Origin of the sequence: Bradyrhizobium sp. (genome assembly GCF_035309285.1) — a bacterium.
Taxonomy (GTDB): domain Bacteria; phylum Pseudomonadota; class Alphaproteobacteria; order Rhizobiales; family Xanthobacteraceae; genus Bradyrhizobium.
In genome coordinates this window covers 1-57,671 of record NZ_DATGFH010000172.1, presented here as the reverse complement: position 1 = coordinate 57,671, position 57,671 = coordinate 1, and the positions used below count along the sequence as shown (strand labels likewise).

The window sequence follows — 57,671 nt, the reverse complement described above, 5'->3', positions numbered from 1 at the left end:
CTGCAGCTCAAGGGCGATGACGCGCAGCTCTGGTGGCAAAAGGGAGGCGCGCTGATCGCGGCGGGCCGCACGCCGGAGGCGCTGGCCGCCTTCGAGCAGACGCTCAAGCTCGACCCGCGCCATGGTGATGCCGCCTATAAGTGCGGACATCTCCTGCACGGGCTCGAACGGTTTGAGGAAGCGCTCGCGTATCTCGACCGCAGCGCCGCGCTGCAACCGCGCCACGCCCTCACATGGCAGATGCGCGCGCTGGTGCTGAAGGACTTGAACCGGCTCGATGAAGCGCTCGCCGATAATCGCCGGGCGATCGCGCTCGATCCCGCCAACCCCGATACATCAGGCAATCTCGGCGCCGTGCTGCAGGCACAGGGACGCATCGAGGAAGCGCTATCGTCTTACGAGCGCGCGCTGCAAATCCGCCCCGACAGTCCCCGGATGATCACCAACCGTGCGAGCGCGCTCGCCGAGCTCGGGCGGCTGGACGAAGCTATGGCCGACTATCGCCGCGCGCTCGCGATCGATCCTGCGTTTGCCGAGGCCGCCTGGAATCTCGCGCTGCTGCAGTTGCAGCTCGGCGATTTCGAAGAGGGGTTGAAGGGGCGCGAGGTGCGCTGGAAATTCCCGAAGGAGCTGACGCCGTCCTACCCGAAACTCTCCGCGCCGATCTGGCTCGGCGAACAGCCCATCGCCGGCAAAACGGTTCTCGTTTGCGCTGATGAAGGCTTTGGCGATTCGATCCAGTTTGCGCGCTATCTGCCGCTGCTCGCCGAGCGCGGCGCACGCGTCGTTCTGGTGGTCGAAGCTCCGCTCTGTCCGCTGTTGTCGGGCGTGGAAGGCGTCGCGCAGTGCCTGCCGAAGCATCCAGGCACCGTGCTGCCGGCGTTCGACTTCCATATCCCCTTCACCTGCATGCCGCTGGCGTTCAAGACAAGGCTCGACAGCATTTCCGCTCGGGTACCCTATTTGCCGCCGCCGGCCGCGGATCGCGTGCAGGCGTTCGAAAGCCGACTCGACGCGCATGAGAAGCTGCGCGTCGGCCTCGTCTGGTCCGGCAATCCCAAACATCAGAACGATCGCAATCGCTCCGTGCCGCTTGCGACGCTGTCGCGCCTCGTCGCTATCGATGCGACCTTCGTCAGCCTGCAGAAGGACCCGCGGCCGCGCGACGCCGAGACGCTGCGGGCGCTGCCCGAGATCATCGATCTCACCGCCGATCTCACGGACTTCGCGGCGACCGCGGCGCTGATAGCGTGCCTTGATCTCGTGATCAGCGTCGACACCAGCGTCGCCCATCTTGCCGGCGCGCTCGGCAAGCCGGTCTGGCTGCTGCTGCCCCATGTGCCGGATTTCCGCTGGCTGATCGGCCGCGAGGATAGCCCCTGGTATCCGAAGCACCGCCTCTTCGCGCAGAGCGCGACGCGGGAGTATGACAGCGTGCTCGATCGTGTGCGGGTGGAGCTGTCGGAGCTCGCAAAGGCGTTCGTCCGCGCGCGGCGTGGGGAGTGATCCCGATGATGGTGATCGCGCGAGGACGAGATTCGCGTAGGGTGGGCAAAGGCGAAGCCGTGCCCACCATCGAGCGTCGTGCCGGCAATGGTGGGCACGCTTGCGCTTGCCCACCCTACGACTACGACTCCAGGGAGGGTGAACGCGCGCTCGTCATTTCTTGTTCGCGCGGCGCTCGATCTGCTTGGCGATCGGGGCCCAGTAGGTCGAGGGGCGCAAGCGCTGCACGAGGTCGAGGAAGCGCGCGTCGCTGCCGATCAGGATCCGGGGCTTGTTCTTCTCGATGCCTTCGATGATGCGGAGCGCGGCGCGATCCGGCGACTTCGTCGCGACTTTCTCGAAGCGCTCGATTGCCTCATTGCGACGCGTATTCGCGTCGGCCATGCCGCTGCCCGAGCGCGAATTGCGCGCGATGTTGGTGGCTACGCCCCCGGGATGCACCACCGACACCCGCACCGGGCTGTTCTCCTCTTCAAGCTCGTGCCGCAGGGCCTCGGAGAAGCCGCGCACGGCGAATTTGGAGGCGCAATAGGCGGTCTGGCCGGGCGGGGCGACGATGCCGAAAATCGAGGAGAGGTTGACGAGATGCGCTTCGCGCTGGCGCGACAGATGCGGCAGGAAGGCGCGGGTCGAGTGCACCACGCCCCAGAAATTGATGTTCATCAGCCATTCCATCTGCGCCTGGTCGACCTCGGTGAAGTGGCCGAGCAGGGCGACGCCGGCATTGTTGATGACGATGTTGAGCGAGGGATGGGCCGCAACCGCATCCGCCGCGAACGCCGCGATCTCCTTGGGCTCACTGACATCGACGCGATGCGTCGTGACCTTCCGCGCGGTGCCGATCTCGCTCGCGACCTCCGCAAGTCCCACCTCGTCGCGATCGGCCAGCGCCAGATCCGCGCCGCGCGCGGCAAGCTCCTTGGCCAATGCACGGCCGATCCCGCTGGCGGCACCGGTCACGGCCGCCACAGCCCCCCTTATCGCAGTCATGTCGTCTCCCGTCGGCTGAAAGTATGAGCAGGGAACCCGTTCGGATTGCCGCATTTTCTCAAATTGGAACCGAACCATCCAGCGCTTTCGTTTTTAACTTGCGGTGATGGGCAAATTCTTTTCTTCGGGAGACGATCCAATGGGACAGGAGAACCTCCCTCGCGCCACCGCGCTTGTCGTCGAGAACGACCCGTTGCAGCGGGAGATGATTTGCGTGCTGCTCGAGGAAAGCGATTACGACGTCGTCCAATGCGAGAGCGCGGAAGCCGCGCAGGTGGTGCTGGACAAGCTTTCGCCCTCGCTCGTGTTTCTCATGACCGACGTCAGTCTCGCCGGATCGATGAACGGCGTGGAGCTCGCCCGCATCGCGCGCGCTCGCAATCCGAGGCTCGGCGTGATCGTCACCTCGGGCCGCGCGCCGCCCGAGCCGCTGCCGGACGGCGTGAAGTTCTGGGCCAAGCCGTGGGCCGCGCTCGATGTGCTGCGCGAGGCGGAGCTGGCGCAGGCGGGCCGCCTGCGCGCGCCCGCTCGCGCATGATCCGGAAAAGTGTGCAGCGGTTTTCCGGAAAAGATCATGCGCAAACAAAGAGCCAAACGCGATGATAGTTCATGCCGAACTCATCGCGCTTTCGCGCCGACGGAGCGCGTGATACGCTCCGCCCATGTCGCTCTCCTTCTTCCTCACCTCACTGATCGTGATCGTCGCGCCCGGCACCGGCGTGCTCTACACGCTCGCGACCGCGCTGACGCGGGGATCGCGCGCCAGCATCGCGGCCGCCTTTGGCTGCACGCTCGGCATCCTGCCGGCGACGCTTGCCGCCATGCTGGGGCTGGCGGCCGTGCTGCACACCAGCGCGCTCGCTTTCGCGTCGCTGAAATGGTGCGGGGTGGTTTATCTTTTGTATATGTCCTGGCAGGCGCTGCGCGAACATGGCGCGCTTGCGGTCGAGCCGAAGCTCGATCTGCGCTCGCGCCGGCGGGTCGTCGTGACCGGTTTTCTGATCAATATCCTTAACCCGAAGCTATCGATCTTCTTTCTCGCCTTTCTGCCGCAGTTCATCGCCGCCGACGAGCTGCATCCCTTGGCGCGGATGGCTGAATTGTCCGCCGCCTTCATGGTGATAACGTTCGTTGTCTTCGTGCTGTACGGATTGTTCGCGGCGAAGGTCCGCGACCATGTCGTGACCCGGCCTAAGGTGATGACCTGGCTGCGCCGCGCTTTTGCCGGCGGCTTTGTGCTGCTCGGGGCGAAGCTCGCCTTCGCGGAGCGCTGAATCGGACGAAAAGCGCATCAAAACCCATAACATCTGTGGATAACGCCATGACGCTGGCGTGACAGCATGAGGCAGCACGCCGCGAATCTGTTGAGTTTAGCCTTGAGGATTTTGCGAGGCTGGCCCTCCGCCGAGCATGCCTCTCGTGTCGCGTTTCAATCCATTAAACCCTGAGAGGATACTATGGCTAAGAAAGCGAAGAAGGCGAAAAAGGCGAAGAAGGCCAAGAAAGCCAAGAAGAAGTAGCTCTTCCGCCCGGGTGGAGTGCTCAGCTCCGCCCGGGCTCCGGCTCCTGTTGAAGATCCAAAAGCGGCGGGCCTGGCCCGCCTTTTTGATTCACCATTCGTTGACGCTGGCGCGTCCCGCGCACTCCTTAAGCATCGCGAGCGGCTGTTGCGCCTCACCGTGCGAGGCACAATAGTCCACGTCGTCGCGGCCGATGGGCGACCGCCCGCGCGGCGAGACCGGGACAGCGGCGCGAGGCAGGCGATTTTCATCAATTCAAAACCACAGCGCCCTTTCCTCTCCGAGATTGAGAGTCCGTTAAGCGGGAGGCTTGCATGGTGTCCCATAAGAAAACGGGGGACGGCCGTGGGCGGGCTGCCCGGCTAACAGGGGACAGGACGATGCGCCTGCTGCGGTCGCCATGCTGAACGTTCCGACGCTGTGGACGGTGTTCGTCGTCAACTTTCTCGCCGTTGGCCTGATCTGGGCCTACGTCGCCTACACGTACCCCAAGCTTGAAGCTGCGCGGTTCTGGGCGGGCTCGTCGGTCCTGGGTGCGCTCGGCGCCCTGCTGGCGATGCTGGTCCTCGCGTTTCCGGCGACGCGTTGGCCGCTGTTCGCCGGCGCTGCGCTCCTGGTTTTCGCCGCAAGCCTTGCCGCCATGGGCATCGAGCGGTTCTATGAAAAGCCCGCTTCCTGGCGCCGGACATTCCTGATTACCGGCACGACTTGCGCCGGCCTCGTCTTCTTCATCGTGGCCTATGACAGCATGGCGATGCGCGTGCTGATCTATTCGGCCGGCCAGACGCTGACGCTGGCGCCGACTTTGAAGCTCTTGTTCTCGAAGCAGGACGGTCGCGCCAATCCTGGCGCCCGGCTCGCCGGCACCGTCGCCTCGCTCATCATCGCCCTGTTCGCTATCCGCGCGATCGGCAATCTCGTCGGCATCGATTTCTCCTTCACGCACTCGTCGACCGCGCAGGGCGCGTTGACGCTGGCGCTGATCTTCCTGTCGATGTCCTTCAACTTCGGCTTTCTGTTGATGGCGATCGACCATTTGCGCAACGAGGTCGCCGATCTCGCGTTGCTCGACGACCTTACTGGTGTCGGCAACCGCCGGCAGCTCGTGCAGCGCCTCACCGAGGAATGCGCGCGCTCGGAGCGCTCAGGCGAGCCATTCGCGCTGCTGGTGATAGACCTTGACGCCTTCAAGACCATCAACGACACCTACGGTCATGCCACCGGCGACGCGTGCCTGCAGCATTTCACGCTGATGGCGCAGACCCGGCTGCGGCCGGGCGACCTGCTGGCACGCACCGGCGGCGATGAGTTCTGCATCGTGCTGCCGTCCTCGACCTTGCGCGAGGGCATCATGATTGCGCGGCGCGTGCTGGACGTCTGCCGTCAGGACGCCGAGGCCTGCGTCGGGAACGACATTCCGATCGCGGTTTCGATCGGCGTTGCGCAATGGACCCGAGAGGTGGGCGCGTTCCCGGATCGGCTGATGGCGGCTGCCGACCACGCGCTTTATGCCGCCAAGAAAGAGGGAAAGAACTGCTGCGCGGCCTATGATCCCGTCCCGCCGCTCGCACCCGCGACGGAACCGGCCGCCGCGCCCACGCCTGCTTTGCGCAAGCGCGCCTGAACCTGCTAGGCAAAAGGCTCCACAGGGCCTTCTCATCATGAATCTTCGCGGGCTCGCGGTGGCATTCGCCATCGCGGTTTCATTTCCGGTCTTCGGGCAGACGCCCGATCTCCAGACAATCGCAAAGCAGTCCGGCACGCCCGACATCCCCGGCCTCAAGATCGTCTGGCTTTCGCCCTGGGGCGACGTCGCCAAGGCCCATCCCTGGAAGAACATCATCGTGCACCAGACCGAGGGGCCGGCGGGATCTGCGCGCGGCGGCGCGGAGGCCCAGCACAAGAATCCGACGCGCCGCGGCGTCATGGTGTGGGTCGAGACCGACGGCACGGTCTATTGGGCGGTCGCGGACAATCTCGTCCCCACCCACACCGACGGCGCCGACCGCAACGACAACAAGTACATCGACAACAGCAGAACCTATCACCAGGTCAACAAGGATACCTCGATCGGCGTCGAGTTCGCCGGCAATTATCCCGACGTCACCAGGCCTGCGACGCAGGCGCAGATCGACGCCTGGAAGGTCCTCGTGAAGGTCTTGCGCGCGCGCTACAACATCCCGCTCGATCACGTCTATGCGCACGACTGGATCGACTACAAGGATGCCCGTTATTGCGAAGGCTGCGCGCTCGCGACGTTGGCGCGCGAGTGGGGGGAGTAGCGCGACGCTTCAAATCGGCCGGGACATCCAGCGCAGGAAGCGCGTGATCGGGCCGGGCTTTTTCGGCGCGTCGTCGGCCTCGGCGGTGCAGCGCTTGAGGAAGAATTCCAGGAACACCATGTCGTTGGGCTCGGTGACCGTAAAGCTCTCTTCTCCGACGAAGACGGTGTATTCATAGAAGAACGGGCCCACGAACGGTATGGGTGGCGCGGCGCGGCCCTTCGAAATCACGAACTCGGCAGGATTGAGCCCGTGCGCGACCATGGCGCGCTCGACCTGCGGAAGCTTCCGCATGAACTCGGCGGAAAATCCGCCGACCGTGGATTGCAGGATGATCGCCACGGGCTGTTGATCCGTTTGCGCCTTTGCCAAAGGGGTCGGCCAAGCGGCCACGTCCCTGCTTGGTCTGCCGGCATGATCCGCTGGTTCAAGCAAACAAAAAAGCCGGCGTTCCCGCCGGCTCTCTCGTTTCTGTTCGTCGCTGTTCGCGCGGGCTCAGTGCACAGCCTCGAGCGTCGCCGCCTGCTGTCTGGCGATCGCGCCCTTGACCGCCGTCTGCACCTTCTCGAAGGCACGGACTTCGATCTGGCGCACGCGTTCGCGCGACACGCCGAATTCGGCCGCCAGATCTTCCAGCGTCATCGGCTCGTCGGCAAGCCGTCGCGCCTCGAAGATGCGGCGTTCGCGCGGATTGAGCACACCCATGGCGCCGTTCAGCGCATCGCGGCGATGATCGAACTCTTCGCTCTCGGCCATCATTGCTTCGGCGTTCGGCGTGGTGTCGACCAGCCAGTCCTGCCACTCGCCGGCTTCGCCGTCGTCGCGGATCGGAGCGTTCAGCGAGGCATCGCCGCCGAGACGGCGGTTCATGTCGATCACGTCCTGATCGGTCACGCCAAGCCGCTTGGCGATGGTCTTGACCTGGTCGGGGCGCAGATCGCCCTCGTCCAGCGCGTTGATCTTGCTCTTCGCCTTGCGCAGGTTGAAGAACAGCTTCTTCTGGTTCGCGGTGGTGCCCATCTTCACGAGCGACCAGGAACGCAGGATGTACTCTTGAATCGAGGCCTTGATCCACCACATGGCGTAGGTGGCAAGACGGAAGCCTTTTTCAGGCTCGAAACGCTTCACCGCCTGCATCAGGCCGACGTTGCCCTCCGAGACGACCTCGGAAATCGGCAGACCGTAGCCTCGATAGCCCATGGCGATCTTGGCCACGAGCCTGAGATGGCTGGTGACGAGTTTTTGTGCCGCGTCGCGATCGTCATGCTCGCGCCAACGCTTGGCGAGCATGTATTCCTCCTGCGGTTCAAGCATGGGGAACTTACGGATCTCGGCGAGGTACCGGGACAGGCCGGATTCTCCATTGAGAATCGGCAAGGTAGCTGTACGGGCCATTTGAGCGCCCTCCAGATGTTCAGGCCCCCGATAGCGGCGGGCCAGGCAGGCGGCCGCTGTGTTAAAGCCGGCCAGCTTGCGATGTTCCACGTCGGTATTTGACGCAAGTGCAACATACACCAACCGGTGCACTTTTTGGAAGTTAAATGGCCGTTACCTTGCCGTGTGGCTGATATAACCATTTGACATAGCAAAGCTTTTCCTAACACCCTGCGTCATAGCGCCGCTTCCAGAGCCTCTTTCAGGAGAAGCAAATCCTCTGGAAGTGGCGATTCCCAGCGGAGAACATCTCCAGTACGAGGGTGCTCCAATACCAAGAGATAGGCATGCAAGGCTTGCCGATTCAGAACGGCCAGCGCGGAGCGACCCTGCGGGCCAAGCTGGTTCGCCTTGGACTTGAAATGCGGGCCATAGGCCGCATCACCCATCAGCGGATGGCCGATATGGGTGAGGTGGACGCGGATCTGATGGGTCCGGCCGGTCTCGAGGCGACAGGCGAGCATTGAGGCGACCGGCTTGCCGTCCTGACCGTTGAACGTTTCCCTCACTTCATAATGGGTGACCGCTTTCCGGCCGCCCACGTACACCGTCATCTTTTGGGGAGTATGGGGATTTCGATCGATCGGGGCATCGATAGTGCCGCGTGGCCGGTTCGGCACGCCCCAGGCAAAGGCGAGATAGCCGCGCCGCATCTCACCTGTGCGGCCATGGTCGGCGAATTGCGCGGTCAGCGACTGATGGGCGCGATCGTTCTTGGCCGCGACCATCAGGCCGGACGTATCCTTGTCGAGCCGGTGCACGATGCCGGGGCGCTTGACGCCGCCGATGCCGGAGAGGCTGTCGCCGCAATGGGCGATCAGGGCGTTGACCAGCGTTCCCGTGGCGTGGCCCGCGGCGGGGTGCACGACGAGGCCGGCGGGCTTGTCGATGACGATGATGTCGTCGTCCTCGTAGACGACATCGAGCGCGATGTCCTCGCCCTGTGGCGTAGGATCCGCTGCTTCCGGTACGTCGATTATGATCGTATCGCCGCGGCTGACATGATAAGCGGGGTCGCGGATGGGCGCGGCTCCGATGCTGACGGAGCCCGCAAGGATCAGCGCTTTCAGCCGCGAGCGCGACAGGTCGGCAAGATGCGCGGCCAGCACGCGGTCGATGCGGGCCGAGCCCTCGCTGCCCTCCACGGTGACTTTCCGCCTTTCGGCGCCATTGGTAGACGAGCCTTGCATGAGCCAGATCGATTTTCCCGAGCAGACCCCCGAGCAGGCCGCGGTGTTCCAGAAGGTGCGGCGGATGATGCTGATCGCGGGCTTGACCACGGCGGTCGCAATCGCCGCCGTGCTGGTCGCCATCGGCTATCGCCTTTTCACCTCGGAGGGAAGCTCCGGCATGAAGGATGTCACCGCCACCCTCCCCAAGGGCGCACGCATCTACGCGACCGCCGTAGCCGGCGACCAGCTTGTCCTGATGCTGGATGTCGGCGGGGCCACCGAAATCCGCACCTTTGATGCCAAGACATTGAAGCCATCCGGCAAGCTGAAATTTACCACCGAGCCGTAGTCAACAACTCCATTGAAATCCATCGACCACGAAATGCTGGCCGGTCATGAACATGTGCGCTTCGGCGGCGAGATAGCGCACGATGCTGGCGACGTCCTCGGGGGTGCCGACGCGTCCCATGGCAATCCCGGCCTCGAGCTCTGCCTTTCGGTTCCCCAGCAGGCCACCCAAAAGCTTGGTCGCGATGATGCCGGGGCAGATCGCATTGACCGCCACCTTGGGTCCCAATTCCTTGGCGAGCGCGCGCGTCAGGCCCAGAATTCCGGCTTTCGCCGCCGCATAGGCGTGCTTGGAGACGGCGCTGGTCACGCCGCCCGACAGTGCGTTGATCGATGAGATCGAGATGATGCGCCCGCCTGCGTCCTGCTTCATCATGATGGGCGCGGAGGCGTGGATATAGTTGAAGCAGCTTTTCAGATTGATCGCGACGGTCCGGTCGAATTCGGCCTCCGTGATCTCGAGGATCGGTTTTGGATTCGGCGCGCCCGCGTTGTTGAGGAGCACGTCGAGCTGCCCCCAATGCGCGACGATCTCTTCGACGACCGCATGCGCGCGCGCAAAGTCGCTGACGTCGGCCTTCGCGGTGAACGTGCGTCGGCCCCGCGCCTCGATGTCGCGCGCGGTCGCGGCCATTTCTGTTTCCAGCAGATCGACGAGGGCGATGTCGAAGCCGGCATCGGCAAGCGCCAGCGCGCAGGCGCGGCCAATGCCGCGTGCGCCGCCGGTGACGAGGGCCGTTCTTGTCATGGATCAAGCTTCCTTCAGGAGGCGCTATGGTCGCGGGCGTAGCGCACCACGTCGGCATGGGTTGCGAACCAGACGTCGCCCTTTGCTTTCGCGAGCCGGATCAGCTCCTCGATGATCCAGAGCCGCGACCGGTAGCCGATGATGTGAGGATGGCAGGTGAGCTGAAAGATTCCGCCTTCCTCATAGGCCGCCTCGAACTCGCGCCGGAACACGTCGAAGGCATCCGCCGGTGGCGTGTAGGGGCGCAGGCCCTGGAACCGGTGCATCATGAAATAGACCGCGTCATCGCGGATCCATTCCACCGGAAATTCGATGACGCCGGTCGGCTTGCCGTCGAGCAGGAGCTCGTAGCAATCGACGTCCGCCATCAGCGAGGAATCATAGAGCAGGCCCACTTCCTTCGTGATCCGCAGCGTGTGCGGCGAGAAATCCCAGGACGCGGTGCGGGCGCCGACCGGCCGCACGTTTGTGGTTTTCTCCAAAACGTCGGCGGCGCGCAGCATCAGGTCCTTCTCGGCTTCATAGGGCAGCACCGAGTTGAGCTCATGGATCCAGGAATGGATGCCAATCTCGTGCCCTTCGCCGATGATGCGGCGCTGCTCGTCACCATAGAGCAGGGCGACGACGCCCGGCACGTAGAAGGTCGCCGGCACCGCGTGCTTCGCCAGCAGCTTCAGAATGCTCGGCACGCCGACGCGATTGCCATACTGGCCCCATGCCATGCGCCCGATCGATTTGCCGCCGTCGCGCAGCTCGTTGGTCTCGTGATCGGAATCGAACGACAGCGCAAACGCGCAGCGCGCGCCACCCTTCCAGCTTCCGGGACGATAGAGGCGACCGGCGCGCACCTGGTTGACCAGACCGCGCCAATGCTTTTCCGGCCATTGCCAGGGTTCGAGCTTGGTTATGTCGTTCATGATGGTTCTCCCGACTTGTTCTTCTTAGAGCAGGATGAGTTCTGGTCGAATCGGCTCACCGCGAGTCCGGTCCACCTCTCCCCGGCGGGGAGAAGTCGGATTGCGAAGCAATCCGGGTGAGGCCGCGGCTCTATCGATAGATCGTAACCCCTCACCCGATTTGCTGCGCAAATCGACCTCTCCCAAAGGGAGAGGTGAACCTCCGACGCCGCGCCAGTTCAAACCCAAATTCATCAAGCTAGGCCTCACGCCAATGGCCCGCCGGTGACGGGCAAGGTCTGCCCCGTGATCCACGACGCGTGGTCGGAGGCGAGAAACGTCACGGCATTGGCGATGTCCTCAGGCCGGCCCATGCGCCGCATCGCGATGGTGTTGACGAAATTGTCGCGGAAGGCGGCCGGCCAGTCCTTCCACTGCCGCTCGTAGTCGGGGCTGGTCGCCATGAAGCCGGGCGCGACCGAGTTGACGGTGATGCCGAACGGCCCGAGCTCCTGCGCAAGCTGCTTGATGAGCCCGATCTGCCCATGCTTGGCGGCGGCATAGCTCTGGATGCCGGTGAGACTCGTGGCAAGCCCCGCGCGGCTGGAAATGGTGACAATGCGCCCCTTGCCTTTCGCCTTCATGGCGGGAGCGACGGCTTTCGCTAACAGAAAGGCGCCCTTGAGGTTGACGTCGACGATCGCATCGAAATCCGCACCGCTCACGTCTTCGAGCGGCCGCGGTTTCTGCCCGCGCACGCCGCCGGCGACATAGACCAGGATATCGGCGCCGCCTGCCGCGCGCACGACCTCGCCGATGGATTTTTCATCTGTCACGTCGACTTTTGTCGCGATGATCTCGCCGCCGCCCTCGACTGGCCCAGCAAACGGCGTGAGCGCATCGACCAGGAGATCGCAGGCGATGACGCGTGCGCCGTCAGCGGCAAGCGAGCGCGCGATGGTCTGACCGATGCCGCGCGCGGCTCCCGCCACGATGGCAGTGCGTCCGTCGAACCGAATGAGCATTGGGTTTGCCAGATTAGAGGCGAATGGCGAACAGTGAGTGGCGAATAGGGAAATCTATTCGCCACTCGCCTATGCCAATTTTGCTCCTGCCGTTTCCTTCAGGCTCCAGATCACCAGGAGCGAGATCACCGCCGACGGCAGCAGATAGAGATAGGTCGGCGCCAGCGGCGAGCCCGTGACCTGGATCAGCCAGGTCGCGATGAACGGCGCGAAGCCGCCGAAGATCGCGACCGCGAGCGCGTAGCCGCTCGACATCCAGGTCGAGCGCAGATGCGTCGGGAAGATCTCCGAGATCGCCGCCGGTCCCGCGCCCGAATAGAGCGCAAGCAGGATGCCGAACAGGATCTGGATTGGCAGCACCAGCGCAAGCCCCGTTCCGCCCGCCATCAGCGAGAACAGCGGATAGGAGAGGAGGCCGATGAGAATCGCGCTCGCCATCAGGATCGGCCGGCGGCCGACCTTGTCCGACAGCGCGCCCCAGCAGGGCACCGCGATCACCATCGCGATCAGGCCGATGGTGTTCGACCACAGCGCCTGCGACGCCGACAATCCCGCAAAGCGCTGGGTGAAGCTTGGCATCCAGGCGAGCAGGGTGTAGTAGGCGATGGTCCAGAAGATGGTGAAGCCGAAGGCGAGCGCGCCGAGCGGCAAGCCGGCGACAACAGGCTGATCGGCGACGGCCTCGCGACTTGCTTCATACGACGGCGTCTCGCCGACGCTCTGGCGCATATAGGCGCCGACCGCGAGCAGCAGCACACTGAGCAGGAACGGCACGCGCCAGCCCCAGTCGAGCATCGCGTCGGACGAGAGCGCCGACGTCATGATCGCGGCCACGGCCGAGCCGAGCAGCGTGCCGCCCGCGGTCGAGACCTGCTGGAAGCTGCCGAAGAAACCGCGGCGGTCCTGCGGCGCCCATTCGATCATGAAAGCGGTCGAGGTGCCCCATTCGCCGCCGGCGGCGAGCCCCTGCACGAGCCGCAGGATCACGAGCAGGATCGGCGCCCAGACGCCGATCGAGTCATAGGACGGCAGCAGGCCGAGCCCCACCGTGCCGAGCGCCATCAGGAAGATGGTGAGCACCAGCGCGGTCTTTCGCCCCTTGGTGTCGCCGAGCCGGCCGATCACGATGCCGCCGAGCGGTCGCGCCAGAAAGCCGACGCCAAAGGCCGCAAACGACGCGAGCAGCGAGGCGGTCGGATCGGAACCCGGGAAGAATTTGGCGGCGATGGCCGATGCGAGATAGGCATAGACGCCGAAATCGTACCACTCGAGCAGGTTGCCGATCGCCGCGGCCCACAGCGCCTTGTGCGACATCGCCGCTGGACGGGCCCCCGGCGTCGCCAGAACAGAAGCTTCCGCCATTGGATCCACCCCCGTCATCCGTTTTTATTGCGACAACATTCCACATGACAATCGGAGCAGTGTCGAGGGCGACGGCCCGTGCTATTGCGGCGCTATGGTGATGGCTGGCAGGACGCCGCGGCATGGCTGTTGTTGCAGCGAGCTGCGTCCCTTCTCCCCTTGCGGGAGAAGGTGGCGCGAAGCGCCGGATGAGGGGTTGTATCCGCGAGCTCGATAGGAGCTTGCCGGTCTCCCTCTCCCACAAAGAGAGAGGTAGACCTCTTATGCCGCGCGCTGGCCCAGACCCCACTTCATCACCCTCCAAGCCTGGCCACCGGCCACGACCCGTCCGCCGGATCAGCCCTTGCGCAAAGCAGCATGGAAGGGTATTTCACGGTCCTCGCGCTTGCTCCCTTCGTCTAGCGGTTAGGACGCGGCCCTCTCAAGGCTGAAACAGGGGTTCGATTCCCCTAGGGAGCGCCAGCAAACTCAGGCACTTAGGTTGCCATCAGCCGCGGTCGTTGAATAATGGTTGAATAAGACGCTGGTGAACAGCGGCGAACGCTTGGGGAATTTGCTGCCGACATGAGCAGAGTAGCCTCGGAGCGATGCCTCACTGTGGCTGGCGCATTCGCGAAAAATTTCCTCGTCGCCCTTGGTGTCCGGAAATATTCAAAGCGCCGCTGACGTGCGCTGTCGTACGCTAGCGCCCTCGGATGTTCGCATTGACGTTGCTCGTCGCACAATCAACTCTCGTCCTGTCGAGCTTTGTGCGAATTGGAGGGCCACGTGAGATACAATCGACGAGAGAAATCTTTCGGACAACAGTCACAAGTCAGTCTATCCGTTCCGAAAGCCGCAGAACCGAGCACGATGCCATTCGCCCAGCGGCTCACCTGCACGATTGACGATGCATGCGAAGTGACCGGCTTGGGACGCACGAAGCTTTACGAGTTGATAGGGGCTGGGCGTATCGTCACGACAACGATCGGACGTCGGCGACTAGTAGTGGTGCGCTCACTTCTGGCGCTCCTTGACACCAACATGTCGAACTGATGGACGTGCGACTTAAGGGAGAAAATTCACTTTCAACGCGCTTTTCGTCAGGCACCCATTTTGATGACACGACCGTACTCCCTTAGCCGGTCGAACTCGTCCGCCCACGACCGCATCATCCGCACGGCGCTCCTGCCAGAATTCGGCGGCATGGGTATAGGCGCCACGGACTTCATTCGCCTCCTTCGACGCTGCACGTTCGGACCCTTCTCGCCCTGGCCGAAGGTCGCGGACTTCGTGATGCATGCCGGCGGATACGAGGCGCGCATGATTTCGCGGCGTTTTTTACAACTAGCATCCCGAAGGTTGAGCTAGCCGAAGTCACTGAAAAAAAGACCGGTTGTTTGGCCCGGTGAGGAAAAAACGGCCCAGTTTTCCGGTTGGGAGGACCGGCCTTCTGAGTTACGATGAACGCGGGGGGAAGGATGGACGTCACCGCCGACTGGTTTTGGGAGGGCAATGTCGTCGAGACGATTGCCCGGTTTCTCGCAGACGACGACTGGACCATCGTCGCCAAGGCCGACACCCATTCCAAGGAGCGCGGCGTCGATATCTATGCCACCCGCGGCCGCCGGACCCTGCTAGTCGAGGCCAAGGGCTATCCCGCAAAGACCTACCGGGATCCGCGTCGTGCAGGCGAAGTCAAGCCGACCAATCCAACCAATCAAGCGCAGCAATGGTACGCGCACGCCCTGCTTAAGGTGATGCGTCTGCAAACCAAACACCCGGACGCCGTCGTCGCTCTCGGGTTTCCTGATTTCCCGCGCTACCGTGCATTGTTCGAGGAAACTCGTGGCGGCTTGATCAAGCTTGGGGTCGCAATGCTGACGGTACGCGCGGACAAGAGCGTAGAGATGTGGGGTTTGAATGGCCAAGATTGAGGACCACAAGTACACGGTCGAAGAGGCGTTTCGGGAATGCTTTTATGTCGTTCCGGACTATCAGCGTGAGTACGTCTGGACCGAGAAGGAGGTCCAGCAGCTCTTGCAGGACATCGACGAGGAGTTTGATGTCGGCGATCGGCGCGAGTATTTCATCGGCACTGTCCTTGTCTCGCCGACGGCACAGAAAGGTCATTTCGAGGTCATCGACGGCCAGCAACGTCTGACGACGTTCTTTTTGCTGTTGTGCGCCTTGCGGCAGCGTTTCCAAGGCCAGCCGCAGTATCCGCTGTTTACCGGCCTTCTCTCGACGAGCTACACCGACAGCGGCGGCAATCTGAAGACCAGCCTCAAGCTGGAGCCCCGCTACGAGCATGCCGGCGAACTGATGAGCCGTATCGTCGCAGCCGATGCTGATGCGCAGACGACCAGGGCCAAGGTCGCCGCAGCCGGAATCCCGAAATTCGGCTCGCTCGATAAGCTGCTCGGCGCCTATTCGACGATCCACGCGTTCTTCGATGCCAACTACAAAGATCTAGACGCGCTACGAAAATACTGGGGCTATCTCGCCAACAACGTGGTTTTCATCCAGATTTCGACGGATGTCAGCAGCGCGCTCAAGATATTCGAGACCATCAACGAGCGCGGCGTCGGCCTCAATTCGATGGACCTGCTCAAGAACCTGCTGTTCACGCAAGTGAAGCCGGACGAGTTCACGCGCCTTAAGGACGAGTGGAAGAAAATCACAGGGCCATTGGAGCGCAACAAGGAAAAGCCGCTGCGCTTCCTGCGCTATTTCATCATGGCGAATTACAAGGTGAAGAACGAGCGCAGGGACGGTGTGGTGCGCGAGGACGAGATTTACGACTGGCTGATCGCCAAAGACAATGCGGAGCTGTGCGGCTACCGCAGCGATTCCTTCGGCTTTGTCCGCAAGATCATCCGCAGTGTCGAGCACTACATTGGCTTCACGGACGGCCGTGGCAATGACGGCGCGTCCAGCGTCGCCATGGATACGCTCCAGCAGCTTTGCGGCGCCGCATTCAGTTTGCATTATGTGTTGCTCCTTGCCGCTGCGAACTTTCCCAAAGCGCTGTTCGATCACTTCGTGCGGCAGCTCGAAAGCTTCCTGTTCTACTACATCTTCACCAAGACGCCGACGAAGGATCTGGAGCGCAACTTCTCGCTCTGGGCCGACGAGCTGCGGGAGATCGCGGAAATCGCCGACGCGAAAGCGCAAAAGGCCAAACTAAACGAATTCGTGGCGGAGCGGCTGCACAAGAATATGATCGGCAAGGATGCGGAGCTTGGCGACACGCTCAAGCGCTACACGCTCGGATCGATGCAGCAATACCGCACCCGGTATCTGTTGGCCAAGCTCGCGCAGCATGTCGAAATGGCGTTCAAGGGCATGAGGGAGCCCGGTGGCCTCGGCGAATTCACCGCGCTCGAAATCGAACACATTCTTCCGGATACTCCGGAAGCCGATCTCCGTCAGTCCTTCACCGCCGCCAATCCGGGAAAGAGTTATGACGACTACAAAGTGCGGCTCGGGAATGTGACGCTTCTCGAAAAGCCGATCAACATCGTCGCGAGCAACGGGTTCTTCGAGAAGAAGAAGCCGGAGTACGGCAAATCTGGAAATTATCTGACGCGAAGCATCGTCGCCTTGAATGCAGTCGGGAAGAATTCGTCGATCACACGCATCAACGAAAAGCTGCGGGCCTTTGAGAACTGGTCGGCGCTCGACATCGAACAGCGGCAGGATATGCTGATCGCCCTCGGTAAAGACGTGTGGCGTACTTCGCCGATCGATATGACCTGAGCGTAGCGCTATGGCGAAGAACCCGGGGAAAGGACGGTGCGTTCACTGCCTTAAGGAAGGGGTGGAGCGCAATTGGGATCACGTGCTTCCAAAGTCTTGGTATCCCGACACGACGCCCGCGGACATGGAGAAGTGGCGGATTCCATCCTGCATCGCGTGTAACGACCGCTACGGAAAGCTGGAACGCGATTTGATAGGCCGGTTGGGGCTGACGCTTGACGCAAAGAACCCAGCTTCCGCCGGACTTGCCGAGAAGGCATTGCGCGCCATCAACCCCGACGCCGCTACGAGCGAAGGTGACGCTACCGCGCGCGACGCCCGCGCAAAGAAGATTCTGGGCGAGATGTACAAAGGAGAGGCGCTCAAAGAAAAGAACGTGGTGCCAGGCCTCGGAGAGCGTTGGGATCGTCCGCTTGAGGAGCAGCTCGGAATCAGCATCCCGGAGGAAAGCCTGCCGGCGATGACTGAGAAGATCGTGCGCGGCATAACATTCCGCGAAGATGGCGCCTTCATCGAATCCGGCCAGAAGATCCAATCCTTCCTGGTTAACGACGAGGATGTCAAAGACGTAAAGGAGATGCTCGATAGGGCTGGCAAGGTGTTCAAGAGAGAACCCGGCCTTGTCGTTCGAAGGGCGCGGTCTGAAGGCGGCGACCTGTACGAAATCACATTCTGGAATCAGTTGAGGATGTACGCGACCGTCGCCACACCGAAGGCGGCGCCGGCTCTATGTCCGCGCCAGCGCCGCGCACTCAGGCGGGCGCGGCTTAACGCGTGGCTGCAACAACGCGCGGCAAGGCAGGGCCGGCCAAAAGCCATTGCGCGGAGGCGAGCCCGAAAACGAGCCCGGCGGAAGCTGACCGTTGGATGATTGGGGTTCAGGGGATCATATTGAAAAATGGACGTTTTTTGGCGAAATTTGCGTGTGGCGTTCAGAGGTTAGGCTATAGTCTAAAGTAATTGATAGGAAATTAGGCTATGGTATGATAAATTGATACCTACATTAGGCTATGGCCTAATTTATGACAGAGAACATTAGGCTGCGCTATGAAACCAGAAGCCCGCAAACGCGCCCGCGAGCGCCTTGATGAGCGTTTGGCCCCCTTGAAGCCAAGCGAACGCTTCCGCGCGCCTCCCAAGGGGTGGGTGCGCGCCATCCGTGATGCGCTTGGCATGAGCGGCGTGCAATACGCCCGCCGCCTGCGTGTCCGGCCGCCAAGCGTCGCGGCCCTCGAAGCATCGGAAGAGAACGGGACGATCCAGCTCAAGACCCTGCGCCGCGCCGCCGAAGCACTCGATTGCACCCTCGTCTATGCGCTCGTGCCGAATGACTCGCTCGAAGGCGCGGTACGCGTGCGCGCGCGCAAAATCGCCTTGCGTGATTTAGGCCGCGTTGCGCATACGATGAAACTCGAAGCGCAAGAAACGCCCGACGGCGCTACCGACGAACGTCTCGAAGCGTATATCCGCGACAGGGTGAAGGAGCGGGATCTCTGGGATGAGCCATGACGGATCTGTTTCAAGAGCCAGATGACGCAACGCCGCTTGATCCGGCGCTGCGCGGCGATTTGATTCAGACATGGATCACGACCCGTGCCGATCTGAACGAGGCCGAAGAGGAAAACATCGCGAGCGGTGCCGCGTGGGCGCGCCGCCGCCGCGGTGGCACGGACGCGCTGCTCAATGAAAACTTCTCGAAATCCCTGCACAAGCAAATGTTCGGCGACGTTTGGAAATGGGCGGGGACGTACCGCCAGACCGAACTCAATATCGGCATCGCGCCGCATCTGATCGCGGCCGAGATGCCGGTCATGTTCGACAACGTTCGATTTTGGGTGGCGAATAAAACCTACTCGGCCGATGAAATCGCGGTGCGTTTGCATCACCGCCTTACGCAAATCCACGGCTTCCCCAATGGCAACGGCCGCCACGCGCGGATGATGGCGGACCTGTTGATCGAGAAGCTTGGCGGCGAGCCGTTCACGTGGGGCAGCGGCAGCATTCACGACACGGGCACGCTGCGCACCACTTACATCAACGCCCTGAGGGCCGCCGACAATCACGACTTCGGGCCGCTGCTTGCCTTCGCAAGAGCGTAATCGCGATGAGGGCTTTGCAGATCGGAATATTTGCGTAGTCAGGCTACGCAAAAACGCAGATCGTTAAACCGCCGGTAAGTGGCCGAACGCGTAAGGCGAGAAAGGCAGCCGGACGCACTCAACATCGTCAAGATTGAGGGCCGATCCTGAGGCGACCTCCACCCCACCAGCGCCGTGCAGCCGGCGCAGGAGTTCCGAGACGGCGAGGCCGGCGGCGATCAAGCCGACGAACGGTACGCCGACCGTGCGCGACGCGAGCTGGGCGAGACCGCAGATATCCAGTCCGGATTTCTTTAACGCGCTGTATGCAGGCATCGCGGAGACATCGAGCGCGCTTCCAGCCTCTTCGCGGCGCCAGATTTGGTCGGGACGCCGTGATGACGGAAAGGTATGGAGCGAAAAATTTCGAAAGCCGCCGGGACCGGCGCCAAGCCCGGCTTCCACCACCAGTTCGAATTTCGCGCTGCCAAGATCGGCGCGTGTCGGCGCGTTATCGACGCCGCAGAAGGCGACCGCCGGATCGTCCGGACCGCGCAATGTCCATGGTCCGAAGCGGCGCTCTTCAAGCGCGGTGTTGAACCCCGCCGCCTCCAGCCAGCTTGCGACGGCGCGGGTTTTCTTCGCTCCAACCAAAGGCAGGGATGACAGCAAGGAGGTGCTGTCGTTCGAGTCCGCGAGCAGGTCGTAGTCCTGAAGCGTAAGCTCGACCTTGCTGCGATCGGCATAGGGCAAGCAGGCCAGCAGCCATGCGAAGGCCTGTCCGAGATTGCCAAGGCCGATCAGCCACAGAGAAGCGGGAAGGTAGGTGAGCGCGGGTTCGCTCGCATCTTGCCCGAGCCAGTCGGCGCCTGGATTCCAGAGCGAGAGGCCTGCGGTGCGCCGCCCAGCCATGGGATGATCGTTCGCGTGCCAGGCGAACAGCTCGGCGGCGGCGGCGGCGGCGGCCATGACCGCGGCGAGCGGGTTCACCGCATCGTCGGACAGGCGGCGCGTGTCATGCCGCGGCACGACACCGCCCCGCCATCCCTGCCAGGTGAGCTGCCAGGCGGTGACGCTCGCCAGTGGCGACACTGTACCGATCTGCGCGATCGGCCAAAGCGGATTGCCGGTTGTGGCGAGCGTGCCGCCCAGCGCCAGCACGGCGTTTGCGAGGCGGCGCGCGCGCGCGAGTGGAACGAGCAGGGGTGCATCCGGCACACCGAGCACTTCGACGCCGCCGAGCAAGGTCCGGCGCGCAAGGTTGACCAAAGTGAGAAGCGCGACTTGGTGCGCGATCGAAGTGGCGAGCTCAGGGCCGACGCGGATCGACGCGCCGAAGCCGCGCAGAATCCTCATAGCATCGTCGTGCGTCGCCGCGCGGCCGCTGTCCATGAAATACTTGGCCGTCCGGTGCAGGCGCGTGTGATCGATAAGAGCGGTCATGGGATCAACTCCAAAATCCGGTGTAAACGAATTGGGCGCAGCAGCGGTGACTGCGCTCGGCCCAGCGGTGCTCGCCCTGGTACTCGTAGATGCAAAGATCCTCGTAGCGGACCGGCGGCGCGGCGAAACCGGGCACGATGATGGCGATGTGGCCAAGCTGTGCGACCATTGGGTTAGTGCGGTCAGCCTCGCTCTGGAAGGCCGCGCCCGGATGCGTATGGATGTCCGCGACGACGGCGAGTTTGCGCGCGCGGCACATCGCCCAAAGCTTGGCGAAGGCGTTGGCATGGAGAATGCACACACCGCTCGCGTATGCGGCCGGATCGAGATCGTCATAATAGACGACATCAACGGCAGCGCGGCGGCTGTCATGGTCATGTCCGAGCAGGAACGCGCCGGATTCGTGCCGCTGCCGTGTGCGCCGGTGCAGCTCGGACATGGTGCGCGCCCATAGCGGTGCCGGACAGCTCAAGCGGTGCTCAGACGCCGCGAATGCCCGAATAATCGTCTTGATTGAGGAAATCATAAAGCTGCTCCAGGTAGCAAAGGATGCCCCGTTGCGGCTGCCACAGCCGGTTCGGGTGTTTGTGAATCCAGTCGCCGTGCCCTTCGATCGACATGCGATCGCATGGCAAATAAAGGCATTGGCCGCCTTTCCATTCCGGCCGGAAGACCGACGGAATGAGGGACCGGCCCGCCGGCCAGTGCGGCGCGGGCAGGGCCTGACGCGCGGCGAAATCCCACGGCTGCGCCGTTGCCGGCGTGTGGCGGTAGCCGCGGCACTCGAAGCGGAACCCGAATTCGTCGGGCGCGTGCGGGCGCTTCGCCGCGGCAACCGCGATGGTCGTGTGCGGCCATGCGGTTTCGATGTGACGCCACTTGCCCTCGATCTCGCCGCGCCGGAATTCCGGTGCGGCGAGATCCACTGCGAGGAGCAACTGGTCGGGAGGCACGACCAAGGTCATCGGCTTTAGCCCTCGATGCGCTTTTCCGGAACGAGGTCGAAGCAGACATCGCAGCTCCGGCCATTGACCAGCTCCGCGAGCGCGGCGTCGGTCGGCGGCTGGATGGTGTTGTTGCAGAGCTGCAGCACGTGCTCGCCGGCATCCGTGGGATTGAGCTTGAGCTCGCGCACGGCCCACTGCTTGACAGTGCGCACGCGGGTGCCGGGTGCGAAGGCGCGGTCGATGGTGCGGTGCATGTAGTGGACCGTGACCTTGATCTTCTTGCAGTGGGTCACGTGGACGCGCGAGCCGTGCTTGAGGCCCTCGACGGTGGCCTTGGCCTCGTGCGGCACGGGGTTGTCCGCCTCATCGACGAAGGCTTCGAACTCCTTGTCGAAATCGATACCGTGCTTTTTTAAGACCTCGTGCAGGTCGCGCACCGTCGCCGGGATCGCGATCTCGGCCTCGGTGACGCCGGGCTTGCCCTCGGCTTGGATGAAGATGATCGTCTTGCTCATCGCATATTCCCTTTGGTATGCGGCCCTTGATTGGGCCCCTAAGGAGAAAGCGACGGCAGGCGGAATTTTCAGGAAGTGGTCTAGGAGACGCCTTGGACGAAATCGCAGATGAAGTAGCACTGGCAATTCGGGCAGCGCCGCGCATCCTCCGGCGCGGGCGCGAATGCGCCGCGTTCGATGTCGGTGATGGCGCCGGTGTATTCCTCCAGCAACTTGTCGTCCTTGTTAGGTGGAATCGGCACCGCTTCCCGGGTCGCGAGGTAATAGGCCTCGATCACGACACACCGCCCGGGGTAGCGCGCCGCAGCGCCACGGCGGAGCAGCGCATAGATGCGGTTGGCGGGATCCGACTTGGTCTTGCGCCCGGTGCGGATGCGCTGCACGTGCACTGTGCCGTCGGGAGCGATGACGACACGATCGGGCGTCACCGCGATTTGCTTGCCGCCGACATCCGCGATCCATTCGCCCTGGTCATAGCTGCCCGTCTCGGCGGCGATCACGTCCACCATCGACGTGATCATGGTTTCGGCGGAGGCCCGGTAGTAAGCCTCGAAGCCGTGCCCCTTCGGCCCGCGCACCGCCCATTCTTGGCCAAGCTGCGCGAGTGCGTCGGGAAGATCAGACGGCGTGCCGGCGGCGCGCTGCGTCTCAAGCCAGCCGATGGTGCGGAACACGCAGCGATGGAAGCGGACATAGGGGGAGTCGTCGCGAATGGCGCGCAACCCGTCCAAGGCCTCAAACTGATAGCGCTGCGGGCACTGGATATAGAGACTGAGTTCGCGCTCCTGATAAAGCGTGCGTACGCCGGGCGGTGCGAGGGCCCGCGCGGGCCGTCCCGGAAGCGGAGTGTCATTGCGCCGTGCTGCCGGCGCCAGCGCGTTGATAGGCGACAAGAACTTGGACGGGCTCGCGGACTGGCTCGCGCTATAGCGTTCGGCGCGGCTCAAGAACAGGAAGTCTCGCGCGCGCGAGAGCGCCACGAAGAACAAGCATTCTTCTTCCGCTTCATGATCGGCGGGGCGGATGGTGAGATGTGGCAAGCTCGGCGGCGGCGGGCAGCGCACCCCTTGCCGGTTCGCCGGCATGTACCGGGTCGCGAGTGCCGGCAAGTGAACCGCTCTGAACTCAAGCCCTTTGCTGCCGTGAACGGTAAGGACCCGGACGCCGTTGAGGTCGGATGCTTCTGAAGCCACGGCCCGGTACATGCGATCGTCATTCAGGGCTTCGATGCGGCGCACCCGCGCCAGCATGTGTTTGCGGGTGGAATCGCCATCAGCCGCCATTTCACCGCAGACCTTGAGGAGCTGATAAATGGCGACGAGCTGCTGCTGCGCCTTGGCGCCGTTGGCCGCCAGCCGCGGTTTGAGATAGTCGCTGCGCTCAAAAAGCCACGTCGTCAGGAGCGTCCAGGGCGAAGCGCCCGCTCCGAAGCCGTCGAGCTGGTTCGCAAGACGTGTTAATCCGGCGCTGCCCTGCGGCGTCAGATCCGGAATCTCGGGCAGCCGGCGCAGCGCGTCGAGGATACGCAGATTGTTGGCCTCGGCCCATTTGATGACGGCAAGCGCGTCGGATTTGGACGCGCCGTATTCCGGCAACTGTGCGACTCGAACCAAACCGATTCCGCCGGATTCGGCGTCGATTGAGATCAGGGCGAGCAGATCGCGGATTTCCTCGCGCTCGAACAGATCGCCGAGATAAAGAAGAGGCACGCCAAGTTGTTCGAGCGCGCCGGTGATGCGCGCGAGCGTGAGATGACTGCGCGCCAAGATGACCTGTTCGCTATAGGGGATGCCGTTGGCGCGCGCTTGCTCGATGTGGTCGCGGATCGCGGCCGCCTCGGCGGCGACCGAGGGCGCCACAATCTGACGGATCGCGCCGACGCTTCCGCGCTGAGCCGTCCAGCGTCCGCCGGGGGAAGCCTGCATGCTGGCGGCGAAGGTTTGGAACGCCTGCACCACAGGCGAGCCGGAGCGGTAGTTTATGCCGAGCGAGCGCCGTGCTCCGGAAAATTCGGTTACAAACCGCTGCACGTTGCTGGGCGCCGCGCCGCGGAAGCGGTAAATAGACTGCCGCTCATCGGCTACGACCCACACATCTGCCTGTGGCGCCGCGAGCGCCCGCAAGAGCCGCGCACTCGCCAGATTCACATCTTGGTATTCGTCAACGAGAATGTGCTCAAACCGCGCCTGGTACTCGGCGCGCAAGTCCGGGTTCTGCTCGAGCGCCTGCGCCGCGAGCAGAACCAGATCCCCAAAATCAACCGCATCGGCTTTCGCCAGTTCATCCTGATAAATCTCATAGATATCGGCGACCTCCAGCGCCTTGCCGGCGGCTTCGCGTTCCTCCTCGGTCACGGCTACGCTGAGCGCGGCCTCGGCGGCGGCGCGGTACGCCGCCGGTGTGATGAGTTCGTCCTTGCAACGCGAGATCGCCCGCAGGACGGGCACCAGCTCATAGGCGGGCTCGTAGAGGTTTTGAAAATAACGAAGCGGCAGGCGGATGAGGTTGGCTTCAAGCAGCGCAAGCGAACCCGCTTCATCCAAAATGCGCACGTTCATCGTGCGGCCGATGCGCTGATGATACTTGGTGATCAGCTCCAGCCCGAACGCGTGGAACGTGCCGACCCACATTTCGATGGCGGCGTCGGCGTTGCTGACGGACAGCCGCTCGCGCATTTCCTCGGCGGCCTTGTTGGAAAAGGTGAGGGCGAGAATCGAGGCGGGCGAGGAGCCGTTGTCCAGCAGGTGCTGGATGCGGTGAACAAGCGTTCTTGTTTTTCCTGTGCCCGGCCCAGCATCGACGAGCAGCGGCCCGCCGCGCCAGGTAGCGGCTTCAAGCTGGCCGGGATCCAGCGCGTAGCTCGGGCTGGGGCCAGCCGGGGCGGGGGCTTCCAGCGCCGGCAGGAGCAGGGCGCGGATCGCCTGATTCAGGACGAGGCCCGGCGGCACGCCGATGTCTTTGGCGATGACGGCGGGCTTGCGGCCATGCGCGAGCAGTTCTTCGCGTAGCCAATCGGCCGGGCAGAGAAACTCGCCCGCGAAAATGTCGGCTTGAACTTCCTTGCGCTCGCGCGGCGAATAGCCTTCCACGCGGCCCGCACCTGAATCGATCGGATCGCCGCCGAGACCAGGTGCGATTGCGGTCACTTCGTTGCGGGGATCGCGGTGGAGTTTGTAGTGACCGAGTTCATGCGCGGTCACCACCGCTTCGTTTTCCGGACTCTGGCCGCTCGCGACGTTGATTATCTTCGATGGGCGGTCGAGAAATCCATAAACACCTTTGCTCACGACCGTTCCCGGCGCGTAATGCGTGAGCTGAAGGTCTTCGTCCTCCAGCGCGGCCACGAGCAGGGCTTGCGCCTTACGGGCGCCCTTGGACTTCAGGAGGGCTTGGCGGTGACACTCGCGCGCCTTAAGCCGGATATCCCGCCAAGCGTCCATGCGTTAGCCCTCTCCAAGCCAATAGCGTTTTTCATCCTCCGACATAGAGCTGGCCTGAATGACCTCGGCATAGGATCGCGTATTGATGGTGGGCGCTTCATCCGCCTTGGCGTGGCCCAATCGCCGAGGCCCTGCCAGGAGATCGGATACCGCCCGCTCAAGCCAAGCTACACTCATGCCCAGCACGTCGCTAAGCGCATTCGCCAAACGCCGGCCCAACGGCAAGCGCATGCGGCCGGCATTCAGTTCGGCCAGAACCATGCGATCGATGTTGATGCAGCGCGCAAGCCGCGGAATATCGAAGCCGGCCGCCGACACGGCCTGGGGCCATGTCTTTTCAGAGACGTTCTGGACAGCGGCTTCCTGGCGCGCATTATGAAGCAGATTCAGGGCATGGCTACGCCCGCGCGCAAGCATGCTCTCGTCAGGCTCGGCGCCGGACTCGTCGGGCTCCGAAGCCCATTGCGCACGCAAGGCGGCATGCTCACGGATATCGTCGGCATACTGCGGATACCGGCGCGTCCATTCGGACACTTGCTCGGCGGTCGGGTTGTCGCAAGTCTGGTGGAATGCGAACAACACGTCGTCCCGTTCGTGATTTCTGTTTTGTTCAATCATGGGCGGCTCCTATCTCAATCTTGAGGAGAGCTTTGGTCTCGGCGATCCACTCTCCAGCGGTTTTAGCGCTGATTCCGAGCTGCTCCGCGATCGACGTCGTGCCGATCCCGGGACCAAGGGGACATCCGTCCATATGCAGGCGGAACGCCTCGCGCTTTCTCGGATCAGGAATTCTGTTCAGCAATTGTTGGACCTCGGCCGCCTGTTCGCTGCCTTCTTCGGGCGGCTCGATGGTTTCGACGATGGCCTCGCCGTCATCGGTGACGCCGGGCTGCGTCTTGAAGGGCTTGTTGCGGTAGGCGTATTTGCGCTCCGCGCGGATCGCGTCGGCAACGCGGAATTCGACGCAGGTCTTGAAGGTCTTGCAGAGTGCCTGTCCGTCCTTCGAGTCCGGCTTGAGCACCGCCACGATCAACTGGTGGTGCGCGCGCCAGATAATGTCCTCGCCTTCATTGCGGTGGTTCTTGCCCACCAGCCGCTTGATGCGGCGCAACAGCTCGTCCGAGATATGGGTGATCAGGGCGGCAAGGAGCCGTTGATCGCCATTCGGGCCGATGTGCTGTATCGTGGCCACGACGTCTCCAGGCCGCAAGCGGCGAAGGCTGTTGCCGGCGGCGACGCGCCGCCAACCTTCCAGGTCGGATGGCGAGGGCGGTTCCTCGGGCGTCTTGGCACCTGTCTTCATGTTTTTAACCTCGCGATCCGAAAAGGGCGGCCCTACCTAGGAAGCGACGACACATCCAAAATTCGGGAAGCGGGGGTCCGAATATTTCTTCAAATGTGGATTTGTGGTCCGATAAGTCGTTGAAACAAAAGAAAAAACCTAAGAGTGATAACATAAATTGCGGGAACTATCCTGGCTTCAGGCGGCCTCCGACTGCGGCGGCGGCGGGCTCGCGGCCGCCGGTAGCGTAGCGCCGCTAATCGGGACGCCCAAGGCCTTTCGTGCAACCTCAAGCAGATGCTCGTGATGCGTGAAGAACAGAACTTGTGTCTTCTTCGCCAGTTCGCCCAGCACGCGGAAGCCCGCCGTAGCGCGCTTGTCGTCGAAGTTGATGAACAGATCGTCCGCGATGAACGGCATGGGCGCGGCGTGGTCGAGATAGTCCTCGACCGCGGCGATGCGCAGCGCGAGGTAGAGTTGGTCCGCCGTGCCGGAACTCATTCCGGCGACCGCCACCCGGCGGCCATCGTCGCGGATCCCGGCGAGCTGCACGTTGTCGTGGTCGTCGAATTCAAGCTGAAGCGTTTTGAACGATCCGCAGGTGAGCATGGCGAACAATTCGGCCGCACGCTTGAGCAGCGGCGCCTGCTTTTCGCGCCGGTAGCGGTCGATCGCCCATTGCAGCAACACGACAGCCGAGCGCAACCGGACGTATTGTTCGGCGATCTCGGTCATCTCGGCAAGGGCCGCTTGGCGATCCGCCGCGTCCCTCGCCGCCTTGTCGTCGCCCCCGATAGCCTCGAAGGCCTGGCGCGCGGCGTTGCGGGTTTCGCGTGCCTCCATCAGGCCGTTGCGCAATTCTTGCACCTCGTCGTTGATCGTCTGCTCCTTCGCGGCGGTGACGTCGAGGTCGATGCCAGCGCACTCGGCGGCCAAGTCTGCGACTGAAAGGCCATCCCCGTCCTGCATCAACGACTTGGTGAAGCGATCCAATTCTCCAGTCAGCGCACGCATCTCATCCGAACGCCTGATTGCGGTGCGCAGGTCGTCGATGGATGAAACCGAAGCCATCCGCTGCAAGCGCGCGATGATGTCGTGGGCTTCGGCGCTCGATGCGCGGCATTCCTCGATCTTCTTCTGCACGCCCTCGATGCCTGTCTCTTTGGCGGCTTTGAGATCGCGAACACGCGCGGCTTCGGCTGCGAGACCGTCGAGATTCAAGACGGCTTCCTCGGCATCGGCGTCGTGCAGATGCGGCGCGATGGCTTGCGCCAGTGCGGCCACGTCGGCCTCGAATGCCGTCGTATCTCTTTCGATCTTTTCGATCCGCTCGTGCCTTAGGTCATTGATGCGGAGCGCCGCCTCGCGCATATCGTCGATGGCAATGATTTGCGCTTCCGCGGTCTCGGGCGCCGCGGTAAGCGGGAATTGCAATGCCTTGAGCGCCGCCGTCCAGTCAGCCGTCCACGCTTTCCATTCGCTCTCTGCTTTTTCGAGATCCTTGCGCTTGCGCGTCAAGGCGCCTGCCGCCCTGTGATGCGCGGCATCAAGATCGCGCCGGGCTTTGGCGGCGGCTTCATGCGTGCGCTCCACCGAAGCGGCGGCCTCCACGACCAGAAGAAGCGGCTGACCGGCCAGCGCCCCTGTAGAGACCCCCAGCGCGTCAAGTTCGGCCAGCACGAGCCGCTTGGCGTCGGCTTCACGCTGCTGACAGGCGCCCGTATGCCGCTCGGCTGCACCGCGTCCCGCAATCAGATCCAGAATGTCGAAGCGTGCGCGCAGCCACTCGATCATTGCGTCGGGGATCTCGGGCGCGACGAAGACGCCAGCCCACAGTTTGGCCCAGGCAACATCGAGCGCCGTGCGCTCTTCCTCCAGTGCCTTTTCTTCAAGGCCCAAGGACTCCAGCAAATCGTTCTGTTCGCTGATCTGCCGCCCGATCACGGCAAGCTGCGCGGCTGCGCCGGCATGCTCGAAGCGCCGATCGGCCGCCGTATCCGTGACCTGGATCGCGGTCTCGAAATCTTCCACCAGCGCACCCGACGGAGAAAAGTCTGCCATCTCATCTTCAGGGACCGAGGCACCCTCAAGATGGCGCCGCCGGATAATCGACCAGCCCGCGTCGCGCCGGCCGCGCAAGCGCTCAAGTTCATCGGCCGCGACAAGCTGTTCGTCGGCGATGAGGCGCTCGTGGGCTTTGTGATGCCGGGCGCGTTCTTGCTGTGCGTGGCGGATACGTTCGCGGCATGTCTGCTGCCGCTGTTCGAGGCCGCGGCAAGCATCGCGGTGGGCCTCAACGGCCGCGAGCGGCGGAACGGGCATGGATTCAAGCTCGCCAGAATCCACGACAGCCGGACGCAAGGTTTTCAGCGCGCGTTCGATCGCTGCCTGCGCCTCCTGCTCGGCGCGCTTGGAATTGGCGATCTGGCCGGTCAGGTCGCCAAGTTCGCGGACAGCCTTGATCGCCGCTGCGAGTTTGGAAACATCGGTCAGCACGCCGAGCGCCTCGATATCGGCCTCGATCTCGGCAAGTTTCTCCTGCGCTTCGGTGGCGGCGCCTTTTGCGTTCTCAACTGCAGCGGATTGCGCGCCACGCCGATTGAGCAAGCCGCGCAGGGCGGCCACTTTGGCTTTAGCGGGAATCCGCGCGATCAGCTGCTCGACATCGCCGCTCCATTCAAGTTCAGCGGCGAGCCGAAGAAGCGTGGCCTCGGCTGCCGCAAGTTCGGCGCGGCGCTTGGGAAGATCAGCTTTGCCGGCCCGGACCTGGATGCGGCGATCACGAAGCTGCGCGATGTCTTCGGCGCGCGCGAGCAAGCCATCATCGAAGTTGAGCGCTGCCCGTTCAACCTCAAGGGCCGCGATCTGCTCGCTCAACGCGGCGACGCGCGCGGTTGCCGCGGCTTCATCGGCCGCCGCCCTCTCCAGGATATTGGCGGCATCGGCATCGAACGCGATCACGGGCCCAAGCGCCTCGATGGCGCTTTGCGTCTCTGCGCGCTTTCGCACGTCGCGGCAAACGCGGCGAATGCGGTTGAGCCTGCGCAACTCAGCCGATTTGATCTCGATTTCCTGCTCGATGGCGGTGTGAGCATCGTTCGATGTCTCGAAGGCGCTCTTGACCAACTGCCACTTGCTCGTGGTCACGACATTTTCGCGCAAGCCGGCTTCGGCGGCCTTCAGGCGTTCTTCCGCCTGGAAATACTTGCGGTGCGCCGCGCGGCGCGCGGCCCAAAGCGCATCGGCTTCAGCCTCCATGGTCTTAAGCGTCTCGCGCAAGCCCGTGATGCCGGCGCTTGCCGAAAACAGCATTTGGCCGACATCGTCTTGCGCTTGCAAGATGTCCTTGCCGCCCTGTTGCAGGCGCGGATGATCGAGGCTGAACATCCGCGTGTAGAAGCGGCGATCCGCGCCCGCGAGAAATGGGGCGAGTGCCCCCTCGCCCGACGGGAGCGGCATGTCGTCATCACCTAGCAGCGTGTCTTTGTTGCCTTTGCGGCGGCGCACTTTGAGCGTCTCGGCGCCCTTCTCCAGGAGCGCTCCCACCCGCATGGCGTTGTACTCGTGCAGGAAGTTGCGCGGTGAATTTGCCGGAATGCCGAAGAGCAAATCTTCGACACCGCCCATGGTCGTGGACTTGCCTGCCTCATTCTCGCCGAGCAGCATCTGGAAGTCCGGCTTGCCAGCCGGAAGATCGATAACGGCGTTCGTGAAATGCCCGTATTTGAGAAGATCAAGCTGTCGGATGCGCATCGGATTATACCTTCTCTGCTGCGAGGCGTGCGTTGAGATACGCGCCGGCATGCGTGATGACGCCCGCGATGTTGGCATCAATGGCGGCCTTCAATGCGGGGTCGCTCGACTCTGCCCGGATATCGTGGGGCAGCTTGCGGGTAAGGTCGCCAAGCTCTGCCGCGAGCCGTGCCTGAAGGTCAGCATCGCCCCCCGCGCCCTGGATCATCCGCTGCAAATCGCCCAGAGCGTCTTTGCGGGAGGCTGAGGCGTCGGGGTTTGCGGTCGCGATAACGAGGCGCTCGATCCAAGCCGTCTCTTCGCCCAAGCTCAGAGCGGCGGCCCGAGCCTCTGCAAGGAGGCGATCCGTCGATGCGAGCAACTCGCCGTGCAGCTTGGTCTGCCCGGTCAGCTCAATCCTGCACGCCAAAAGACGGCCCTGCGCGTCGCGCGCCACGGCGTCCTCGATCGCCGCGCGCACACGATCGATGGCGTCGGCCGATGCGTTGCAAGAGCCCACGGGTACCGGCAAATGGATCCAGCGCACGCAATCCACGTGAAGCGGCGAGATCGCCTCGACTTGGCCGTCCTCGACGGCGACAAGCGAAGCGCCTTTCGGGCCGCATTCCCGGATGTGCCGGCCTTGCAGATTCCCGCAGAAGACGACATGCGGCCGCTCGTTGAGAACGGCGGCCTGATGCACATGCGCGAGCGCCCAATAGTCGTAGCCCTTGTTGATCAAATCTTCGATGGCGCAGGGCGCATAATTCGCGTGTCCCTGCATCCCGCCCAAGCCGGTGTGCAGGACGCCGATATTGAAACAGCCCGCGGTCGGCGCCGGATAAGCCGTGACCAAATTGTCCGTCACGTCTCGCTGCCGGAAGCTCTGGCCGTGGAGGGCGACGCCGAGATGCTGCAGCCGGAACGTCTCGGGCTTGCGCGCCGAAAACACGCTCACATTGGCCGGCAAGCTCAGACGGCGCGTGATCTGGCTTTCCGCGTCGTGATTGCCATAGAGTAGGAAGACCGGAATGCCGGCCTGGGCCAACCGGCCCATCTGCTTCACGAAGAAAAGGCCGGTTTGATAGTCGCGCCAATCGCCGTCATAGAGGTCACCGGCGATAACGATGAAATCGACCTGCTCCTCGATTGCCTGGCTGACGAGATTGTCGAGCGCAAAACGCGTTGCTGTGCGGATCCGTTCGGCTGCCGCGCCTTGCTGTCCGGAAAGTCCCTTCAACGGGCTGTCGAGATGGATGTCGCCGGTGTGGATAAAGCGAAATGACTGCAAAACAACGTCTCCCCAAATCGAACAGTGTGTGGTCATCGGGGCGGCAGCGGTTTCGCTCTCCCGGCCCGTCCCTAGTAACCTGAGCGAAAGCACCCAGCGTTTTCTGGAAGCGCGCGCCGAAAATCTTTGCCAGCCTTATCGATATCGAACATAAAGAGAACAGAATAGTCAGGTAATTACCCTTATCCCCAATATCTGGTAGTTCAGGGTAGAATCTGCGAGTTTCTCCGCCAATTTGGCTTCCGTCGTATTTTAACAAGTGATTAATTGTCGAGCTTGCGTCCGAATTTAGCAAGTGCTAATTTTGTATCCGTGTTGTTTTAAAGGAGAGGACATTGGCGCTTCCTTTTGATTATCGGGAAAGAATCCGAGGTCTTCGCCGAACCATGCGGCTCAAACAGCCTGAATTCGCTGCTCTAGTCGGAGTCTCCCCCATCACCATCAGCCGCTGGGAAAACGGCCAAAACGATCCCACAGACTTGGCCTGGGCTCGGATCGAAAGTCTCGCGAGCCGCGCTGCCGTGCCTGCGGGTACACTCGGTGAAAACTCCTTAAGCAGCCCCCAAATTGACTTTGGATCTGACCCTGAATCCGTCGCCGCGGTTGCTGAGTCTGTTCGTCTGCTTAGCGGTCATCTTGCCAGCCCGACGTTCGCTACCGAAATTTCGCTAATCGACCCGCTGCCCCATCAAAGGGTCGCCGTTTACGACCAAATCTTGAAGTCATGGCCTATCCGTTTCCTGCTGGCTGACGATGCGGGCGCCGGTAAGACCATCATGACTGGGCTCACTATCCGCGAGCTTCTCTCGCGTAGGCTGATCCAGCGGGTGCTTATTGTTCCTCCAGCCGGGCTCGTAGGAAACTGGCAGCGTGAATTGCGCATCCTGTTTCGAATCCAAGCGCGCATCATCCGCGGCAGCGAGGCGGCAAAGGGCAATCCCTTCTTAGAGCCCGACGCGAATTTTGCGATTGTCAGCCTCGACACGCTTCGCTCCAAGGGGACCTTTGCGCGTCTTCGCGAAGCAGGTTTAGCCGGCCACGGCTATGACCTTGTCGTCTTCGACGAAGCTCACAAGCTCTCGGCCGATCGTGATCCGATCGATATGACTGTTCGCAAGACAGCACGCTACAGATTGGCTGAATCCGTCGCTGGTATTGTTTCGGAAGAGCCCGAGTTCGACTTGGGTTGGGCGCCTCAGTCCTTGATGCTGCTGACTGCTACGCCGCACATGGGGAAGCCGTATCCGTACTTTGCACTTTGGCGTCTGCTCGAACCAGATGCACTGAGCACGCCTGAGGCGCTGGCTGATTTTCCGAGGGAGCGCCGTGCACGCCATTTCATTCGACGTACCAAGGAAGAGATGGTCAAGCTCGACGGAACGCCGCTTTATCCGCAGCGTCTGTGCGACACTCTCGGGTTCGATTTAACCCAAGGGCCGGGCAGCGAACAGGAACTCTACGACGAGACGAGTAAGTATATTCGCGATATCTACAACAAGGCATCCACGCTAAATCGATCGGCCGCTCGGCTCGCGATGGCGGTTTTTCAGCGTCGTCTTGCGTCCTCGACATTCGCACTGAAAAGATCGTTCGAACGACGTGCGGAAAAGCTTTCTGCAGCTATCAGAGCGATCGAGGAAAATGGCCTTGAGGCGGTAAGGAAGGCGCAACGGGATCTTCAAAAGAAGGCCGAGAATAATGAACTCGATCTCTTTGCCAATGCCACGGCTGATGACGATGCCGGAGATGGTGGCGAGGCAGTTGAAGCTGGAGAAGCTGAGACGCTTGGCGCGCTGGTCACTGAGAACCTTGCGGACCTGATCCATGAGCGGGATCGCGTCCTCAGTCTTCGGGAGATGGCACAGGGCCTGCTGGACGCTGGACGAGAGTCCAAGTTCGCGAAGTTGCTTGAGACGATGAAAGACCCGCGCTTTACGAACGAAAAAATGCTCGTTTTTACCGAGCACCGGGACACAGCGAATTATCTCACCGAACAATTAGAACGTCTCGGCTTCGCCGGGCAGGTGGCTCAGCTGCACGGGGCCATGGATTACGTAGAACGAGATAGACAGGTCGAATTTTTCCGAAAATCTATCGATAGCGGCGGTGCTAAATATCTCATCGGCACAGACGCAGCGGGCGAGGGCGTAAATCTTCAGTTTTGTTGGCTGATGATAAATTATGACGTTCCATGGAATCCTGCCCGACTTGAGCAGCGGATGGGGCGCATCCATCGCTACGGCCAGAAGAAAGACGCCGTCTACATTGCAAATCTCGTGGCGTGGAAAACTCGCGAGGGCAAGGTCATGAAGACGTTGCTCGACAAGCTGGAGACAATCCGTAAGGAACTCGGTTCGGACAAGGTGTTCGACGTCATCGGACGGCTCTTCGAGAACGTTTCGCTGAAATCCTATTTTGATGCGGCCATTCGAGGCGAAGAAGTCGCAGACGGAATCGAGGGCGTGCTGACGATAGAACAGCTACGCGCACTCGAAGCTAAGGAGCGCACGCTTTATGGCAACGGCGGTGGTGACGTGAAGGCCAGATTGCCTGTCATGCGCGAGGACTTAGAGCGTGAACAGTATCTCCGCCTAATGCCGGGCTATGTACAACGGCTCGTCGAAAGGTCTGCGCCTTTGCTTGGGCTCGGAATCGATGGAGATGTGTCATCCGGCTTTCGTTTTAAGGTGCGGCAGCACGGCGCTATGGACACTATTGCGCCTGAGATAGAAACCTATCCCTACGAAGCGCGTCAGAAATTGATGGTCCATCGTCCAGGTTTTGGCGAGGAGGCGATCTGGCTGCACCCGGGTGAACCCGTTTTTGACGCGATCTCCAGTGAACTGCAGGAGCGCTTCGGTTCCGATGCGCTTCGTGGTGCTGCCTTTGTAGACCCGCACGCTAAGGAAGCGTCGTTGTTCCATCTCGCGACGACAACCGTTCTCCGCCGAGGTCCCACCGGGGACGACGTGCTGGAACATTGTCTGGTTGGCCTTCGCCAAGATTCAGACGGATCGATCAGGGAGTGCCCCGTTGAGTGGCTGCTCCTTCTTAGGGGGGCGAAAGACGTGAAGCCGGGAGCATATCCTGTCGGCCGCGAGTGCCAGAGACTGTTGCGCGAGGCCGGCGAGTGGCTGTCCGACGTGTTCGGCGCGGGCTTGGTTGCTTCGCACCGATCGATTGTTGAGACCGATCTGCCCCAACGCATCGATCTCGTGAAGGCAGGTTTCAACCGCCAAGAAGCGGAGTTGACACGCGCCCGCAATCGTCTCCGCCAAGCTGCTCAGGATGGAAAAAAGCAAGCGTCGGTTCAGTTGGAACTTGTCAAAACCCGCCACTCAGCTCTTTCCAGAGTCCGAGAGAATCGGCTTGCAGCGATCAAGGCCGAACCAGATCAGATCATGCTCGGCCCCGTACGCTTCGTCGCGCACGCATTGATCGTGCCATCAGTCGACGCCGAAGACGAAAAGCGATTTGACGCCCAGGTTGAGGCCGTCGCCGTGAAGCTATCGATTTCACATGAGGAAAATGCTCGGGGCAACGTCCGCGATGTTTCTACAGCGGCGCGCGCTCGGGCGGTTGGTCTATCGGACTTTCCTGGCTTCGATCTCCTGTCTGAGCGTCCCGGCACTGCGCCGCGATGCATTGAGGTGAAGGGTAGAGCAGATCGCGGCGAAGTCTTCATGACCCAGAACGAGTGGGCAAAGGCCGCAAATCTCGGTGAACGCTATTGGCTTTACGTTGTTCTCGACTGCGCCTCACCCAAACCAAATCTATTTCGAGTGCAGGATCCCTTCACTCGGCTTCTTGGTGCATCAAAGACCGGGATGACGTTTACCGCCGGAGACATTCGCGCTCTGGCGGAACAGGATTGAGACGAGCCAATGTCAGACAAACGATTGATCGAAACTGCGTTCCCGCTGGCCGAGGCATCAGCCGCTTCTCTGCATGAGAAGAACATGCGTCATGGGCACATTTCCACATTGCATCTGTGGCCGGCTAGAAGGCCGTTGGCGGCATCGCGCGCGGCAATCGCTGCAGCGCTCCTCCCCGATCCAATTGATGACGAGGCGCGTAATCAACTGGTCCGTCGGCTAGGCGGCCGGCTTAAGCTGAAGAAGCAAACCAAGACTGAAGCTGGCAGTAAGGTTGAGGCCGCGAAGGTCGAAGCGGACGGTGGAATCTTATGGTGGGGTCAGGAGGCTTCGCCCGATGTCGCTTGGTTTCGCGAAAAGATTTCCGCCGCAAACGGGGGACGGCCTCCCCGTGTTCTTGACCCTTTCTCTGGAGGAGGCGCCATCCCATTGGAGGCAATGAGGCTCGGTTGTGACGTCGTGGCTAACGACCTCAACCCTGTCGCGTGGCTTATCCTAAAATGCACTCTTGACTATCCGCAACGTTTGGCGGGTCAGAAGTTTCCGTTGCCGAAACATGCCATGCGTGACCCGAGCTTCGCTACGACCTTCTTGAAGGCTCTGGATCTTAAGGGCGCTAGACTCGAACAAGCAGTGGAGGCGATGTCCGCGGCCGGACGTGGCGAAACGATTCAGCATGGTCTGCTAGACGACCATCCTTGGGAAGAGGCACCATTAGGGTGGCATGTCCGCGCTTGGGGCGGATGGGTTTTAGCAGAAGCTCGCCGGCAACTCTCTGCGCGCTATCCTACGTTCGCCGAGTGGCAAGCGTTGGATGGTGTGACGGCCGTTGAACCGAAATTACTCAAGCGCCTGCCATCAGATAGGGACAATTCAGTTGCGATAGAGGAACTTAATAGGGACCTCACGGGTGCAGAGCTCCGTGATTCTCGCACTCCACGATGGATTTCTAAACCGACCGTAGCATACCTTTGGGCCCGCACACTTTGCTGCCCCGCCTGTCGCGCGGTTTATCCGCTCCTCAAGACAAGGTGGCTCTGCCAAAAGCGCACTAAGCGAGCGTTGTTGAAAATGGAGCCAAATGGAAAACGCGACGGAGTAAACCTTAGTGTCTACTCTGACGTTCCTGTGCCATCTGGTACCGCTAACCAGCGCAATGAGATCGATCGGATAGCGGGGCAGGGAACATTGTCGCGGGCTGGCGCAACGTGTCCGTGCTGCAATCACATCACAGCATTAGAAAACTTGAAGTACGAGTCGGTGGCGGGACGACTAGGAACGAGGATGACTGCCGTGATAGTCGAGGGCCATCACGGAAAAGAGTACCGGAGTCCTCAACCTGAGGAAGAACAGGCTGCGGCGTCGGCAGCCGAGGACCTATCCGAAGTTTTTCAGACCGTTCCATACGGTATGCCAACAGAGCTTATACCGCTGGGCGGAAGTCGAGGTGGCGGCGGTACTCGGTTTTCAACGCCGCCATATGGACTGACCCGGTGGGAGCATCTCTTTCTGCCGCGCCAACTCGTTTCATTGGGTACGTTTGTTAACATCATACGACACGCACCCTCTATGCTCCGCGACCACGGATATCCACCTGCTTGGATCGAGAGTCTGACGGCGTATCTTGCCCTTGCGATTGACCGATTGGCTGATTATGGAAGCGTGATCTGCAGCTGGAATAACAAACGAGAAACGCTTCGCGGAACGTTTGCACGCTATGCGATTCCGATCGTGTGGGACTTTACCGAAACGAGCCCACTATCCAGTAGCACCGGGAATTATCTTGGCGGTATCGATTGGATCTCCAAAGTCGTTCTCCGCAATTCCGAAGCGCTGCAAGGTGCTTCACCGCCTAAAGTGTTGTGCAGTAGCGCGACTCAAGTAGATGGTGAGTTCGACGCGATTATTACCGACCCGCCTTATTACGATGCGATTCCTTACTCGGACCTGATGGATTTTTTTTACGTCTGGCTGCGACGATCGTTGGTCGGCCTATCTCCCGAAATCGACGCAGCATTCAATGCGGCAGCCGGCCCAAAGTGGAATCACGCGGAGGGCGATGGTGAGCTGATTGATGAGGCGAGTCGCTTCGGGGGTAGTAAGGAGGCTTCGAAACGAAATTTTGAGGACGGAATGGCGACTGTATTTCGGAAATGCAGCGCGTGCCTACGTCCAGATGGTATCTTCGTTATTGTCTTTGCCAACAAGAATCCTGATGCATGGGAAACCCTTGTCAACGCGGTTATTCGGGCAGGGTTTGTTGTTGAAGGAAGTCTGCCTATTCAAACGGAGCGATCCAGTCGTCCGAACGCACTTACCGCGGCTGCGTTATCTTCCTCCGTTTGGCTCGTTTGTCGCAAACGTCCAGCAGTTGCGCGTCCGGGTTTTTCTGGTCCCGTGTTAGCGCAAATGCGAGAGAAGATTCGCACCCAGATGCATCGGTTTTGGGACGCCGGCATTCGTGGCCCAGATTTTCTTTGGGCTGCCACAGGCCCGGCACTCGAAGCGTTCAGCCGTCATCCGGTAGTCTACCGCGAAACGTCTAGCTCTGGTCAACGTGAGCAAATGCCTGTGTCTGAGTTTCTTCGCGAGGTGCGTCGCCTTGTGGTGGAATTTGCTGTTGGTCGCGTACTTAAACCCGCTACCGGGTCTGACGAGGACGTGCAGCGTATCGGCATGGACGACATCACAACTTACTACGTCTTGCACCGCGACAGCTTCGGTATGACTGAAGCGCCGATTGGCGCTTGTATCCTTTATGCGTTGTCCTGCGGGCTTTCGGACGCAGATCTTGCTGACCGTTTCGATATCCTCGTGCGCGCTGGCGGCAAGGGTACCATTGGGTCTAGTGACGCGGGCACGGAACAGGACGAGGAGTCAGAAGACGAAGAAGTGGCGGATGCTGAGAGCGGTGGCACTGGGAGCAAGGTCCGGCTTCGGCGTTGGGATCAGCGGAAACGTAAGTCTCTAGGTTTGGAGGGGGTCGGTGGGCTTCCGGTGCCCATGATAGATCGCGTGCACCGACTCATGCAGTTGTGGAAAGTCGGGGACTTATCGAAAGTAAATGCATATCTCGACCAAAATGGATTAGCGCGCGACACAATTTTTGCTCAACTCGTGCAGGCCTTAATCGAACTAGCCCGCCGCGACGACAAAGGCGATGAAGCGCCAATTCTGGAGTCCATTAGCAATCATCTGAGGTCGCGTGCTGGCATTTCCATGCTTGCACAAGCGCCCCTTATTTTTTGATAACCCGGGAGAAAGACCATGTCGGCGAACACTGCTAAATCCTGGGCGCAAATTGTTAGGGTCCGCGAAGATGTGCGAACTGGGCAACTTTCCTTGCAAGAATTTGCGGCGGATCTGTTCGACGTTGTTAATCGCACGGGTAAACGTCCGCTTTATGAAGACCCAGAGAAATTTTTCTCTCTCAGCTATGCCACGAGCGCTCAACGTGACATCGCAGCGGCCACCGCTGAACGACTTCGCGGGAAGAGCGATAAGGCGATACGCCAGCTGGAGTTAACCTATGGTGGCGGCAAGACGCATACTCTAGTCACGTTAACCCATCTTTTTCGAGATTCAGCGGCGCTTCCGGAATTACCTGCCGTGAAGGAATTTGTAAGCGCGATGGGCGGTGATTTGCCCAAAGCGCGTGTGGCAGCCGTGTGCTTCGACAAACTTGACCCGGAGCTTGGCGTGCCGGTGCTGAGTCCGTCGGGCGAGCAGCGCACCCTGAAGTATCCGTGGAGTATCATTGCCTTTCAGGTCGCCGGAGCTGACGGCTTGCGAGTCCTACGCGCCGATGGAAAGGACGAAGAACGGGAAACTCCTCCGCGTGACCTGGCATTGGAAAAGCTCCTGGAGATGCCCGGCGAGGAAGGCCTTGCTACGCTCATTCTATTCGATGAAGTGCTCATGTATGCGGGCGAGATGGCGAAGGATCCGATTCGCGGTGAGCAATTTCGTGAGCAGTTCTTGAATTTCCTCCAGTCGTTGACCCAGGCTGTAGCAAAGGTGAGCACTGCTTCGATGATCGTTTCGCTTCTTGCATCAGATCCTAAGCGCGATGATCCGTTTGGGCGTCAGCTTCTTTCTGATATGTCGAACATTATGGGACGCAAGGAGGATGAACCGTTTCAACCGGTCGGAAAAGATGACGTCGCTGAGATTCTTCGACGCCGGCTCCTTGACCCAGATACAATAAGAGACCAAGAGGCATTTCGCCCGAACGTTGTTGCCGTAGTGAAGGCACTGTCTGCAACCGACCCGGAGTTTGCCAAGACAGCAAAGCAACGTGACGACAGAGAGAAACAGTATCTCGCGAGTTTCCCATTCGATCCGGCAATGATGGAGGTATTCTACACAAAGTGGACAAGTGGCCTTCCCTTGTTCCAGCGCACTAGAGGTGTGCTTCGTAGTTTTGCCGTCGCGTTGCGCGATGCTGAGACTTGGGACACTGCTCCGATCGCGGGAGCATCCATACTTTTGGCGCAACCGGGAGAAGACAAGCTTTCACCCGCGCTCAGCGACCTCGCGGGAGTAGCACGGGTCGATCAGGTGGACGGCCCCCCACAAGATTGGGTTGCTATTCTGCAGGGAGAGCTACGATTTGCTCGGGAAGCTCAAGAACAGTTACCGGCGCTCACCGGGCGTGAGGTCGAGCAGGCCGTGGCCGGTACGTTCCTGCACTCGCAGCCTCAAGGCGCTAACCACGCGCGCCTTACAGATCTCTATTCGCTTTTGGGCGCATCGAAACCCGACAAGATTGCGCTAGAGAAAGGTCTGCAGTCTTGGGCCACTCGCTCTTGGTTCTTGGATGAAATGCATCTCGACAGCGCCGAGAAGCGCGCGGACGGATCTCGTGGCGTTCCAAAAACCTGGAGACTTGGCTTCCAGCCGAATCTTAAGCAGATGCATGATGACGCCCGAGTGAATCGAGTTGGAAAATCTGCTGTCGACGAGATGCTTCTTGATGAAATAAAGGTTGCTAAGTGGCTGGATGCCGGAGCGTCGACGCTAGGCGCTCGCGTTCACAAGCTGCCGACCGGTCCGGATCAAGTGCCAAACGATGGTGAATTTCGGTACGTTATTCTTGGTCCGAATGCACAGTCTGAATCTGGAAAACCGTCTGCGTCAGCGGTGCGCTTCTGCGAAGAGGTTACTGGTCCTCACAACCCTCGTTCTGCCAAAAATGCCATTGTGATTGCCGCGCCGGATCGTGCGGGAATGGCCCAGGCTCAGGAAAGGGTGAAAGATTATCTGGCTTGGCTGGAGGTGAAAGCGCAGCTTTCGTCCCAGGCAGTTGACCCGGTTCGATCTTCAATGCTGGACAGTGCCGTCTCTGGGTCGAAGAAGGACATCGTCGACGCTATTAGGCAGGCATATTGTATCGTGGTTACAAGAGGGAGCGACGATTCAGTCATTGCTTTCAAGGTAACCGTGGATCCGGCCAAGCCGCTGTTCACTACGATCAAGGAAGATTCGAAATCTCGCATTACTGACGTAGCTCTGGCGCCCGATGCATTACTACCCGGTTCGGGAAGTGGTTTCGATTTGTGGCGCGAAGATGAAGATAGGCGGAGGGTAAAAACCATCGTGGGTGCTTTTGCCGAACAGCCGAAGCTTCCAAAGATGCTTCGCCGTAAGGATTTGCTGGATACTGTGGCAAATGGTTGCGAGCAGGGCCTATTCGTACTTTCGCTTCAACGGCCCGACGGAAGCGCGCGCACCTGGTGGCGTACACAGATCGATGAAGAGGCGCTTAACGACGATGCATTGGAAGCCGTGCAGAACCCGGCGGCTATGCTTGACGGTATCGATGCAAGCCTGCTGGCACCATCGAAACTGGAGGGCCTCGACTGGAAAAATGGAGTCAAGGTCGCTGATCTCATCTCCTATTTCGACGGCTATGTGCTTACGATTGACCACCCCGAAGACGGCTGGACCGAACAAAAGCCCATTCCGCGTTGTCCAGAGGGCAAAATTCTGGAGGCGGTGGCAGCGGCGGTAAAGGCGGGTTCCGCTTGGTTGACGAGCGGAACAGCTTCAATTTGGGGCGAATTGCCCCCCCCGGGGATTGTTTCGAAGACAGCTATCCTTCGAATTCCCCCACAGCCGATCGACGTTTCATCCCTTACTCCTGAGGCCTTGCCTGACGCATGGAGCGGAGGTAAGGCGACAGCACATTCAATCGAGCAGGCCGTCGCTGCGCAGCGTGGCGTGACATCGATGCCTTGGAAGTTAGTCGAGGCTGCCATAACGGGCGCGCTGAATAGTGGCTTTCTGCGTGTATTTCCTGGAGCCGTATCATGGCCTTGTCAGTTTCATGAAGCCGCATCTCTCGAACTTGGGTTGCCTGAGGTCACACCTGCTGGCGGACAATACGCACCGGTCATGCAAGAGGCGGTTCCAAAATCGACTTACGGCCAAGCCGGATTTCGATCAGGGGTGCTGGATAGCAGTCAGCTGACAGAGCTTGTCGAAGCGATGGGAGATGTGTTGGCTGCGGCAGGCAATCTGACCCTTCGATTCAAAGTGACGGTTGAGTTTGCTGAAGGTGAAATGCCAACGCCCGAGGTGGCCGTGAAGCTTGGAGCTGCACTGAACAAGGCAACCGAAGCGTTCGGTTGAATGCGCCGAGTTCGTTCGCTGATATAAGCCCCCTAGCTCGTGACGCAACGTCTGGGCTTTTAATCGCGTGGGGGTGGGCCTCGCTTTCGGGCCGATCGCCGGATCACGTGGCCTTGGAGGACCACATTCGCGCGCAACGGGGCAGGAAGGGCGTGATCGTCTTCTCCCAAAGATCCTGTCGGGACAGATTGAACTCAACGATCGACCTGAAAGGGAAATGACATGACGCGATCACATCGGCAGCGCTAGCTGCGATTCCGCGTCGTCGACATGCTGCAGCGCCGATAGCGAGACGCCAAGAAGTCGGACCGGCTTGGGGACCGGCATCTCGTTCTGTAGCAGAGCGATCGATATGAGTTCGAGGTCGCTGCAGCTCGAAACCGCGACGGGGACGGATTTGCTGCGCGTGATAATCTCGAAGTCGTTGAACTTTACCTTTAGCGTCACCGTGCGTCCCCGGTTGCCGGCGCCTTCGCAGTATCGCCAGACCTTGTCGATGAGCGGCTTGAGTTCAACGACCATGGCGTCGAAGTCAGTGAGGTCGGTGGAGAACGTGTTTTCGGCGCCGACGGATTTGCGGATCCGGTCGGCGCGGACCTCACGGTTGTCCACGCCCCGCGAGATCCAGTAGTAGTAGCTTCCGGCCTTCCCGAAGTTTGTCTGCATGAATTCGAGCGACTGATTGCGCATGTCAAGGCCGGTGTAGAGACCGAGGGCGTTCATCTTGTTGCTGGTAGCCGGCCCGATGCCGTGAAACTTGCCGACCGGCAGGTTTTCTACGAACGCCGGCCCCATCTCTGGCGTGATGACGAACTGGCCGTTCGGTTTGCGGTAGTCGGAGGCGAGCTTGGCCAGAAACTTGTTGTAGGAGATGCCGGCCGAAGCATTGAGGCCGGTTACTTCCTTGATCTTCGCACGGATTGTGAACGCCACGTCTCGCGCCAGCGGAATGCCTTGCAGATTTTCGGTCACGTCGAGATAGGCCTCGTCCAGCGACAGCGGCTCGATGATCGGTGTATGCTCTGCGAAGATCTCACGGATCTGTTGGGAGACCGCCTTGTAGACCTCGAAGCGCGGCTTCACGAAGATCAGATCGGGACATTGCCGTTTTGCCGTGACGGACGGCATGGCCGAGCGCACCCCGAACTTCCTCGCTTCATAGCTGGCTGCCGCCACGACGCCCCGCTCCTGGGATCCACCGACTGCGACCGGCTTACCGCGGAGATCCGGATTGTCCCGTTGCTCGACGGACGCGTAGAAGGCGTCCATGTCGACGTGGATGATCTTGCGCTGGCGGTCCGGGGGAACTGCCTGATCGTCCTCGTCCTCGACAGTCACGTTGTCTGCCCGGCCGGATCTTCCTTGACGCCGCGGGCGACGATTTTGAGCGACCCGTCCGAAAGTGGCCGCTGCAGCTTCAAGACCTCGTCCGGAGGGGCCGTCATCCAGGTCTCGACTTCGTCCGGCGTCGTCAGGATCACAGGCATCGCCTTGGGGTGGATGGCGCCGACCTCGGCATTCGGTTCTGTCGTGAGGAACGCGTAGAGGTCGTTGGTCGTCTCGCCTTCCTTGACCTTCCGGACGGAGGTCCAGTTGGTCCAGATGCCGGCGAAGCAGGCAAGGGGGCGGGTCTCATCGAGTGCGAACCAGATATCGCCGCCTTCGACCTTGTTGAACTCGCTAAAAGAGTTAAACGGCACCACGCAACGGTTCTCGACGCCGAGCCAGCGGGTCCAGTGTTTGCTCTTTACATTGCGGATGTTCGTCGTGCCGCCGTCCGGCTCCATTCGAAGCAATTCCTTGAAGTCGACCGGCTTGCCCTTGGCTTGCAGCTTTTCGGCTCGTTTTTTGGTGGCGTCCATCAACGCCTTTGATGACGATGGCATGCCCCACCGCGCCGTGGCGAGTTCGCGGCCCCCAGGTCCGTTGCGCACGATCGGTGCCTTGTAATCGGGAAACACGCCCGGCATTGGCGCCAGATTGCCGACATATCGATTGATCACCCGAAACAGCGCGATGATGGCGGCCTGGTTGGTGGTGATCGAGTAGAGATTGCACACGGGGTGTCTCGTCTGCTTTGGCGGCCGCACGAACGGCCCTTGAACGGCGTCGAATCCTATTTGCGTGAGCAGGTGGTGTCGCTGATCTTGTACCTGCCGCCGGAGAATTTGGGCCAGTCGCACGCGGTGCCGGACCTGATCATCTGTTCCGCGATGTCGACCTTGTCGAGGAAGCACTGTGCCACGATGCGGTCCCGGCTGGTAGGTCGGGACCGCCCGTCGCAGACGGTACCTTCCCCGACTTGAAGGCAATGGACGTTTTTCCCTCGATCATGCTCGACAGCACGCCGGCGGCCTGTCCGTAACCAGCTTGCCCGCGTTCGGGGGCGTCGATTCCGCAGATCCTCACGCGTATCTTGGCGCCATCGGCTTCCATGGTGAAGGTGTCTCCGTCCGACACGGCTAGAACCTCTCCCAGGTAGTCCGCCGCTATTGCTGGCGAACAAACAAATGCAGCGACGATGGCGGTGAGCAATCTCATTTCGGTATCTCCCGGCTACCGCCACATTCCCCGCATGCGAGCGCTTATATCGACTTTGGGTCCTTGGCCGGGGGTGCGCTCCGCAGTACCGGCAGGCACAATCGGCCAGGCCGTCCGCTCCGAACAGACCCAGCAGCTTTTCAGGGATGAAGCGCGTTCTGGAAGCATAGAGATGGCGATCGCCCTGCGCGTGCTGGCCGTGGACGAAGAAACGCTGCGGTACCACCAGATGAAGGTCATCCTTTGCGCGGGTCATGGCGACGTAGAGCAGGCGACGTTCCTCCTCGATCTCGGCCGAGGTGCCGGCACCGAGGTCGGACGGCATGCAGCCATCGACGACGTTGAGCAGATAGACCGACTTCCACTCCTGGCCCTTGGCGGAGTGGATCGTCGACAGGATCAGGTAGTCCTCGTCGAGTAGCGGAACGCCGGCCTGATCGCTGGTCGCGTCAGGCGGGTCCAGCGTGAGTTCGGTCAGGAAGCGTTCGCGCGAAGGATATCCGGAGGCAATTTGCTCGAGCTGGAGCAAGTCAGCCCGCCGGGTCTCGGCGTCTTCATGGATGCGGTCGAGATGCGGTTCGTACCAAAGGCGAGCACGCTCCAAATCGGCTGGCCATTCCGAATATCGGAGATTGCCCAAGGTCTCGACGAAACCCTTCCAGTCGTCGCCGGCGCGCGGCGGGGTCGGAAAGCCCGCGAGAGCCGTGATCGGGTCGGCGGCTTCCGCCATGCGGTCGAGCACGCGCTGGGCGGTTGCGGAGCCGATGCCGGGCAATAGATGCAGCAGACGGAATCCGGCGACGCGGTCGCGCGGATTTTCGACGAAGCGCAACAACGCCAGCATGTCCTTGATGTGGGCGGCGTCGAGGAACTTCAGTCCGCCAAACTTCACGAACGGGATGTTCCGGCGCGTCAGTTCGATTTCAAGTGGACCGCTGTGGCTGGATGTCCGGAACAGAACGGCCTGCTCCTTCAGAAGGGTGCCAGATTCACGGTTCTCTAGGACACGTTCGACGATGAAGCGCGCCTGGTCGGCCTCGTCGCGTACGGAGACGAGCTGCGGCTTGGCTCCGGACGTCCGTTCCGTCCAAAGGTTCTTGGTAAAACGCTCCTTCGCGAGACCGATAACGCCGTTGGCGGCGGCGAGGATCGTTTGCGTCGAGCGATAGTTGCGGTCGAGCGTGATGATGCTCGCAGGCGGCGAGAACTGGTGGGGAAAGTCGAGGATGTTGCGCACGGTCGCTGCGCGGAACGAGTAGATCGATTGGGCGTCGTCGCCGACGACCGTCAGCCCTCGGCCTCCGGGCTTGAGCGCCAGCAGGATCGAGGACTGCAGGCGGTTCGTGTCCTGATACTCATCGACCAGGACGTGATCGAAGCGACCGCCGATGTCATCCGCCAGGCCGGCGTCGCCGACCATCTGCGCCCAATAGAGCAGGAGGTCGTCGTAGTCGAGAACGTTCTGCTTCTGCTTGGCTTCGACATAGGCCGCGAACAGTTCCTTAAGCTCCGCCGCCCATCCGGCGCACCATGGATACGAGGCGCCGATGACCTGCTCGATCGGCATCTCGGCATTGACGCAGCGCGAATAGATGGAAAGGCAGGTGCTCTTGGTCGGGAAGCGACTTTCGGTCTTGGAGAATCCCTTTTCATGTCTGACCAGGTTCATGAGGTCGGCTGAGTCTTCGCGGTCGTGAATCGTAAAAGCGGGGTCCAGACCGATCTGTTCGGCATACTCGCGCAGCAGGCGGGCGCCGATGCCGTGGTAGGTGCCGGCCCAGGTCAGCGCGTCGGTCATGATCCCGGCGTTGTCACCCAACACCTTGCGCGCGATCCGTTCGACCCGCTTCGTCATCTCGGATGCGGCGCGACGTGAAAACGTCATCAATAGGATCCGGCGCGGGTCGGCGCCCTGAACGATCAGATGGGCGACGCGATGGGCGAGAGTGTTGGTCTTTCCGGAGCCCGCTCCTGCGATGACCAACAATGGCGGCGCCGCCAATCCTCCCGCCGCGCCGTGCTCGACCGCACGCCGCTGCTCGGGATTGAGGGTTTCGAGGTAGGCGGTTGCCGTCTGCACCTTGGGCGTCCGTTCATGGTTGGAAGAAACGACGGTCGATGATTCCTGCCGTGATCGCAACCTAGACCTCCCCTCGAGGGTGACGCGGCTGCCAACCAAGTTGGAGCAAGGTCGCGGAGGGGCGCCGACCGGCCTTGGCGCACTTGCGGCAGCGCAGACGGCTTGCAAGATCGTGCACGAAGGTGGTCGGCGGGTGCTTGAGGGCTGCCAGATCGACGTCGTTCGGGGTCTTGCACCGTGAACACTGGATTTCCAGCCAGGGAAAGCCGCCGTTGATAGCTTGGTCAATTGTTGGCGAAGGGTCGATCGGCTCGCCATCGCTCCACATCCGCTCGTTCCAGCTTTCGCAGAGCAGCCTGTCCGCCTGTTGAATCAAGGCTGCACCCTTGGCACGCATCTCCGCCGACTGCGCAGCCAGAATGCCGGTCATCGCGCGTGCTTTCCCCAATTCCTTCGTCAGAGCCTTTCGGTCTCCGCCTGACAGCGGCGTGGGGTGGTGTTTTGGCGCCATCCGGACATCCAAGCGCAGACCAAACTCGGGGTGCAGCCTAGGTCATGTCAAATCCCGGCCAGCACCCGTCTTCTTCGTGTCTTCCCGTGCGCTGCTGGCAGGTGTTGTCGAGCAGTCGCTGCGCGACGTCCTTCCAGACCGCGTTGCCGCCATACAATCGGACTGCATCGGCGGTCTGGATTTCCACGGTCCGTTCGCATCGGCGGCAGCAGATGCGCAGCACGTGGTGCTGAATCTCGGAAAGGCGCCGCTGCCGCATCTGGGCTCCGGTCGCATCGGCGCGAGGGTCTTTGAGGACCGATTCCCAGTATTCGGCCGGGAGGGGCGCATCCGGAGCCGCAGCAGAGGGGCTCCGCCTGCGGACGGCTTCAGCGGCCAGCTTTTCTATCTGCTTTGGGGTCGGCATGCGCCAGCTCGCGGGTCGGTCGGACATTCCGAATTAGAACATAAAGAGAACAAAAGTCGAGTCCGATCGAGCCCGCGCCGTGAAAAAATCCTCCCATTGGAAAGGTCGCGATGTCGGAACCAAGCCGGGCCATTCGTCTTGAATCCAGCATCAGTATTGGAGTTCCCCCGTCATGGCCCCCCGCGCTAACTGGAAAGGCTTCCTGCGTCTTTCCCTCGTCACCTGTCCGGTAGCGCTCTATCCGGCCACGTCGGAATCCGAAAAAGTCTCCTTCAACCAGCTCAACCGGAAGACCGGCCATCGCATCAAGTACGCCAAGGTAGACGCCGACACCGGCGAGGAGGTCGCCAACGAGGACATCGTCAAAGGCTACAAGGTCGACACCGACACCTTCATCGAGGTGACCAAGGAGGAGCTTGAAAACGTCGCGCTGGAATCGACGCGAACCATCGAAATCGACGAGTTCGTCGACCGCAGCGAAGTCGACCCGAGGTATCTGATCCGTCCCTACTACCTGGTGCCGGACGGAAAGGTCGGTCACGACGCCTTCGCTGTCGTCCGCGAAACCATCCGCGAGATGAACAAGGTCGCCATCGGACGGGTGGTGCTGACCAACCGTGAGCACATCATCGCCCTCGAGCCCATGGACAAGGGCCTGATGGGGACGCTGCTGCGCTATCCTTACGAGGTGCGTTCCGCAGACGAGTATTTCGACGACATCCAGGATGTCAAAGTCACCAAGGACATGCTTGATCTCGCGAGGCACATCGTCAACCAGAAGGCGGGCCACTTCGAGCCGGACAAGTTCGAAGACCAGTACGAAACCGCGCTTCTCGATCTCATCAACCAGAAGCGCGCCGGAAAACCAATTGCCGCGAAAGAGCGTCCGCGCGGCGAGAACGTGGTCGACCTGATGGACGCGCTGCGCAAGAGCATCGGCGGAGGCGCGGCGACAGAGGCGCCAAAGAAGCCAGCCAGGAAGGCGCGCAAGGCGGCGGCCGGGCAGAAGGAAATGCTGATGCCGATTGCCGGCAAGAAACCGGCCAAGGAGGCCGCGGCGAAGAAGCTGCCGGCCAAACCGCAGCGGAAGTCGGCTTAAGATATCTTTGCGATGGGTTCACGGAAAGCTCATCCGACAAGCCGGATGCGTCGAGATACTTCCCGGTCCGGCCGCTCGTTCGCCCGCTTTGGAAATTCTCTGCTCGCGAGGTAAACAGCAAAGCTGATCGCATGGCAGCGGTCAGTGGGCGGGGAAGCGTCTCATGGCCAGAAAACTGAAGACCTACCAGACCTCGCTGGGCTTCTTCGATCTGGCGATCGCGGCTCCGTCGATGAAAGCGGCCCTGGAAGCGTGGGGGGCGGACAGCAATCTCTTCCACCAGGGCGCGGCGAAGGAAAGTGACGATCCGGACGTCATCGCGGCGGCCATGGCAAAGCCCGGCGTCGTTCTCAGGCGCCCGGTTGGCACCGACCGACCTTTCAGCGAACATGCCGAGCTGCCTACCGATCTTGGCGGCGGAGGACCAACGAAAGCCGCCCGCAAGTCGAAAGGCCCAAAGGCGAAGAAGCCATCCTCTCGCCCCGTTGACAAGGCTGCGGAACGAAGGGCCGCTCTCGCCTACGAACGGGAGCAGACGCGCCGCGAACTCGAACGGGCGAAGAATGAGGCCGCCAGGCAGAAGGACCGTGAACGCCGGCAGCAGGCCATCGACAAGGCGCAGGCTGCGTTGGACAAGGCCGAGCAGGAGCACGCAAAGAGAGCCGCGGCGATCCGGGCCGAGGTCCAGGCTCTTGAGAAGAGATCGCAAACCGAACAAGCCCGCTGGGACAAGGAGAAGGAGCGATTGGAAGCTGCGCTGCGGCGCGCGCGGGGTTAGTTTCTGTGGCGGCACCCAGGGACTCTGGAAGGGCAGCTACGTCGAGCCGTGGCTCTATCGTGCATGCATCCACGCAAGTGGAAAGCCGTCCGCCTGTTCGGACGGAGCAAATGCCCATCCTTGATGCGATCCCAGCAAGGCGCCCATCCACAACGAGCGTTGGCCAATCACCGCAGTTGGGCAGGTGGCTCTGGCGCGGTTTGGGCGACTCACGCTACCCATCATTCCCAATCACCTCACTGCACAATGGGAATGAAATGGTTGCAGCCACCCGTGAATTGCCGGCCTCCGGTTACGCGCTTGAAGTGGACGGTCGGCTCAAAGCCGAATTTACAACCAGAGACGGCGCCAGGGCAGGTGGCGAAGAACTAAAGAAGCGTTTTCCCATGCTTCAGATCAGGATCTATGACGCGCAGACGCATGCGCGCGAGGAAATCTAGGTCCTCCGACTCAAGTCCTGGTGGAGTTCTTCCGCTTGCGCGCGTGCGGCTCCGCCGCATCGGGCTCTCGTAAACCGAGCCGCTTTGCGTCTCGGCCATCCGGCTTCGATCCCTCGCGCAAGAGCTGCGGAGCTCCTCGCCGGGGGCACTCGGGAAAGGGGCCCGCCGCCATGAAGTATGCCGGCGTCGCTATCACTGCCCCGTTCCCGGGTGCCCTTTTAACCGGTCTCGTCGCTGCACTCGGTCCCGCGTGCCGCCTTCGGCGTCGCTATGCTCACGCTCCTGCGGGTGCCATTTTCCGTTGAGGCGATACGCCCCTGGCGCACGCCTGGCCGGGGTCTTCGGTCCTGGGCACCTCAATGCCAGTCAGATTAAGAACAGGTCGGAAGGCGGACTGCGTTGCAGATTTCGCATTCTTTCACTCGTGCGAACGCGGAAGGCCGCTACCGAGCTCTCGTAAGCCGACCAACGCGGCGTCTCGGTCACACGGCGTCGATCCTTCGCGCAGGAGGCAGAGAGTAAGAGTGCCGCAGGGTTTGCCGTGACGGGTTGAAGGCTGTGAGAGAGGCTCGCGGCGCCCGTCGCGGAGATCCGCGATGTCAAGACATCACACTCGGGTGCGCGCCGGCCAGGACCGGGCAAATCTCTATGATGAAATCACCGACAAGATCATCGCCGAACTTGAGGCTGGCCGGGTACCCTGGGTCCAGCCCTGGGGAACGGCCGCGGCAAAAGCGCCGCTGGCGATGCCGAAAAACGCGTCGACTAACCGGCAATACAGTGGCGTTAACATCCTCATTCTCTGGGGAGCCGTGATCGAACGCGGATTTTCCGGTCAGAGTTGGCTCACCTTCAGTCAGGCGCTCTCGCTCGGCGGCAACGTTCGTAAGGGCGAACGCGGCACCACCGTCGTCTATGCCGATCGTTTCGTTCCGAGCGACGAGAAACGGCGTGCGGCCGAGACCGGTGAAGATGTGCAAGCCATACCGTTCCTCAAGCGTTTTACCGTTTTCAATACTGACCAATGCCAGGATCTGCCTGACGAGATCGGAACCACAGCTCCGCCACCGCCGCCGGGCCTGATTGAGCCGACGGTCGAAGCCTTGATCAAGGCCACTGGCGTCGCGTTCCGCATTGGCGGCGAGCGCGCCTTCTATGCTCCGGCCGAAGACTACGTGCAGGTGCCGCCGCCGCAGGCCTATTTCGAGCCGATCAATTGGCATCGCACCGCGCTGCATGAACTCGGTCATGCGACGGGGCATCCCTCGCGCCTCAACCGCGACCAAAGCGGATCGCATGGCACCAAGAAGTACGCCTTCGAGGAATTGGTCGCGGAACTGAGTTCAGCGTTCAGCTGCGCGTCGCTCGGGATCGTGCCGACCGTCCGCCATGCCGATTATATCGGCGCATGGCTTGAAGTCCTGCGCGAAGACAATCGCGCCGTCGTGCGTGCGGCGTCGCAGGCGAGCAAGGCCGCAGACTTTCTGCTCAGCTTCATTCCCGATTCCGTTGCAGGTCCGCCGTCGGATTCGGTCGTTGACGATTGCGAGGCCGCGTGATGTTCGACCCCTGGTGGCTCGGCGAGAGTGAGAGGTGGGCAAGGCTTTTGGCGACGGGTTGGAAGCCAAGAGAGAGTCTCTTGGCTGCCCGTCGTGGAGAATCCAGATGACGAAAGTTCAGAAGATCACGCTGTCCCCTTCGCGCGACATTCCCTTCAATAAGCTCTTGCTCAGCCAATCGAACGTCCGCCGGGTGAAGGCAGGCGTTTCGATCGAGCAGTTGGCCGAGAGCATCGCTCAGCGTACCCTGCTGCAGAGCCTGAATGTTCGGGCCGTCGCCGATGCCGAGGGTAACGAGACCGGCATGTTCGAAGTGCCGGCGGGCGGGAGGCGTTATCGCGCCTTGGAGCTTCTGGTGAAACAGAAGCGAATGGCGAAGACTCAACCCGTCCCTTGCGTCGTTCGCGAGGGCGGAATTGCCGAGGATGATTCTCTTGCGGAGAATGACGAGAGGGTGGGACTGCATCCGCTCGATCAGTTCCGAGCGTTCCGGACCCTGCGCGACGCCGGTTTGAGCGAGGAAGACATTGCCGCTCGGCACTTCGTGACGCCGGCCATCGTGAAGCAACGGCTGCGGCTGGCGTCAGTGTCGCCAGAACTGCACGAGGTCTATGCCGAAGACGGCATGACGCTCGAGCAACTCATGGCGTTCTCGGTCACGGCCGACCACGCCAGACAGGCACAGGTCTGGGAGAACGTCAGCCGCTCCGGCTACGATGAGCCATTCCAGATTCGCCGGATGCTGACGGAAGCGACGGTCCGCGCGTCCGACCGGCGTGCACGCTTCGTTGGACTAAACACCTACGAGCAGGCAGGTGGCGGCATTCTACGAGATCTATTCGAGTACGACGACGGCGGTTGGCTTCAGGATGTCGCCTTGCTTGACCGTCTCGTCGCCGAAAAGCTGACAGCGGAGGCCGAGACGATCGCCAAGGAAGGCTGGAAATGGATCTCCGTGGCCGTGGATTTCCCTTACGGCCACGCCAGCGGTTTGCGTGAACTGGAGGGCAAACCTGCCGATCTCACCGCCGAAGAACAGGCGACCATCGACGCACTCAACGCCGAGCAGACAAAGCTGGAACTTGATTACCAGGACGCGGATGAACTGCCCGATGAGGTCGATCAGCGTCTCGGCGAAATCGAAGCGGCGCTGGCGGTCTTCGAAGACCGGTTAGTAGTTTATGACCCGGCCGACATCGTCCGTGCCGGCGTCTTCGTCAGTATCGATTCCGAAGGACGGCTTTCGGTGGACCGAGGTTATGTCCGACCGGAGGACGAGGTCCCCGCATCGGATCCGGAAATCGGGCAGGGCGTCGATGCGTCGTCGGCAGAGGGGCAGGCGGCCGGTCATTCCGTGCAGCGCACGGCGATATCGGTCGCCGGTCACCCGGCTGAAACCGATGAAGATGATGAGGACCCGGCCAAGCCGTTGCCAGACCGGCTCATCATCGAACTGACGGCACACCGGACGCTGGCGTTACGCGATGCGCTGGCAGAAAACCCAGCGATCACGTTCCAGGCGGTGCTGCACAACTTCGTGCTGACGGCCTTTTACCGGTTCGCATCGTCTGGAAGCTGTCTCGAGATCGGGCTTCGCACGCCGGCCTTTCCAGCCCAGGCCCCGGGATTGAGGGAAAGCGTGTCTGCAAAGGCCGTCGAGGCGCGACATGAGGGCTGGAAGGAGCGGTTGCCGAAGAGCGAGGCGGACCTCTGGGAGGCACTTACGGCATTGGACGGCACCGCTCAGGCGTCCCTGTTTGCCCACTGTGCTTCGTTTGCCGTCAACGCTCTCTATGAGCCGGCTAACCGCACCAATCAGGGCCGGGTCTCGGCGCACGGCATTCGCACTCGACTCGACCAGGCCGATGTCCTGGCGCGCGCCGTCGGGCTCGACATGGTCCAGGCCGGGTGGAGACCAACCTTCGACAACTATCTCGGCCGTGTCACCAAGCCGCGCATTCTGGAGGCCGTTCGAGAAGCGAAAGGCGATGCGTCGGCGCAACTCATCGACCATCTGAAGAAGGCTGACATGGCCAAGGAGGCCGAGCGCCTTCTCGATGGTTCCGGCTGGTTGCCGGAGCCGATGCGTCTCGTCGACATCGCGCCGGCGGCGGCAGAGGAGGATGGCGAAGCTGGACCGCTGCCCGAATTTCTCGCTGATGACGAGGACCAGGAAAGCGTCAGCGACGACGATCAGCCACAGCTCGATGCCGCCGAATGACGTGCCTTCGCGAAACGGCTCGGGCCGTCTAGCGCCCCATGGGGGACCGGTGCTCGGCGCCGGTCCCCATTTTTATTGGCGATGGCTGAGAGCGAGAGGCGGGCCGGCAAGGGTCTGAGCTGCCGCGGTCTTAGGAGAGTGCCTGGCGGTTCGCCCCGTTCCCGCTCTCCCGAGAAATCCTGTCATGACTGAATCTCTTCTCGGCGGCACCACCGCTGCGCCGCTCTCGATCCGTACCACTGCAGTTGTTGCCTCCGCGGTCGTAAGGGCTGCGCGGCGGCTTTTGACCGATCTCGAACGCGGCCATCGAATCGATTCCGCCGGCTTGCGCGGCGCGATGGAAGCTGCCTTCGGCGCCTCGGATACCTCTGGCGCCTGGAACTGGAAGACCGCCTATGACGCCTGCGAAGCGGCAACTGTCCTGTTCCTTCGACGGCATGGTGCGGCCATGCGCACCAAGGCGACGTCACTGGCCGCTATGCTGCCGATGTTGACAAAGATCACCAATCTCCTACCGACCCAGACACGGCGATCCCTGGAAAGTGAATCTCTCCAGCAGTTCTCGACACCGATCGCATTAGCGTGCGTCGCCAGCATCGCCGCCGCGATAACGCCCGCAGATGTCGTGCTGGAGCCGTCGGCTGGAACCGGCCTTCTTGCCATCTTTGCCGAATTGTCGGGCGCCTCACTTGTCCTCAACGAGCTCGCCGAGACCCGCGCCGGCATTCTTAGCGACCTCTTTCCAGGCGTCTCAACGACGCGGTATGACGCGGCGCACATCAACGACCACCTTGATGCCGGCATTGTGCCGAGCGTCGTGCTGATGAACCCGCCCTTCTCGGCAGCGGTCCATGTCGATCGCCGGATGGCGGATGCGGCACTACGGCACGTCGCCTCTGCGCTGGCGCGTCTTCCGGAAGGTGGACGGCTGGTCACCATATCAGGCGCAAACGTTGGCCCCGACAATCCCGCGTGGACCGACCCCTTCATACGGCTGCAGGAGCACGGTCGTGTCGTGTTTTCGGCGGCGATCGACGGCGCCATTTATGCCAAGCACGGCACCAGCATCGACACCCGCCTGACCGTCATCGATCGAGTGCCGGCTGATGATGTCGCGACATTCCCGGCATCACCTGGCATCGCGCCCGACCTGCCGACTTTGCTCGGCTGGGTCATGCAGTACGTGCCGCCACGTCGCCCAATTGCTGGTACGGCGCACGCGGTAGTGCTGGCCATGGCCAGCCCTTCAATGCCTCGAACGGTCCGCGCCTACGTCGGCCAGCGCCAGCCGGCTGCGGCGGTGCCGCCGGTCGATGTGGTGGCGACCGAAATCGCCTATGAGCCGGTCGACTGGACGCCCACAAATGCCGGCAAGATCACTGATGCGCTCTATGAAGAATATGCCTTGCAGTCGATCCGCATTCCTGGCGCGCAGTCGCATCCGACCAAGCTTGTTCAGTCGGCGGCAATGGCGTCAGTCGCACCGCCAAAGCCGTCCTATCGGCCGCACCTGCCGGCCAACGCTGTCGCCGATGGCATTCTCTCGGACGCCCAGATCGAGAGTGTCATCTATGCCGGCGAGGCTCACTCCGAGTTTCTTGCGGGCTCCTGGACGGTCGATACGACTTTTGACGTCGTGGCGGCCGCGCGCGACGACGCGGAAAATGCAGTTCGTTTTCGCCGCGGCTGGTTCTTGGGCGACGGCACCGGGGCTGGCAAGGGGCGTCAGGTCGCCGGCATCTTGCTAGACAACTGGCTCAAGGGTCGCCGCCGAGCAGTCTGGATCAGCAAGTCCGACAAACTGATCGAGGATGCGCAGCGCGATTGGTCGGCGCTCGGTGTGGAGCGGCTGCTCGTAACGCCGCTATCCCGGTTTCGCCAGGGTATGCCGATCCGGCTCGCGCAAGGCGTCCTATTTACCACCTACGCTACGCTGCGTACCGACGAGCGCGGAGAAAAGCTTTCGCGCGTCGGACAGATCGTTGAATGGTTGGGCTCCGATTTCGACGGAGTGATCGTATTCGACGAAAGCCACGCCATGCAGAACGCGGTCGGCGGCAAGGGCGAGCGGGGCGACCAGGCAGCCTCTCAGCAGGGGCGCGCTGGCCTGCGGCTCCAGCACGCTTTGCCGAACGCCCGCGTGGTCTATGTCTCCGCGACCGGCGCTACTACGGTACACAACCTCGCCTATGCCCCGCGGCTCGGATTGTGGGGCGGTGAGGATTTCCCCTTCGCCACACGGGCCGAATTTGTCGAAGCGATCGAGGAGGGCGGAGTCGCGGCCATGGAGGTGCTGGCGCGCGACCTCAAGGCGCTCGGCCTCTACGCGGCGCGCTCTTTGTCCTACGAGGGAATCGAATACGAACTCATCGAACATCAGCTCACGCCCGAGCAGGTTCGTATCTATGACGCCTATGCCGACGCGTTCGGCATCATCCATAACAATCTCGACGCGGCAATGCGGGCCGCCAACATCACCGGCGAGACCGGTACGCTGAATGCGCAAGCAAAATCCGCGGCGCGATCCGCCTTCGAAAGCGCCAAGCAGCGCTTCTTCGGGCACCTGCTGACCTCGATGAAGACGCCGTCACTGATCCGCTCGATCGAGCGCGATCTCGACATGGGACACGCCGTCGTCATCCAGATCGTCTCAACGGGCGAGGCGCTGATGGAGCGTCGGCTCGCCGAAATTCCGACTGAGGAGTGGGGCGACGTCCAGGTCGACATCACCCCGCGCGAGTATGTGCTCGACTATCTCGCTCGTTCCTTCCCGGTCCAACTCTACGAGCCATTCACCGACTCGGAGGGTAACCTCTGTTCCCGGCCTGTGTATCGCGACGGCCAGCCCGCCGAGAGCCGGGATGCCGTCGCGCGCCGCGAGCGCCTCATCGAGAAGCTCGCATCGTTGTCGCCAGTGCCCGGCGCCCTCGACCAAATCGTCCAGCGATTTGGAATCGACATGGTCGCCGAAGTCACCGGCCGCTCACGCCGCATCATTCGCAAGGGTGCTCGTCTCCTGGTCGAAACCCGTGCGGCTTCCGCAAACCTCGCCGAGACCTCGGCCTTCATGGATGACGTCAAGCGTATTCTCGTGTTCTCCGACGCGGGCGGCACAGGCAGGAGCTATCATGCCGAGTTGTCGGCACGAAATCGCCGCTTGCGGGTTCACTATTTGCTCGAGCCCGGTTGGAAGGCGGATGCCGCCATCCAGGGCCTCGGCCGCACCAACCGCACCAACCAGGCGCAGCCACCGCTATTCCGGCCGATCGCGACGGACGTGAAGGCAGAAAAACGCTTCCTGTCCACGATCGCTCGTCGGCTCGATACGCTCGGCGCCATCACCCGAGGTCAGCGTCAGACCGGGGGCCAGGGCCTGTTCCGACCCGAGGACAATCTCGAAAGCCAGTATGGTCGTGACGCTTTGCGTCAACTTTACATGCTGCTTACGCGTGGGAAGGTGGAGGGCTGCTCGCTTGAACGGTTTGAGGATGCGACCGGGCTGAAGCTCTCGGATGCCAACGGCATCAAGGATGAGCTTCCGCCGATCACGACGTTTCTGAACCGGTTGTTGGCGCTCACCATCGAGCTACAGAATATTCTCTTCACCGCCTTCGAGCAGCTACTGACCACCCGCATCGAAGGCGCGATCGCATCAGGCACTTATGACGTTGGGCTGGAAACCCTGCGCGCCGAGAGCTTTGTCGTCACCGACCGGCGGACTATCTACGTCCATCCCGGCACTGGCGCCGAGACCCGGCTTCTCACGATCACTCAGC

42 protein-coding genes, 1 tRNA gene and 3 pseudogenes (1 of these 46 running past the window's edge) are annotated in these 57,671 nt (G+C 61.6%); 23 read left to right on the top strand and 23 right to left on the bottom strand.

What is annotated here, in order from left to right:
• A protein-coding gene (locus VKR55_RS31540; RefSeq protein WP_324409309.1) for a tetratricopeptide repeat-containing glycosyltransferase family protein crosses the window boundary here: on the top strand, positions 1 to 1,506 show its 3' portion. It extends 357 nt beyond the left edge of the window; the window shows 1,506 of its 1,863 coding nt (coding positions 358-1,863); its start codon lies beyond the left edge, outside the window; the stop codon is at positions 1,504 to 1,506.
• Between the two features lie 153 nt (positions 1,507 to 1,659).
• Here VKR55_RS31540 and VKR55_RS31535 read toward each other — a convergent pair whose 3' ends face one another.
• Entirely contained in the window at positions 1,660 to 2,496 is an 837-nt protein-coding gene (locus VKR55_RS31535) for an SDR family NAD(P)-dependent oxidoreductase (RefSeq protein WP_324409308.1), read from the bottom strand.
• Between the two features lie 139 nt (positions 2,497 to 2,635).
• Between VKR55_RS31535 and VKR55_RS31530 the strand changes: the two genes are divergently transcribed.
• The 4 genes from VKR55_RS31530 to VKR55_RS31515 all read left to right on the top strand — a co-directional run bounded on the left by VKR55_RS31530 (position 2,636) and on the right by VKR55_RS31515 (position 6,298).
• Entirely contained in the window at positions 2,636 to 3,034 is a 399-nt protein-coding gene (locus VKR55_RS31530; protein ID WP_324409307.1) for a response regulator, read from the top strand.
• A 124-nt stretch (positions 3,035 to 3,158) separates the two neighbouring features.
• Positions 3,159 to 3,770 carry a LysE family translocator gene (locus VKR55_RS31525; protein ID WP_324409306.1) on the top strand — a complete coding sequence of 204 codons (612 nt, stop codon included), beginning with the start codon at positions 3,159 to 3,161 and terminating at the stop codon, positions 3,768 to 3,770.
• Positions 3,771 to 4,416: 646 nt separating this feature from the next.
• Positions 4,417 to 5,640, top strand: coding sequence for a GGDEF domain-containing protein (locus VKR55_RS31520; RefSeq protein WP_324409305.1), 1,224 nt, complete (start codon positions 4,417 to 4,419; stop codon positions 5,638 to 5,640).
• Positions 5,641 to 5,677: 37 nt separating this feature from the next.
• Complete coding sequence (locus VKR55_RS31515) at positions 5,678 to 6,298, top strand: peptidoglycan recognition protein family protein (protein ID WP_324409304.1); 621 nt, start codon at positions 5,678 to 5,680, stop codon at positions 6,296 to 6,298.
• A gap of 9 nt (positions 6,299 to 6,307) precedes the next feature.
• Here VKR55_RS31515 and VKR55_RS31510 read toward each other — a convergent pair whose 3' ends face one another.
• The 3 genes from VKR55_RS31510 to VKR55_RS31500 form a co-directional block, all read right to left on the bottom strand.
• The gene (locus VKR55_RS31510; protein ID WP_324409303.1) at positions 6,308 to 6,640 is read right to left on the bottom strand and encodes a hypothetical protein; all 333 of its coding nucleotides are present in this window, start codon (positions 6,638 to 6,640) and stop codon (positions 6,308 to 6,310) included.
• A gap of 153 nt (positions 6,641 to 6,793) precedes the next feature.
• Positions 6,794 to 7,693 (bottom strand): RNA polymerase sigma factor RpoH, encoded by a 900-nt coding sequence (gene rpoH / locus VKR55_RS31505; RefSeq protein WP_324409313.1) that lies wholly within the window; start codon positions 7,691 to 7,693, stop codon positions 6,794 to 6,796.
• A 215-nt stretch (positions 7,694 to 7,908) separates the two neighbouring features.
• Positions 7,909 to 8,922: an RluA family pseudouridine synthase gene (locus VKR55_RS31500; RefSeq protein WP_324409302.1), complete on the bottom strand. Its 1,014-nt coding sequence runs from the start codon at positions 8,920 to 8,922 to the stop codon at positions 7,909 to 7,911.
• On the opposite strand from VKR55_RS31500, the gene VKR55_RS31495 reads away from it, so the two are divergent.
• Positions 8,921 to 9,253, top strand: coding sequence for a hypothetical protein (locus VKR55_RS31495; protein ID WP_324409301.1), 333 nt, complete (start codon positions 8,921 to 8,923; stop codon positions 9,251 to 9,253). The two genes, VKR55_RS31500 and VKR55_RS31495, sit on opposite strands and share 2 nt — an antisense overlap.
• Here VKR55_RS31495 and VKR55_RS31490 read toward each other — a convergent pair whose 3' ends face one another.
• The 4 genes from VKR55_RS31490 to VKR55_RS31475 all read right to left on the bottom strand — a co-directional run bounded on the left by VKR55_RS31490 (position 9,254) and on the right by VKR55_RS31475 (position 13,283).
• Complete coding sequence (locus tag VKR55_RS31490; RefSeq protein ID WP_324409300.1) at positions 9,254 to 10,000, bottom strand: SDR family NAD(P)-dependent oxidoreductase; 747 nt, start codon at positions 9,998 to 10,000, stop codon at positions 9,254 to 9,256. It abuts the gene before it with no gap.
• 14 nt (positions 10,001 to 10,014) lie between these two features.
• On the bottom strand, positions 10,015 to 10,917 hold the full coding sequence (locus tag VKR55_RS31485) for a polysaccharide deacetylase family protein (protein WP_324409299.1): 903 nt from the start codon (positions 10,915 to 10,917) through the stop codon (positions 10,015 to 10,017).
• 245 nt (positions 10,918 to 11,162) lie between these two features.
• The gene (locus tag VKR55_RS31480) at positions 11,163 to 11,921 is read right to left on the bottom strand and encodes an SDR family NAD(P)-dependent oxidoreductase (RefSeq protein WP_324409298.1); all 759 of its coding nucleotides are present in this window, start codon (positions 11,919 to 11,921) and stop codon (positions 11,163 to 11,165) included.
• A 69-nt stretch (positions 11,922 to 11,990) separates the two neighbouring features.
• Positions 11,991 to 13,283, bottom strand: a complete 1,293-nt coding sequence (locus tag VKR55_RS31475) for an MFS transporter (protein ID WP_324409297.1) — start codon at positions 13,281 to 13,283, stop codon at positions 11,991 to 11,993.
• Positions 13,284 to 13,670: 387 nt separating this feature from the next.
• Between VKR55_RS31475 and VKR55_RS31470 the strand changes: the two genes are divergently transcribed.
• From VKR55_RS31470 to VKR55_RS31445, 7 genes are all read left to right on the top strand, one after another.
• A tRNA-Glu gene (locus tag VKR55_RS31470) sits at positions 13,671 to 13,745 on the top strand.
• Between the two features lie 390 nt (positions 13,746 to 14,135).
• Complete coding sequence (locus tag VKR55_RS33155) at positions 14,136 to 14,318, top strand: helix-turn-helix domain-containing protein (protein WP_044590027.1); 183 nt, start codon at positions 14,136 to 14,138, stop codon at positions 14,316 to 14,318.
• A gap of 425 nt (positions 14,319 to 14,743) precedes the next feature.
• Complete coding sequence (locus tag VKR55_RS31465; protein WP_324409296.1) at positions 14,744 to 15,199, top strand: hypothetical protein; 456 nt, start codon at positions 14,744 to 14,746, stop codon at positions 15,197 to 15,199.
• Positions 15,186 to 17,024 (top strand): DUF262 domain-containing protein, encoded by a 1,839-nt coding sequence (locus VKR55_RS31460; protein ID WP_324409295.1) that lies wholly within the window; start codon positions 15,186 to 15,188, stop codon positions 17,022 to 17,024. The genes VKR55_RS31465 and VKR55_RS31460 overlap by 14 nt, the downstream gene beginning before the upstream one ends.
• 124 nt (positions 17,025 to 17,148) lie before the next feature.
• Complete coding sequence (locus tag VKR55_RS31455) at positions 17,149 to 17,895, top strand: hypothetical protein (protein ID WP_324409294.1); 747 nt, start codon at positions 17,149 to 17,151, stop codon at positions 17,893 to 17,895.
• 176 nt (positions 17,896 to 18,071) lie between these two features.
• Complete coding sequence (locus VKR55_RS31450) at positions 18,072 to 18,533, top strand: mobile mystery protein A (protein WP_324409293.1); 462 nt, start codon at positions 18,072 to 18,074, stop codon at positions 18,531 to 18,533.
• Positions 18,530 to 19,123 carry a mobile mystery protein B gene (locus VKR55_RS31445; protein ID WP_324409292.1) on the top strand — a complete coding sequence of 198 codons (594 nt, stop codon included), beginning with the start codon at positions 18,530 to 18,532 and terminating at the stop codon, positions 19,121 to 19,123. The genes VKR55_RS31450 and VKR55_RS31445 overlap by 4 nt, the downstream gene beginning before the upstream one ends.
• Before the next feature lie 63 nt (positions 19,124 to 19,186).
• Here the strand turns inward: VKR55_RS31445 and VKR55_RS31440 are convergent, their stop codons facing one another.
• The 10 genes and pseudogenes from VKR55_RS31440 to VKR55_RS31395 form a co-directional block, all read right to left on the bottom strand.
• Positions 19,187 to 20,545: a hypothetical protein gene (locus VKR55_RS31440; RefSeq protein ID WP_324409291.1), complete on the bottom strand. Its 1,359-nt coding sequence runs from the start codon at positions 20,543 to 20,545 to the stop codon at positions 19,187 to 19,189.
• A gap of 4 nt (positions 20,546 to 20,549) precedes the next feature.
• On the bottom strand, positions 20,550 to 20,984 hold the full coding sequence (locus VKR55_RS31435) for a Mov34/MPN/PAD-1 family protein (RefSeq protein ID WP_324409290.1): 435 nt from the start codon (positions 20,982 to 20,984) through the stop codon (positions 20,550 to 20,552).
• 40 nt (positions 20,985 to 21,024) lie between these two features.
• Positions 21,025 to 21,510 (bottom strand): DUF7665 family protein, encoded by a 486-nt coding sequence (locus tag VKR55_RS31430; RefSeq protein WP_324409289.1) that lies wholly within the window; start codon positions 21,508 to 21,510, stop codon positions 21,025 to 21,027.
• 5 nt (positions 21,511 to 21,515) lie between these two features.
• Positions 21,516 to 22,007, bottom strand: coding sequence for a hypothetical protein (locus VKR55_RS31425; protein WP_324409288.1), 492 nt, complete (start codon positions 22,005 to 22,007; stop codon positions 21,516 to 21,518).
• Positions 22,008 to 22,087: 80 nt separating this feature from the next.
• Entirely contained in the window at positions 22,088 to 25,447 is a 3,360-nt protein-coding gene (locus VKR55_RS31420) for a UvrD-helicase domain-containing protein (protein ID WP_324409287.1), read from the bottom strand.
• 3 nt (positions 25,448 to 25,450) lie between these two features.
• A complete protein-coding gene (locus VKR55_RS31415; RefSeq protein WP_324409286.1) occupies positions 25,451 to 26,065 on the bottom strand; it encodes a hypothetical protein in 615 nt (204 codons plus the stop codon).
• Positions 26,058 to 26,750 carry an RNA polymerase sigma factor gene (locus VKR55_RS31410; protein ID WP_324409285.1) on the bottom strand — a complete coding sequence of 231 codons (693 nt, stop codon included), beginning with the start codon at positions 26,748 to 26,750 and terminating at the stop codon, positions 26,058 to 26,060. The genes VKR55_RS31415 and VKR55_RS31410 overlap by 8 nt, the downstream gene beginning before the upstream one ends.
• Positions 26,751 to 26,927: 177 nt before the next feature.
• Positions 26,928 to 29,354, bottom strand: a complete 2,427-nt coding sequence (locus tag VKR55_RS31405) for a hypothetical protein (RefSeq protein ID WP_324409284.1) — start codon at positions 29,352 to 29,354, stop codon at positions 26,928 to 26,930.
• A gap of 564 nt (positions 29,355 to 29,918) precedes the next feature.
• Positions 29,919 to 30,482: pseudogene (locus VKR55_RS33150) on the bottom strand (ATP-binding protein); the annotation flags it as partial.
• Between the two features lie 4 nt (positions 30,483 to 30,486).
• Entirely contained in the window at positions 30,487 to 31,845 is a 1,359-nt protein-coding gene (locus VKR55_RS31395) for a metallophosphoesterase family protein (RefSeq protein ID WP_324409282.1), read from the bottom strand.
• A gap of 242 nt (positions 31,846 to 32,087) precedes the next feature.
• On the opposite strand from VKR55_RS31395, the gene VKR55_RS31390 reads away from it, so the two are divergent.
• The 4 genes and pseudogenes from VKR55_RS31390 to VKR55_RS31380 all read left to right on the top strand — a co-directional run bounded on the left by VKR55_RS31390 (position 32,088) and on the right by VKR55_RS31380 (position 42,260).
• Positions 32,088 to 35,627, top strand: a complete 3,540-nt coding sequence (locus tag VKR55_RS31390; RefSeq protein WP_324409281.1) for a helicase-related protein — start codon at positions 32,088 to 32,090, stop codon at positions 35,625 to 35,627.
• Positions 35,628 to 35,636: 9 nt separating this feature from the next.
• Positions 35,637 to 35,807, top strand: a pseudogene (locus VKR55_RS33145) (DUF1156 domain-containing protein); the annotation flags it as partial.
• A gap of 1,104 nt (positions 35,808 to 36,911) precedes the next feature.
• Positions 36,912 to 38,876, top strand: coding sequence for a hypothetical protein (locus VKR55_RS31385; RefSeq protein ID WP_324409280.1), 1,965 nt, complete (start codon positions 36,912 to 36,914; stop codon positions 38,874 to 38,876).
• 18 nt (positions 38,877 to 38,894) lie between these two features.
• Complete coding sequence (locus VKR55_RS31380; RefSeq protein WP_324409279.1) at positions 38,895 to 42,260, top strand: DUF499 domain-containing protein; 3,366 nt, start codon at positions 38,895 to 38,897, stop codon at positions 42,258 to 42,260.
• 231 nt (positions 42,261 to 42,491) lie between these two features.
• Here VKR55_RS31380 and dinB read toward each other — a convergent pair whose 3' ends face one another.
• The 5 genes and pseudogenes from dinB to VKR55_RS31355 all read right to left on the bottom strand — a co-directional run bounded on the left by dinB (position 42,492) and on the right by VKR55_RS31355 (position 47,825).
• A complete protein-coding gene (gene dinB, locus VKR55_RS31375) occupies positions 42,492 to 43,598 on the bottom strand; it encodes a DNA polymerase IV (protein ID WP_324409278.1) in 1,107 nt (368 codons plus the stop codon).
• Positions 43,595 to 44,320 (bottom strand): SOS response-associated peptidase, encoded by a 726-nt coding sequence (locus VKR55_RS31370; RefSeq protein WP_324409312.1) that lies wholly within the window; start codon positions 44,318 to 44,320, stop codon positions 43,595 to 43,597. Before VKR55_RS31370 ends, dinB begins: the two co-directional genes overlap by 4 nt.
• A gap of 496 nt (positions 44,321 to 44,816) precedes the next feature.
• Positions 44,817 to 46,881: pseudogene (locus VKR55_RS31365) on the bottom strand (ATP-dependent helicase).
• Positions 46,882 to 46,942: 61 nt separating this feature from the next.
• Positions 46,943 to 47,392, bottom strand: coding sequence for a hypothetical protein (locus VKR55_RS31360; protein ID WP_324409277.1), 450 nt, complete (start codon positions 47,390 to 47,392; stop codon positions 46,943 to 46,945).
• Between the two features lie 37 nt (positions 47,393 to 47,429).
• A complete protein-coding gene (locus tag VKR55_RS31355; RefSeq protein WP_324409276.1) occupies positions 47,430 to 47,825 on the bottom strand; it encodes a hypothetical protein in 396 nt (131 codons plus the stop codon).
• A gap of 145 nt (positions 47,826 to 47,970) precedes the next feature.
• On the opposite strand from VKR55_RS31355, the gene ku reads away from it, so the two are divergent.
• The 6 genes from ku to VKR55_RS31325 form a co-directional block, all read left to right on the top strand.
• On the top strand, positions 47,971 to 48,897 hold the full coding sequence (gene ku, locus VKR55_RS31350) for a non-homologous end joining protein Ku (protein ID WP_324409275.1): 927 nt from the start codon (positions 47,971 to 47,973) through the stop codon (positions 48,895 to 48,897).
• Positions 48,898 to 49,060: 163 nt separating this feature from the next.
• Positions 49,061 to 49,675 carry a cell envelope biogenesis protein TolA gene (locus VKR55_RS31345; RefSeq protein ID WP_324409274.1) on the top strand — a complete coding sequence of 205 codons (615 nt, stop codon included), beginning with the start codon at positions 49,061 to 49,063 and terminating at the stop codon, positions 49,673 to 49,675.
• Positions 49,676 to 49,932: 257 nt separating this feature from the next.
• On the top strand, positions 49,933 to 50,115 hold the full coding sequence (locus VKR55_RS31340; protein ID WP_007605933.1) for a hypothetical protein: 183 nt from the start codon (positions 49,933 to 49,935) through the stop codon (positions 50,113 to 50,115).
• A 596-nt stretch (positions 50,116 to 50,711) separates the two neighbouring features.
• Positions 50,712 to 51,674 carry an ArdC family protein gene (locus tag VKR55_RS31335; protein WP_324409273.1) on the top strand — a complete coding sequence of 321 codons (963 nt, stop codon included), beginning with the start codon at positions 50,712 to 50,714 and terminating at the stop codon, positions 51,672 to 51,674.
• 106 nt (positions 51,675 to 51,780) lie between these two features.
• Positions 51,781 to 53,895, top strand: coding sequence for a ParB/RepB/Spo0J family partition protein (locus tag VKR55_RS31330; protein ID WP_324409272.1), 2,115 nt, complete (start codon positions 51,781 to 51,783; stop codon positions 53,893 to 53,895).
• 184 nt (positions 53,896 to 54,079) lie between these two features.
• Positions 54,080 to 57,671: strawberry notch-like NTP hydrolase domain-containing protein (locus tag VKR55_RS31325; RefSeq protein WP_324409271.1), on the top strand; the 3,592-nt coding region annotated here is incomplete at its 3' end.

Coding starts and splice junctions, on each gene's coding strand:
- VKR55_RS31535 (WP_324409308.1), bottom strand. CDS start 2,496: ATGACTGCGATAAGGGGGGCTGTGGCGGCCGTGACCGGTGCCGCCAGC.
- VKR55_RS31530 (WP_324409307.1), top strand. CDS start 2,636: ATGGGACAGGAGAACCTCCCTCGCGCCACCGCGCTTGTCGTCGAGAAC.
- VKR55_RS31525 (WP_324409306.1), top strand. CDS start 3,159: ATGTCGCTCTCCTTCTTCCTCACCTCACTGATCGTGATCGTCGCGCCC.
- VKR55_RS31520 (WP_324409305.1), top strand. CDS start 4,417: ATGCTGAACGTTCCGACGCTGTGGACGGTGTTCGTCGTCAACTTTCTC.
- VKR55_RS31515 (WP_324409304.1), top strand. CDS start 5,678: ATGAATCTTCGCGGGCTCGCGGTGGCATTCGCCATCGCGGTTTCATTT.
- rpoH (WP_324409313.1), bottom strand. CDS start 7,693: ATGGCCCGTACAGCTACCTTGCCGATTCTCAATGGAGAATCCGGCCTG.
- VKR55_RS31495 (WP_324409301.1), top strand. CDS start 8,921: ATGAGCCAGATCGATTTTCCCGAGCAGACCCCCGAGCAGGCCGCGGTG.
- VKR55_RS31500 (WP_324409302.1), bottom strand. CDS start 8,922: ATGCAAGGCTCGTCTACCAATGGCGCCGAAAGGCGGAAAGTCACCGTG.
- VKR55_RS31490 (WP_324409300.1), bottom strand. CDS start 10,000: ATGACAAGAACGGCCCTCGTCACCGGCGGCGCACGCGGCATTGGCCGC.
- VKR55_RS31485 (WP_324409299.1), bottom strand. CDS start 10,917: ATGAACGACATAACCAAGCTCGAACCCTGGCAATGGCCGGAAAAGCAT.
- VKR55_RS31480 (WP_324409298.1), bottom strand. CDS start 11,921: ATGCTCATTCGGTTCGACGGACGCACTGCCATCGTGGCGGGAGCCGCG.
- VKR55_RS31475 (WP_324409297.1), bottom strand. CDS start 13,283: ATGGCGGAAGCTTCTGTTCTGGCGACGCCGGGGGCCCGTCCAGCGGCG.
- VKR55_RS33155 (WP_044590027.1), top strand. CDS start 14,136: ATGCCATTCGCCCAGCGGCTCACCTGCACGATTGACGATGCATGCGAA.
- VKR55_RS31465 (WP_324409296.1), top strand. CDS start 14,744: ATGGACGTCACCGCCGACTGGTTTTGGGAGGGCAATGTCGTCGAGACG.
- VKR55_RS31460 (WP_324409295.1), top strand. CDS start 15,186: ATGGCCAAGATTGAGGACCACAAGTACACGGTCGAAGAGGCGTTTCGG.
- VKR55_RS31455 (WP_324409294.1), top strand. CDS start 17,149: ATGGAGAAGTGGCGGATTCCATCCTGCATCGCGTGTAACGACCGCTAC.
- VKR55_RS31450 (WP_324409293.1), top strand. CDS start 18,072: ATGAAACCAGAAGCCCGCAAACGCGCCCGCGAGCGCCTTGATGAGCGT.
- VKR55_RS31445 (WP_324409292.1), top strand. CDS start 18,530: ATGACGGATCTGTTTCAAGAGCCAGATGACGCAACGCCGCTTGATCCG.
- VKR55_RS31440 (WP_324409291.1), bottom strand. CDS start 20,545: ATGACCGCTCTTATCGATCACACGCGCCTGCACCGGACGGCCAAGTAT.
- VKR55_RS31435 (WP_324409290.1), bottom strand. CDS start 20,984: ATGTCCGAGCTGCACCGGCGCACACGGCAGCGGCACGAATCCGGCGCG.
- VKR55_RS31430 (WP_324409289.1), bottom strand. CDS start 21,510: ATGACCTTGGTCGTGCCTCCCGACCAGTTGCTCCTCGCAGTGGATCTC.
- VKR55_RS31425 (WP_324409288.1), bottom strand. CDS start 22,007: ATGAGCAAGACGATCATCTTCATCCAAGCCGAGGGCAAGCCCGGCGTC.
- VKR55_RS31420 (WP_324409287.1), bottom strand. CDS start 25,447: ATGGACGCTTGGCGGGATATCCGGCTTAAGGCGCGCGAGTGTCACCGC.
- VKR55_RS31415 (WP_324409286.1), bottom strand. CDS start 26,065: ATGATTGAACAAAACAGAAATCACGAACGGGACGACGTGTTGTTCGCA.
- VKR55_RS31410 (WP_324409285.1), bottom strand. CDS start 26,750: ATGAAGACAGGTGCCAAGACGCCCGAGGAACCGCCCTCGCCATCCGAC.
- VKR55_RS31385 (WP_324409280.1), top strand. CDS start 36,912: ATGACTGCCGTGATAGTCGAGGGCCATCACGGAAAAGAGTACCGGAGT.
- VKR55_RS31380 (WP_324409279.1), top strand. CDS start 38,895: ATGTCGGCGAACACTGCTAAATCCTGGGCGCAAATTGTTAGGGTCCGC.
- VKR55_RS31360 (WP_324409277.1), bottom strand. CDS start 47,392: ATGGCGCCAAAACACCACCCCACGCCGCTGTCAGGCGGAGACCGAAAG.
- VKR55_RS31355 (WP_324409276.1), bottom strand. CDS start 47,825: ATGTCCGACCGACCCGCGAGCTGGCGCATGCCGACCCCAAAGCAGATA.
- ku (WP_324409275.1), top strand. CDS start 47,971: ATGGCCCCCCGCGCTAACTGGAAAGGCTTCCTGCGTCTTTCCCTCGTC.
- VKR55_RS31345 (WP_324409274.1), top strand. CDS start 49,061: ATGGCCAGAAAACTGAAGACCTACCAGACCTCGCTGGGCTTCTTCGAT.
- VKR55_RS31340 (WP_007605933.1), top strand. CDS start 49,933: ATGGTTGCAGCCACCCGTGAATTGCCGGCCTCCGGTTACGCGCTTGAA.
- VKR55_RS31335 (WP_324409273.1), top strand. CDS start 50,712: ATGTCAAGACATCACACTCGGGTGCGCGCCGGCCAGGACCGGGCAAAT.
- VKR55_RS31330 (WP_324409272.1), top strand. CDS start 51,781: ATGACGAAAGTTCAGAAGATCACGCTGTCCCCTTCGCGCGACATTCCC.